The sequence below is a fragment of the Wukongibacter baidiensis genome, assembly GCF_050888315.1.
In the GTDB taxonomy this organism is placed as follows: domain Bacteria; phylum Bacillota; class Clostridia; order Peptostreptococcales; family Caminicellaceae; genus Wukongibacter; species Wukongibacter baidiensis.
Genome location: NZ_CP138202.1, coordinates 1,903,154 through 1,960,824 on the forward strand (window position 1 = coordinate 1,903,154; position 57,671 = coordinate 1,960,824).

Here is a 57,671-nt window from a genome sequence, read left to right on the forward strand (position 1 = left end):
ACCCTTCTTATCTTTATAAAAATTGTCGAATATGTTTTTAATATTCTCCTCTTTAATATTAGATCCATCGTTATAAATCTCGATCCTCGCTCTGTTTTTCTCACTACTAACCTTAATGGAAATCTTACTCTCAGCATATCTTATTTGGTTGTCTAGTATATTTTCAAGGGCAACTCTTAGCTTTTCAGTATTTCCCTTTACATTAACTTCCTCTAGCTCAACCTCCCAATTAATATCTGTCTTTACCAGTCTAAATCGTTCATATAGTTCCTCAATGAGTAAGTCGACTTTGATTTCTTCATCTACTTTTTCACTTTTCATTATATAGTTCAAACTATTGAGGTATAAAAGCTGCTTTATCTTATGTTTCAAACGATTTGCTTCATACTTTATTGTCAGTGCAGTTTCTTCTAGACTCCCCATATATACTTCATCTACTATGGCCTGGGCGTAACTTTCAATCACCATTACAGGAGTCTTTAAATCGTGGGATATACTTTGTAAAAATAGCTTTTCTTCCTCATCAGCATTTTTCAAAGCTATCTGCATTCTATTCATAGCATCGGATAATCGTCCTATTTCATCTTCTCTACCTAGTTCCAATGGCTCTGCCCATTGTTTTTTTGCAATTCTTTCTGTATATAGCTCAAGTTTTTTAAGAGGTTTAGCTAGGTTATTTGCAATAATCTTCGATGCGACAAAAGCAACTGCTATAAATAATAGAACAATATGTAAATATTTATAAAAGTCACTATAAATTCTAGTAGTCTTCATATAGGATATAATATAATAGCTTTTTTGGTCATCTTCGAAGCTATTGACTAAAAAGAAAATACTTTGATCTTTATGGCTCTCAATAAATTTCCCCTCTCCTACTTCATCAGTATGAGCTGTCAGTAACTTAACTAATTCTCTATCTTCTGGTCTAGGTGTATGCGTCAGTTGTGGTTTCCTGTCATTAATCTTCCCTCGTAAAAAAACAATGGAACCATCATCTTTATCAATAAGAAAATGATCTATGAATTTAAACTCCTTAAATCTCTTAAGGTCAAAATCCAAAAAAGCAGAATCCTCTTTCAAATTTATATTTAGGACAATATTCTGGGCAATTTCTATATCCCTGAAAATCCTATTTTCTTCAGCATTCTTTACTATTAGGAAACTAAACAATGATATGACAGAAGCAATAACAAGTATCATTATTATGAAGGTAAGCCATATTTGCATAGTCAATGATTTAAATTTAAACCCCTTAAGAATCATTTAATCACCAACTTATATCCAAAGCCATATATCGTTTCAATATCTAGATTAACAAGTTTTTTACGTATTCTTCTAAGTGTATCATCCACTACTCTATCGGTTCCAAAGTAATCTTCTCCCCAAACCTTAAATAGGATTTGCTCTCTTGATATTGCCATATTCTTATTATCAACAAGATATTTTAGCATGTTCAATTCCTTAAGTGTTAATGAGATTTCATCATTCCCCCAAAAGATTAATCGCTGTCCTTCATCTAATATATATTCTCCAAAGTTAACCACATTGTTTAGTTGCTCTGATCTGTCTATATAAATCCTATCTATAAGTTTATTTGTTCGTATCACAAGTTCTCTAGGCAAAAAAGGCTTTGACAAATAATCATCGCTTCCCAGCTCAAGTCCTACAACCCTGTCTAGTTCTTCATTTCTAGCAGATATAAAGATAACTGGGGTATTTGGGTTAAATTCCTTAATTGTTTTAATTAGTTGATATCCATCTATATCTGGAAGCATTATATCTAATATCCAAAGATCTGGTAGATCCTTTATTCTTTCCATGGCTGAATTTCCATCTAAAAAGCTAGTCACATCATATCCTTCCATTTCAAGATACCTTTTAAGCACTAGATTTAAACTTTTTTCATCCTCAACAAGATAAATTCTCTTTGTCACTTACACCACTCCTAATCTGAAGGAATAAACACGAGGGCACTGATTTCATAAAACTAGAATGTAATATTATTATATCATCACATTCCATCCATAAGTTTCCTTACATTTAAATTCATATATTTTTATTATTATTATACTAAGTAATTATCATAGCATTGTAGAAAAATCATGTGAAAAGTATGTGATTAAGATAAATTGTTTTAAAATCTTGGATACAGATTCTCTCTATTCGTTTTTAACTTTTTTATTTCACACAATAATCCCACAAAACTATGATATTAGTCACAAAGTTCTTTGCTAGTATGTATATAAGGTCAAAAATATTATTTGTGAAAGGAGATTTTAATATGAAAAATAATAAAATGTTTAAAACTTTAATAGTAGGAACTTTAGCAATATCGTTAGTATTGCCATTTGGTGTAGGGGCTTTAGAAAACGATGCAAATTCTACTTCTATAAAAGATAGTCAATCAAAACCAGCTTATACAAAAGAGCGTAAAAAGGGTGGAGAAAAAGGTTTTAGACAAGATGACTCTAAGAGGCAAGTAGAATTTGAAAGTATACTTGAAGAATTAGTAAGTGATGGAACATTGACTAGTACACAGGTTGATAAAATAAAGGAAATGGCTGAAGAGAACAAAGGTAAAAGAGTAAATTTCTTTAGTGAGCTTATCGATCAAGGTACTTTAACTGAAGAAGAGGTAGATGCAATACAGGAAAAAGTCCATGAAAAAAAGGAAGCTGAAAAGCAAGAGAGAATGCAAGCAATGCTAGATGATCTTATTGAAAAGGGTACAATTACAGAGGATGATGCCAGTGAAATACTTGATTTCGTCAATGAAAAAACTGAAGAAAGAAAGGCTGAATTTGAGAAAATAAAGGATATGACTGAAGAAGAAAGAAAAGCCTATTTTGAAGAAAACAGACCAGAAAAAAGAAATTTAACTGAGAATTTAGTTGAAGAAGGAATAATCACTCAAGAACAAGCCGATGAAATTAAAGAACTATTTCCTAAACATAGAAAGCAATCTGGTGAAAAAAAAGGTTTTGATGGAGACCATGTTCAAAGACAGGAAAAGCTGGCAGAAGTACTAGAGAAAATAGTTGAAGATGGTACACTTTCACAGGATAAAGCTGATAAAATCCTTAGTTTCATAAATGCAAAAGAAGACGAAAGAAAGGCTGAGTTTGAAAAGACAAAAGATATGACTAGAGAAGAAAAAAAGGCATATTTTGAAGAAAATAGGCCGCAAAAAGGTAATTTATTAGATGAATTAGTTGAGGAAGAAATAATCACTCAAGATGAAGCTGATACACTATCAACTATTTTCCCACAACCTAAAGATAATAGAGGATTTAAAAAAAATAAATAAATAGAATCAACAATCTGACAGAGGCCTTAGCCCCTGTCAGGCTGATGAGAGACTCGAATTTCTTCATTTTTGTTGATGCTAAGAATGTTTACTAAATACTGAGTCTTCTTAGCATCCGTCTTCCTTGAACTTCGAGTTTGTCATCAGTCTTCCAGATTGTTGACTTTATCAACAATCTCTTAGGGGCCCCTGCCCCTACTTTTTTTATAACACATAATCAGTTACAAACATTATAAGTTTATCGATAACCTTATAATTTCCTAATATGGTATGAAAAAAGCTGAAGCATTTTCAGCTCCAGCTTAATATCTAATTACTTATCTATAAGAAATCTCTTCTGTATACCCAAATTGAACTGTATTGTCAGTTAACATAACCTTATCAAGTTCAACTCTTACTCCAACAAAATCACTTGGCTCACCTGGTAAATCCTTTAGGTAAGGGAATTTTTGAATTATAAGTCCAAATGCCTTTTGAACTTGCTCAGGTGTTTCACTTATGTAAGCCTTTCCACTAGCCTTTATGTATCTTAACTTACCCAATTCTTCCATGGAATCACAATCATGGTCTATTACTACAAATACATTGTTATTTGCTTTAATTTCCTTTACTTTATTAGTCATTTTGTGAGTTATGAAATATAAAACTGACTCATCTTCACCCATAGCATAGTCTACACCTCTAGCCTTAGGCATACCATTCTCATCTACAGTACTGATACTCATTAAATTGTGGCTCTTTACTACCTCTAAAACTTTTTCTTTTGATGTCATATTATTGTCCTCCTTTTTCATTTAGCAATATATTAAAAACAAAATAATTAAACTCTTTAATAGCTTTGTTAGTCTTTTCTAACTTAGTTTTCAATAAGACTCCCTCAAAGCATGAAACTAGAAATGATGCCATAGCTTTTTTATCTGTACTTTCATCAATGTTAGTATCATTTAACATTTCTAATATTTCTGATTCTAACATCGTTGTCCATTCAAGAAGCTTTATTCTAAAGCTATCATTTAAATCCGATAGCTCTAAAATTAGATTACCTATGGCACATCCTCTTTTATATTCCAAATCATAAAACTTATCAAAATAGAAGTTAAAAAAACCTTTTAAGCCATCACTATTTTTAGAAAATTGATTTAATACTTGCCTTGTCATATCAACATGGTAATCTATAACCCTTAGCGCTAGATCCTCTTTGTTTTTAAAGTAGTAATAGAAAGATCCTTTTGGTATCTGCGCTTCATCAAGTATCCTTTGCAGCCCTATATTGTTATAGCCATATTCATGTATTAAATTTGCAGCGATCTCTATGATTTTCTCCTTTTTATTCATTAAAGTTCACTTCCAGTATGATAAGCAATTTTATATTAGACCGGTCGTCTATAAAGATAATATCATCCCTATATGCTAAAGTCAAGATAAAATTTTAATACAGAAATAAAAAATGACAAGATAACTTTTGAAAAAGTCTTGTCATTTCTTAATTATTCTCTATAATATCAGATCTCTATTTAGTTTATTCTATATCGATTTGTCTATTAGATTTATTTAAAACTTCTATTCGATAATCTCCACCTAGATGTTGTTTAACAAGACTCCCCAGTTCCGCTAAAGCCTCTTTCAAATCATCCATCCTACTATCATCTATCAATTCAATACATAAAAAGGCATTTCTTGTATCCTCAGTCAATTTTGTTCGATCTGCCTCTCTCCAGTTCCAACAGCGACAAATAATACCTTCATCATCCTTATAAACGACTTCTCCCTCTCTAGGAGGCTTATTCTTCTCACTTCCCAATGGAAGAAATTCTTCTTCACCCACTGCCCTAGTTAAACAAATATTTCCCTCCATTTCATCTATGTCTTCTCCTCCACATGGAAGTCCATATTTAAGAGAAATATAATTATAGATATCGACCAATGGATTTATTGAGCCAATATGATTTCCTTTATGTACCCTCTTTAAAAGATTTTCTATGGAAGCCCTATTCCCCTTCTCAGCTCTAAACTTTTTGTAAGCTTCTCTCCAAAGCTTTACCACAGGTGTTTGATTAAATTCATCTCTATTAATTTTCTTTAATGCTAGTTCCTCACCCTTAAGCAGTAGCTCTTCATATAACTTGTCTGCTTTTTTCGTATTATCTATTCCTCTACACACTACTACACCAAGTTGTGCATTATCAAATAACTCTAAAAAATTATCCTCTACAATAAATTTCTTCACTAAAATTTCCTGCCTTTCTATAGAATTTTGCTACTTAATATCCTGTGTAATATTTCTTAGCCAACACTTCACAGTATAGTGACTTTATTATTGCTAATTATACTTAAGAAAATTTCTACTGTCTCCAACCAAAGGTCCTTAATCTTACCCAACCAAGAATAGAGTAAACAATAATTGATTTTCTATCTAACGCGGGTTTAAACATTCTTTTATTTTCATCCAATGTTTCAGCTTCTCCTCAAGGGGGATTGTCCATGCTGGACTCGATGAAGGAAGTTTAAATAGTAATTTACCTTCCAAGAGAGCCCTATCAACCTTTCTCATAAAAAGACTTTCCGATTTTGTACCATTAAAGAATATGAATTTTATATTTGGATACCTTTTAAACAATGTCTCAAAATCATTTATTTCAGGATTTTTTATACTGGAATCTAGACTGCCCTCTCTATAGCAACCTTTTATAACATCCCAAAGTGCAATATGGTTCTTTAATAAAAAAGTAACTCTATCATTATAATCTTTATCAATTTTCTTATCTAACATTGCATATATAATCTTCCAAAACTGGTTTCTTGTATTACCATAATACTGTGTTTTTTCTAATGACTTTATACTTGGAATCGAGCCAAGTATTAAAACCTTTGAATTTTTATCTATTACAGGCTTAAAAGAATTAATATTCATTCTAACTTCCTTTCTTCATCGTTATTCCATTTGCTTAATAGTCTTTAGAACAGCGAATTCATGTAGTGAATTTGTACATATTATACCATATTCTCAATAAGATGCTTTACACCCTTTAGCAAATGTAAATAAGACTTCAGTCCCAATTCAAGCAAATATTGTTGAAATTTGGGAAATTTTGTTGATATTCATTTAACAAGATAGTACAATTATATTAGACTGAATTTAGGAGGGTGCATTTATGTTTAAGAAGAAAGATCACTTTAAATCATACTTAGAGGTCCTACCACATCTTAAAGATTTAACTCAAGAAGACATAATGGTCTCTGTAGCTAACAAATCAAAATTTATTGCTTACTATCCAGGGGACAAAATGAAGGTGGATCTAGTTCCTGGTACGCCTATACCTACGGACGACCCTCTACGGAAAACGATTTCTAACAACGAGATAATAAGTACCGTAGTACCAAAGGAAGTATATGGTTTGCCTTTTAAGGCAGTTACATATCCTATTAGGAATGGTAAAGGTGAATGTATCGGAGCCATAGGATTCGCTAAATCTCTAGAAAAAGAATATTTGATTAGCGATTCACTAAATAATCTTATTGAAAAAATTACTCAATCTAATAGCAGCATGCAGGATACATCCGAAAGGATTGTAGATATATCGCAAAAAACACTAGATATTTCATCTGCAACAGAAGAAGTTTTTGCAGGTATTCAAGAGGTTTCCAGCAGTTCAGAAGTAGTTGATGAAATAAGTAAAAAAGCTAAATCGCTAAGCAGCAACGTAAGAGAAGATGCAATAAAGGGTAAAGAATCTATTGAAAATGTAGTTGAAGTAGTTAACACTATTTCAAAGTCATCAAAGGAAGTAGTTGATCAGATAAATCAGTTGAATGATTCAATCCATAGAATCGAAAATATGGTTCATTTAATAAATCAGCTATCAGAGCAAACAAATCTCTTGGCCTTAAATGCTTCTATAGAAGCAGCAAGAGCAGGCGAACACGGTAGAGGTTTTGCAGTAGTTGCAAATGAGGTAGGCAGTTTAGCTGAGCAATCAAAATCTGCTACAGTAGAAATAGCTAATACAGTAAAATCAATCCAAGATGAAATTAGTCGGGTTGTTCAAGCAGTTGATCAATCAGATATTAATATATCAAACAGCGTTAAAGTCGCTGAAGAAGCCAATGAGAATATATCCTCAGTTCTTAGTCACATTACTCAAGTTGATTCTATAATTAGTGATGTGTCACAAAAATCTAAACAGCAATCACAGATATCCGTAGAAATATCTTCTGCCATTGAAAGCTTGGCAAATTCTGCAGAAGATACCGCTAGTAACACTCAGTCTATAAGCATGACTGTTAATGAGCAAATGAATTCACTTAAAGATTTTGAGTTGGAAATAAAAGATGCTGTTCAAAAAATAACTAGTGTATAATATTAATAAAGAAGCCTATCAGATTGTTGACAATTTGATAGGCTTTTAATAAACTCAAAGTACGAGGTGCGCTGAAATCAAATATGAGAAATCTTTCTACGAAAGAAGGGATCTATAGTGAATATCAAAATGTTAGATTTGGAAAGAGGCTTTTATCTACATTCTAATACACTAGATAAAAGGGAAATACTAAAAATGTTTTCTTTAGCAAAAACTACTCAACTCCCAATTATTCAAGACAATTTGCTATTAGGATTAGTAGATTTGGTTTTGCTCATAGAATCTAATGCTAATAATCTAACTATAGACAACTGTACTGTAAAAGATCTTTTCTCACTAAATTTGAATGATGATTTACTAAAAATTGATTTACCACAGCAAGAAATTATACCTGTTATAAGCAAAGAAAATGTATATTTAGGATACATTCCTAGAAAAGATTTAGACAGAAAAATCCAAATGGCAAAATTGAAAAAAGATATTGAAAATTGCTATTCCAATAAAATACATTACTATAGAGATATTAAAGAAGAATTTGATGCAATATTTGAGTCGTCGTATGACGGTATTCATATAACCGACGGTGACGGTGTAACTCTACGATTCAATAAGGCTTGTGAAACAATCGATGGTATTAAAAAAGAAAAGATTATCGGTAAGAACATGAATCAGTTAGTTGCTGAAGGAATATATTCTAAGTCTGTAGCATTAGAGGTATTAGAAAAGAGAAGACCCATAACTATATTGCAAAAAGTAAACGGGAAAGAGATAATGGCTACAGGAACACCTATCCTTAAGGATGGTAAAATATTTAGGATAGTTATTAACTCAAGGGATATCACGATATTTAATAATCTAAAAAAAGAACTCGATGCAGCAAAAAAAATACAGGAACAGTTTCAAACTGAACTTGAACTATTACGATCAAAACAAATGAAAATCGACAATCTGGTTGTAAAAAGCCCAGCGATGAAGAAAATCCTTTCCCTGGCCTTACATATTGCTAAGTTTGATTCTACAGTTTTAATACAAGGAGAATCAGGGGTCGGAAAAGGAGTTGTTAGCAAGTTAGTCCATGTAAACAGTCATAGGAGTAATAAACCCTTTATCAAAATTGACTGTTCCTCAATACCAGAAAATCTTCTAGAGTCAGAACTTTTTGGATATGTGAGAGGTGCTTTTACAGGTGCTGATAAGGATGGAAAAATCGGGCTTATTGAATTAGCTAATGAAGGAACCCTCTTTTTAGATGAAATAGGTGAACTACCTTTAAATTTACAGGTTAAACTTTTAAGAGTTCTACAAGATAAAGAGTTCTATAGGGTTGGCGGTAAAAAACCTATGCCAATAGATGTTAGGATAATTGCTGCAACAAATAAAATTCTTGAAAATATGGTTGAACATAAGAAATTTAGAAAAGATTTATATTATCGTCTTAATGTTCTCCCCATCAATATTCCTCCTCTCAGAGAAAGAAAAGAAGATATTCGGCCTCTAATTATTCATAAGTTAGAAAGCTTTAATAAAAAATATTTTCTTGAAAAATCTATAAATCCTGAGGTTTTGAAATACTTGCTAGACTACAATTGGCCAGGGAATGTACGTGAGTTAGAAAATATTGTTGAAAGAATTATTATAACCTCTAAAGAAGAAATCATTGGTTTGGAAGACTTACCATTTGAAGTTATCAATTATAATACGACTATCCGTTCTAATAATATGATTGAAAATATCAATTCATATAAAAATACAATGGATAATTTTGAAAGAGAATTATTATTGAATGTAAAGAGTCGGTGTAAAAGTACGATAGAAATGTCTGATATTCTAAAATTAGACCCAAGCACCATAAGAAGAAAATTCTATAAGCATAAGATAAAAATAGATTACTAACTAGAAATAAAAGGGAGTGCAATATTACACTTAGATGTAATATTGCACTCCCTTTTCAATTCTTCTAATTACAAGTGTTATATCTAACCATTGGAATCCACAGTGCAATTTTGCACTCCAATTGTCAACTCCCTTATTTACAAGTTGAGTTAAATTTCCCTATATTTCAACCCTTTTCATCTAGTTTCTCAATAATAATTTCATTGGCATGGCATTTGCGTTAATGAATTAACGTACTACTAATTATTCAGTTGCTCTTATAATAAGGAGGTTTTAAAATGGAAAGAAACAAGACTCATCAACCTGCTAGTGCTTTAAACTCACCAAGATTTTGCAACACCGGAACATTTATGCGATTGCCTAAACTTGAAACACTAGAGGGGTTAGATTTTGCTGTTGTGGGTGTTCCCTTTGATACTGCTAGTTCCTTTAGAACAGGTTCAAGGTTTGGTCCAAGTGCCATCAGAAATATCTCAGCCCTTATTAAACCAAATAATGTATATCTTCAAGTAAATGTTTTAGAGAATTTAACAGGGGCTGACTATGGTGATATTGGAATAGTTCCAGGTTATATTGAGCCAACCTTTGAAAACATTGAAGCCGAATTATCACAAATAATAGATGCTGATATAGTTCCAATTATTTTAGGCGGGGATCATTCAATCTCTCTTGCCCATTTAAGGGCTCTTGCTAAAAAGCACGGCCCAGTTGCTTTAGTTCATTTTGACTCACATGCCGATATAAATGATGAAGTATTTGGACAAAAATATAATCATGGGACTCCATTCCGCCGTGCCCACGAAGAAGGCCTTATCGATCCAGCCCATACAATACAAGTAGGAATGCGAGGATCTCTATATGATCCCGATGAGCATAGAATTGCAGAGGAAGAATTAGGATTCAGACTTGTCCCAGCTCACAAGGTTAGAGAAATGGGTTTTGATGCACTAATAAAGGAAATAAAGGATAGAGTGGGCGATAAAAAAGTATTTTTCACATTCGATATCGATTTTGTTGACCCTGCCTATGCACCAGGTACTGGTACTCCTGAAGTAGGAGGCTTTACCTCCCTAGAAACATTAACAATAATACGTGCTCTTAAGGATCTGAACTTTGTTGGATGCGATATCGTAGAAGTTGCTCCACATTATGACCCAACTGAAATGACTGCTTTCATGGCTGCAAACGTAGGTTTTGAATTTATTTCAATGCTTGCATTAAAGAAAAAACTAGGTGCACTATAATAAGAAATGATATTTTCATTTGCAATTGTCTTAACTATATAAGCAACTTGAAAAAATAAATAACTTTAAATTATTGTTTGGATTCTTTATAGAATCGTTAAAATAACAGGCTGTGATAAAAACTCAAAATCAGGTACACTGAAGTTAAGCTTTTATCATCAGCCTGAACTATAAATTGCAAAACAAATAAAGATCGGGGGAGTTAATTTTGGTAGATAATACAATGAACTTTGAGAACAACAACACTGACCCTAATGATCCTAATAACCTTGACTCAATAATTTTGGATAAAAAAAGTTATACAACGGGCTTATTAAAATCAATATTTTTTACGACTATTGCTATTATAGTGTTCTTTATTCCATTTAATATAGGTGGAAAATCAGACGTTCTATTTGGTTTTATTTACAATTACTTTATAAATCTTTTCGGCAATCTCGGCCTCTGGATCATAACCGGCCTCATTATAGTCAATGCCTTTGCCAGCTTCTATGGAAAATTTGCTGCAAAAGAAGGCTCTTGGTTTGGTGAATATTATGGACATGACTCAGTTTTTCATCCTTTTTTCTATCTTTTAGGTGCAATATATACGGTTATATATACATTACATGTTAGTTTTGAACAATTTGTTGGTCCCGAATGGATTGTTGGTGGAGGAACAGGTGGAACTGTGATACCTTTTATTGTTGTTGCTGTTGCATGGATTATCCCTGTCGGTGCTTTCTTCATGCCATTTCTATTAAGTTATGGCGGAATCGATTTTATTGGAGCTATACTTGAACCTTTTATGAGACCTGTATTCAGGGTCCCTGGTAAAAGTGCAATAGATGCCATCGCCTCCTTTGTAAGCTCTTCATCAATGGCAGTTATAATTACAAGTAAACTTTATAAAACAAATACCTATACAAAACGAGAAGCAGCCGTAATTGCTACATGCTTTAGTGCTGTAAGTGTTGGATTTGCTGTTCTTGTAATAAAAACAGCAGGCTTAAGTGAGCATTTTATAAAGGTTTATTTTTCATCCTTTATAATTGCCTTTATAATTACTTTTTTCATGGTTAGAATTCCCCCATTGTCTAAAAAGCCTAATGTTTATTTTAATGGAAGAATTCAAAGTGAAGAAGAGCGAGTTAATGAAGCTAAGTTTGAGCTTGGTATTTTTAAGAGGGGCGTTGATAGAGCAGCAAAAAGAGCATATACAGCAGACAGTATTTTTAAAGAAATTAGATCTAGCTTGATCGACGGCTATACAGTAATTCCTAAGGTATTAGCCCTATTATCAGCAGTAGGTATAACGGGCCTAATCATTGCTGAATATACTCCTTTTTTCGAATGGGTTGGTATGTTATTCGTTCCTTTGTTAAAATTGTTAGCTATTCCTAATGCAGTTGAAATTGCTCCTTCTGTGCCAGTTGGAATTGCTGAGATGTTCCTACCAGTTTTATTAATAGCAGAAAAAGTAGATGTATTAGACATTGGTGCTAGATATTTCGTTACTGCTCTATCCATGGTTCAAATTATTTTCTTCTCTGAAACTATTGTTGTTATGATAGCCACAAGGCTACCAGTTAAATTGTGGGAATTGGTTGTTTGTTTCACTCAAAGAACGCTTATAGCAATTCCTATTATTGCATTAGCTATGCATATATTATTTTAATACATCCAATATAAAAGAATTCAAATGGATGTTTTAGAATGACGAATTTCAAAACTTTGAACTTCATTCATTCCGAAACACTCCGGGACTGTACTCATAAGACTCTTTTATGATACAGTCCTTTGTTTTGTTTAAGTATAAAGATCATTTTTTTTGACAATACTTAATGCATAGCTGTTCATTTACTCCTCATTTTACCTAGATAATATTTATAACCATTTTGTTTGGAGGAGTGGTCTAATGGATCTTAAAATAAGTATTGACATTGCTATCAATGGGGTTAGTATACAAACAATATCAGCCATTGTTACCATTGTATATAGCATATGGACCATTCACTCAAGACAAAATCATTTGAAATACCAAGGATAAATTTCTTAAAAACTAAAGATAAATTATTCTAAAGTCAGATGATAAATTTTATCGGTTCAATGAGCGTAGGTGAACAGCTTTTATTAATTTGTATCTATATCTATAGTTTTGTTGTATATTTTTTCATAGGTCATCCTTTTGATATCAAATTGTAACTTCTCTCCATTTCCCGGGAAACGTAAAGTTCTAGTGTGAAGAATAGTACCATCCTCCCTCTTAATATAATCATCTGCTATTGTTCTATCCAATTCCACAGATTCTCCATCTATTATTAAGTATACTCTTGTAAGGACAGTATTCTTTTGGGTACAAATAGTAATATAAGTGTCTCCTTTAGATTCATACATATCCTTAATTTCTATATTTTGACCTAAAATATCCACCGACTGACTTATAGAGCCTTTATTTAATTCAATCTTTTTCTCGACATCATGATCTGCGGAAAAACTAATAACCTTTATCTGGAGCTTTTCTAGATCAACTGGCAATGCATCATAGCTAAACTCAAAAGTTATTCCATTTAAATCTGTACTCATGCTACTACCTTGACTCTGTACTTTTTCTCCATTAGCAATTAAATCTACTTCTAAATGGTCTGGTCTAAACCTTTCTCCTGTTAAATGGTCCTTTACAAGTTCTACTATATCCTGTATATCTCCTTTTACAATGGTACTGGTTGGTGATGCTAAGATAGATTTAAAACGAATTTTTGTCTCATCAACCTTTATACTTTTGTTTATAGCTTTTTTCAAAGTATGGCCCATGGCCTTATTTCTATCTAACATAAAGCTTACTTCGCCTTCTTCTCTCACATTATCTTCAGTCCAATTAAAACTTAAGCTTAACTTCTTTTCAAAAAAACGTGGCTTTTCAAACTCCGACATATACTTAAGTTCTGTCTTTTCATCGTTCATTTCACCAATGCTGCTTCTATGAAAATATTCTCCAAACCTTCCTTTAATAACCATTGGGAAAAGATCTACCGTATTAACCTTTTTCCTAGGGTCCTTTATAGTATAAAAGGTTATAAGTTTATTATCGTCAAGCATAATTCCGTCTAAGGTTATTGTCACACCATTTTCAAAGGTATAACTTTTCCCAATAAGCTGACCTTTTCCAGATTCGTTCAGCCTATTTAACGTTCCATTCATGACGCCTTCATATCCTATGAGCCTCTTGGTATAGAAAGCTAATGTATCAAAGTTATAGCTAACTAACAAAAGAAAAACAACAGCTACAGCAGCCTTTGCCTTCCAATTATATTTTATTGTCCTTCTATGATTTTTGTTTTTCAAAGCATCCTTTAGTCTCTTTTCCATTTCATCTGGTACTTCCATTTGTTCAATTTCCAGTTTCTTCTCATTAAGAATTTTTTCAACTTCTTTCATAGCCTTCACCTCCTAAGCTCTCCTTCAACCGTCTAATCCCTATGGAGATACGGGACTTTACAGTTCCTATAGGTATATTTAGTAAATCGCTTATGGATTTATAGTCCAAATCTAGAAAGTACCTAAGCTTCAAGACCTCTTGATGTTTTCTATTCAACTTAGCCATATGTCTTTCTAAGATTAACTGTTCATCTTTTTGTTCAAATCCACCTTCCGAAGCCTCTTCCCTAACAGACTCTAAACTAAAAAAACTTTTTCGTTTTGCTAGGAGTTTCTTACAACGATTTACCAAAATGGTTTTGCTCCAGCTATAGAAGGCTTCCTCCTTTTTTAACCGATGTATACTCTCATATAAGATCACTATCATATCCTCCAAGGCATCCAAAGCATCTTCTTTATTCCTCATATATGTATAGGCTAATTTATAATAATCTTGCTTCTCAGCCATAATTAACTGCACCAATGCATCTTTATTCCCTTGCTTTGCATCCTTAATAAGCTTGTCGATATCCATGTTTGCACCTCGCTTCCATATATAAGAGTATTTATGTGCTGAAAAAGTTCATTTAAATTCTATAAAATGTACGAAAATTTATCAATAGTTGCAAATCTTACTCAGTTTATTAACTGTAGATGTGTGACTGAAAAACTCCATAAACGAAAATAACCTCTGAGGTTTCCTTTTTGCGATTTTTATGAATCTGTTTTTACCTTTAATCTTCAAATTAAAAACAGGTTCATAGCATGAGCTAAAAGGATTCTCAGAGGTTACTTGAGTTAGCTTAACTTATCATTCACACATCTATTCTAGCAGAACTACTCCTTTTTATATTTATTACTATTTTTATGACTTTTTCTTCTGAATCCATCCCGGAATGAGTGATAATATTACGAAGAAAACTGCACCAATACCTAGATATATCAGCGTCTTCCCTATTCCCGCTCCATTTACTATTGCACCACTAGTAAAGGTAAAAGCAATCGTTCCAGGAAGCATGCATATCCATGAAACTAATACATATGTTCCGAAGTTAATTTTAGTAAGTCCATAGGCAAAGTTTTGCAGATTGAAGGGAAATATAGGTACTAATCTAGTTATCATTAGCATTCTCCACCCTTGCTTCTCCACGCCTTCATCTATCTTCTTAAACTGTTCGTTTCCTTCTACCCAGCCTTCAACCATACCTCTTGCAGCGTATCTGGCAACTAAAAATGCTACAGATGCTCCTATTGTTGAACCAATCGAAGCCCATACCGTTCCCATTATAGGCCCAAAGGCAAACCCTGCCAATAGAGCTATAGGTATGCCTGGTAAAAAGAATAAACAAGCTGCTATATATAACAATATATATATGACTGGCCCAAATATGCCAAACCCAGCTATCCAACTTTTAAGATTTTGGATGTTTTCTATACTTATATAGTTAAAAGCACCTAAAACCTTTAATAATATTACTGCGGCAACTAACAATATGGCTATTATAATTATCTTAGTAAAACCTCTTTTCTTATCACCTTCTGCCATAAAAATACCTCCAATTGTATTCTATAGATGTGTGACAAAGAAGTCTTACATACTGTTGTCCCTTGAGTAAGTTTAGCTTCAACCGCACACATCTAAATAGGTTTTAAACTTTCATCTCCCTTTAGGCTAAGAATAGTCTTAGTTAATAACTCTATCTCATTTTCAATATCGATTAAGTTTGCAACTTCTGAAGGTGAATGCATATACCTGAGTGGTAAAGAGACTAAAGCCACAGGAACACCCTTTCCACTAAACCTAATTTTATCGGCATCGGTTCCTGTTAATCTAGGTGTCAATTCATATTGAATAGGTATATTATTTCCCTCAGCTGCATTTTCTAATAATTGATTTATTTTCTTGTTTATTGGTGACCCCTTTGATAGGATAGGTCCCTTACCTAGTTCAACACTTCCATGCTTTTTCTTGTCTATATCAGGATAGTCTGTTGCAAATGAAACATCGCAAGCTATAGCCATATCGGGCTCTATATTACTTCCTGCAAAATATGCTCCACCCATGTTTGTTTCCTCATTTACAGTGCTTACTGCATAAACTGCTACGTTTGTATCCTGCTCAGCAACCTTTCTTAAGACCTCTGCAACGATAAATGCACCGGTTCTATTATCAAGGCCTCTCCCAACAATAGTGTCATTAAGCATATATTCATAATCTGCGCTATAAGTAACATAATCACCTATGCAAACATATTCTTCTATTTCCTCTTTGCTCTTTGCACCACAATCTACATATATATTCTCAATCTTAATCTCATCCTTAGCTCCACCTTGGTGTTCTGCCCTTACTCCTATTACGCCGTTTAACTCGCCTTTTTTACCCATAACCTTTACCCTCATACCTAACGCAAGCTTGGGATTAATTCCCCCTGCCTGTGTAAGATATAGATACCCATTCTCATCAATATAATTCACCATGAATGAAATTTCATCGCAATGACCTGCCAGCATAACCTTAAAGGGTTTATCAGTGTTAACAGATGCTATCACATTGCCAACCATATCAGTTTCAACCTTATCTGCAAAGGGATTTACGTATTCCATCCATTTCTTCTGTATTTCTACTTCATCTCCCGATGGGGAAAATGTTGATAAAAGTTCTTCTAAAAATTGCTTCGACTGTTCTCTCATTATTTTACCTCCATTATGTATGATTATATAGTTTTATAATAACATAAATTATACAAAAACGGGGCTGTCCCATAAAGCAATCTTATGAGTACAGCCCTGGGGTGTTTCAGAATGACGAATTTCTGCGTTATTCTGAGATATCCCTGTTTATCATTTGTGCGTCTACCTGCGTCGGATATATTTCTCTTATAAGCTCTGGGTAAACTGTTATTTCATCGCCTATGTTTAAGTCAGAATGATTGAAGTTTAGAACTGTTCTTCCTAAAACATATACTTCGTACTTCAAACCGTCTTTATCTTCTGTATCTAATACCATTTCTCCAGTCTTTTCTACTCTTCTTATCTCTTTAACAATTAAGTTTAGCTTCGAAGCTTCATTATAAAAATCAATTAGAATATTTCCTTCTGTTCTTTCCAGATATTCAACAGTTATTTCAGTACCTTTTTCTAAAAAGATCTCTCCATAGGATTCAAAATCTAAGTCCCCATCCTTTGTTGTAATAGTAAGTTTATTTTCACTAACATTCTTAATTTCACCTGAAACTTTTTCTATTAGCTCACCCATATTTGTATGTCTTACACTAAAATCCTCTATTTTAAATTTCTCTAGTTCAAATTCGTTATCCTTTATTTTTATAACACCAACAGTTTCTCCTAAGTAAAAGTTCTTTGTTTTTTCTGGAGCTACTTTAAAAATTTCAACTATATCTCCCGTTATTACATGAACACCCTCTGTTGTAAACTCCATGATTTCTCCAACTGTTTCATACTTATCAGTGACTTGAACTTTCTTATCTTCATCAACTGGGTTAGTATTTTGGTCACTTTCTACAGCACTGCTACATCCTGCTAGAATCATCCCTAATACTAAAACCATAACTATAAATTTATTTTTTTTCATTTTTATCGCCTCCTACCTTCTTAGACGATAAGTTGTAGGTTTTGTTCCAACTTTTTTTAATCTTTTATATCTTATTAAAATATTTTTTGCTAATCTTTACATTATATAAGCAACTAAAAGCTTAATAGTATTTATTAACCCCTTCATATGAGTACGTTCCATAGAATGTGATGCATGTACTCCTGGTCCGATTAGACCTCCAGTAATATTATTCCCCCCACTAAGTGCAGCCGACACATCTGATCCGTAGCGTGGATATATATCTACGGCATAGTCTATATCATTTTTCTTGGCTAGTTCAACCAGTTTTGAAACGATACCATAGTCATATGGACCTGATGAATCCTTTGCACAGATTGATACCTGAGTCTCCTTACAGTTTAGATCATCACCCATAGCCCCCATATCTATTGCTATTAATTCATCAATATCATCGGGAATAAATGATGCCCCATGACCTACCTCTTCATAGGTCGAAATAAATATCTTGATATTATTCTTAGGAATCAGTTTATTTGATTTTAGTAGTTCCATCAGACCAAAGAGTATAGCTACTCCTGCCTTATCATCTAAATGTCTAGATTTTATAAATCCATTTTCCATTATTGTTGCTCTTGAATCAAAGGATATAAAGTCTCCTGTATCAATCCCTAAAGCCTCCACATCTTCCTTAGATTCTACCAGTTCATCAATACGAATTTCCATGTTTTCTTCTTCACGCTTTTGATCCTTAGCATCTGAGTAAACATGTACAGAAGGTTTAGTAGTAAGAACCGTACCATCATATACCTTTCCGCTTCTTGTATGTATTTTACAGTACTCCCCTTCTACTGTAGACATCATATATCCACCTATAGAAGTATATCTGATGGTTCCAGAACTTTTTATAGAACGAACCATAGCACCTAGCGTATCTACATGGGCTGAAAGCCCTATAGTATAATCTGGGTTTTCTCCTGGTATTGTTATAATGCCGCATCCTTTCTTAATTTTTTCAAATCCGTATCCTAAATCCTTAACTTTCTTTTCAACTTTATCCATTATCTTATGACAATATCCGCTAGGACTTGGCGTGTTAAGAAGCATTTTTAAAATATCCTGTAAATAGGTCTTGTTAGTATTAAATTCCATAAGAACCTCCTCTAAGACTTGTTATTTTTCCAAATCATATCAAATGTTACTCTTCCCTATTATATCAATAAATAATAGGCTTGTTTATAAGTAAACTTGGATTTTTCGTAATTATTACTTCCAAAATCTTTACTTTTTATACTATAGGATTTATGTGTATCTAATAAAAATAAGTATAAGATTAACCCTTGTTAAATATAATTTTCTTTTAATACTTCAATTTTTTCCTTAATACTATCTATAAGATGTTGTGGAGCAATAATCTGTACGGACTCAGGATTTCGCAAAGCCAGTTCTATATAATCACCAAAATACGTAGTTTTAACAGATATCTGCATGATTGGTCCATCCTTATCAATTTCAGCAAACTTAAGATATTTGTCATACTTTAGTCTCTCATATAATGGCTTATCAATCTTCATAACTACGCTCTCACTTTCTTCACTTTTTGCATCCAGTGCGTAGGCTGCTATTTCAGTATAATCATTCTTAATTAATTTTCTATCTAGAGTAAAGGTTTCATCGATAAGCTCTATACCTTTTATTCTATCAAGTCGAAATGTCCTCATGGCCTTTCTCATACGACAATATCCCTTTAGATACCATGCCCCTTGTATAAATAATAGAACATGGGGTTCAACAATTCTTGTAGTAACCTCGAGGGCAGCCGGTGTAAAATATGAAATCCTAATACATCGGTTAAGCCTAAAGCTAGCTCTAAGTACATCAAACCATTTATCAGAATCGATTATTGGAGCAATATTCATTATATCAAAATGGATTCGCCCCTGTATATTTAATGCCTCTTGTTTTAGCGAAGATGCCATTATGTTTTCTATTTTAAGGGAAGCCGATTGAATATATTTTGAAAATCCAGGCATATTGAGTTGATTAACTAATTTATGAGTCAGCATTAACGAAAGGATTTCTTCTTCAGTAAAACTAACACTTGGAAGCCAGTAATCATCAAGAAGCTCGTATCCCCCATCCTTGCCATAATGGGCTACAATTGGTACTTGCATTTGACTGAGGGCATCAATATCTCTATATATTGTTCGGATATTTACCTCAAGTTTTTCGGATAACTCTTTTGCAGTTAAACGTTCATGCTTTGATAGTGCCATAATAATAGCATTAAGCCTTTCTGTTTTTTTCATATACTTCACCCCTGAACTAATACTTAACGCAGATTATTCATAGATAATTAAATACTCTGTTTCACCCTCTTCAGTTTCCCATGAATAATCTGGGCTTAATAAAAAAATCCATTATCCCATTATATTATACTACTATAAATCTCGCATCACATCGCTATTTTTTTATTCATTGAGCTCCAATAATCTTGTTAATCTTTTATTTAGTCTCATACTTTCAATCATTAGCAATATATTTTATATAAGAAGAGTTTGTCTCTAATAGTCCAAGCTAATATCTATTAAGGAGGTAATTCTATGATTTTTGGTATGCCCGCAAGCGATTTTTGGACATTTGCTATATGGCCTATTTTGTGGACTGTATTATCAATCTATCTCTATTTCAGAATGGCCATAGCCGATGCAAGGGAAGAAAAGATGGAGGTGGATAATTAATGGCCGTTGAAAAAATTGTTTTTTTCATTTACCTGTTAGGACTTATTGGCGTAGGTCTCTATTTTCAAAAAGGTACACAAAGCTCTGAGGATTATTTATTAGGAGGCAGAAGCTTGGGACCTGCTGTAACTGCACTAACCATGCAATCTACTTCAATGAGTGGTTATATGTTTATGGGAGGACCAGCCTATGCATATCAAGTAGGATGGTTTAGTTTGTTCTATGCCGTTGGAGATGCTGGCGGTAGTATTTTTAATATTGCGGTTCTTGGGAAGAGGATGAGACGCCTTTCAGAGATTTTAGGCTGTTTATCTCCGATTGAATATCTAGAAAAGAGATACGAATCCTCTGTCGTTAGAATTGTCGCTTCATTTATTTCTTTAGTATTTCTATCGGGATACGTTATAGCTCAGTTTATTGCCGCAGGTAAAGCAATGTCATCATTGCTGGGAATATCCTTCCCTGTAGCCCTCATAGGCGGTGTAGCAGTTATTCTATTCTATACGGTTTCTGGAGGATATCTTGCTGTATGTTGGACTGACTTTATCCAGGGGATTATAATGGTTCTAGCCATGATAGGTATTCTTTTCCTAGGACTAAGACACATTGGTGGACTCACTGGATTAAACACTTCCCTCGCTCAGATTGATCCAACCTATCTTAGTAAATGGGGTAAAGGACTTCAATATCAAGGCCAATATGGAGTAGTTATTGGAGCTATACTAATATATTTAGTTGGTTATATGGGTCTACCCCATGTTGTTGTAAGACATATGTCTATGAAAAGTACAAAAACTGCTAAAACTGCACTACTTTATGCAACTTTCTGGAATCAATTCTTTATATTCTCACCATATATCCTAGGTTTAATTGGAATCATCTTACTACCAAATCTTGCAGATCCAGAAATGGTTGTACCAGAGCTAGCCTTTTCATTATTCCCAGGTGTAATAGCAGCAATAGTGCTTTCTGCTGTAATGGCAGCTATCATGAGCACCGCTGATTCACAGTTGATGCAGACAGGTACCATCTTGTCACGTGATATCTACCAGCGTTTTATTAATCCCGATGCCAATGATAAAGAACTTCTTATAGCTTCAAGGGTAATGGTATTTGCAACTGGAATTGTAGGTGTTGCCATTGCACTGATCCAACCACCTGCCGTATTTGGCTTAGTTGTATTTGCTTTTGGAGTTCTCGGCTGCTCATTTACAGTTCCTTATATTGCGGCTGTATATTCTAAAAATGCAAATAGCGTTGGTTGTTTGGCTGCAATGATTGGTGGCGGCGGAACAAACTTTATCTGGACAGTATTAAAGCTTGAATCCGCTACAGCCATACATCCATTCTTTGCAGGTCTAATTGCCTCTATATCATGTATGCTTATTTTCAATAGGTTTGGTAAAAAGCCTTCAAAAGAAATTATCGATGCAATCGACAAGGCGAGTGGTAAGTCTATAATGAATGTGCCTAAGGGCATAGAAATGAATACATCTAAAATGCTTGCACCAGAGGCAAAAGCAGTTTCTGCCTTTATGGCTAACAGAAATCCCTTAGCAACTAAAGGCTAAAATTAATCTAGAAAATAATGAACAGGAGACTAAATTCTATGGAAATAAATTCTTTGAAGAGTGAAATATCTTCTGATACTGCCTTAAAGATTCTTAAGAAAAAGGAACCATCGTTAAAAATTCGATCCTTGGAGCTCATTTACTATCCCTATTTTAGAGTCATAGCTTCTGTAAAGACTAAATTGTTAGCTAAAAAAGTAGATGGAAGTATTTCATGTATAGTTGATTTAGTTAATGGTACCGAAGCACTTACTGGGGATATAAACAAAAAGATACAAATAAGCGTCGATAGAAATAATGTACTACAAATATCTATTGATATGGATGATGCAAGAAAAAAAGCACTTAGCTTTATCCGACATGCGGTATTGCAAAAAATGAAGGTCCTTAAGGTACCTAAAATAACCCTAGAAAGTGAAGATTTCTTATACAAACCCTATTGGATCATACATTGTATAGGTAAGCAAAAGAATGACTTTTACTTGTTAATGGATAGTATTAACGGTTCATTCCACTTGCTCCAACCATAAAAAAAGGCAGTCCATAAAGTATTTTCTTATTAATAACTTTGTGTGCTGCCTTTCGCAGGTATCCTTTGAAGTATTATGAACTACTTCTATAATATGTCAAAAAAATTGATATTTTATGAGTTATCTACTATAATTTACACATAAACTCATATTTTGATAGGGATAAATGCGAGGAGGATTTCATGGTAGCCATTAGAAGAAAGTCTTCATTAATAATAATTATTACTGTCTGTCTTTTCCTTTTATTAAGCAGTGGTGGTCTTTATACCATATACTTAACAAATATTATTGAACCTGATGCAAAAGCTATTAATAAATTAGGAATAATAAGAGGATCCGTCCAACGTCTTGTAAAGCTAGAATTACATAATGAACAAGATTCTGAGCTTCTATATAGTATTGATACTTTAATAGATGAGTTTAAAACAAAAAAAATAGATATCTATGATAGTGATAATAAAGTAGAAGACTCCTTAGAAGATTTAGAACAAGCATGGATACATCTAAAACAATTGATATATATTTATAGGGTAAATCCCACTGAGTATAATGAAAAAGTGCTTATAGAGAAGAGTGAAGAAATATGGGACAAGTCTAACCACACAGTATTTATATCCCAAATATTGTCGGAAAGAAAAATTAATAATTATAAAAAGAGCTTCATACTATTTTTCTTAAACCTGATTTTAGTGGTCATCATCATCATTTTAATCAAAAAATATGTTAAGGATACATTAGAATCTTTAGTAAACTACGATGGACTGACAAAGAGCTTTAATAGAAATTATTTTAATGAATTTTTAAAGTCACAGATAAAAATATCAGAAAGATATAATAAGGACTTATCCTTACTGATACTCGATATAGACTATTTTAAAAAAGTAAATGACGAGCATGGTCATTATACTGGAGACAATGTATTAAAGGAATTATCAAATATTGTTCATGAAAACATAAGGCAAAGTGATGTATTTGCAAGGATTGGAGGAGAAGAATTTGCGCTCATTCTTCCTGAAACCAGCGTTGAAAATGCAATGATTCTTTCTGAAAAATTGAGAAGCATGATTGAAAGACATAACTTTAATGGAGTAGGTCAAATCACCATAAGTGTTGGTATCTCTGAGTTTTCTATGGGTGACAATCCTGATACTATATATAAAAAAGCTGATATAGCTTTGTATAAGGCTAAAAACAATGGAAGAAATCGATGCGAAATCGAAGTAGAAAACTTAGGTATGGGTTAAGAATAATATAATTTAAATTTCTTAACAAAAAGAATACGGGGCTGTCTCATAAAGGAATCTTATGAGTACAGCCCTGGAGTGTTTCAGAATGAATGAAGTTCAAGGTTTTTAAATTTCAGCGGTTTGGCTAGTACTAATGTACGTGCCAAGTCGATGAAATTTAAAATAACGCGGAAATTCATCATTCTGAGACACTCCCATCTTCTTTTTTATTCTATTATTTAATTTCTATTCTATTTCTCCCATTTCTTTTAGCCTGATCAAGCAGTTTATCAGCCTTTCGTATAAGTTCCTCACTGGTTTCGTCTGTTAGTGTTACAACTCCACCACTTATGGTAACTGCTACTTCTCCATTGATACAGGTATAATTCATTATGTTTTTCCTTATTCGTTCTGCCACATGCTGAGCATCATTAAGTTCTGTATCATCTAGCAATACTAAGAACTCTTCCCCTCCATACCGTCCAATCATATCCTGCTCTCTAAGCAATTCTTTAAGTATCAACGCTATTCTAGCTAAAATTTTATCACCAATACTATGTCCATACTTATCGTTGATGTCTTTAAAAGAATCTAAATCAAATTTAATAATTGATAAGCTTTTAGAATGATTTAGTGATTCATCTACCATCTTGGCCAAACTCTCAACTATATATTTATGATTGTATACTCCCGTCAGTCCATCCTTTTTAGCCATTACTTCCAGCAATTTATTATTACTATTTAACTCTTCTAGTAATTTTTCTTTTTGCTCTTGGATTTTCTGTCTTTTTTCTATCTCAGATTTTAATTGTTCACTTTTCACAAGAATCTCTCTTTTTTGCTTTTCGATTTTCTTCTCAAGACCCTGATTCATTTCCTTAATTTCTCTATACATTGAAGCATTTTCTATAGATGTTGCAGCTTGTGAAGATAATGTTTGAAGCACTTCTATTCTTTCAGAAGTAAAAACTCCAGAGATTAAATTATTCTCAAGGTATAAAACTCCCACTAGTTTACCTTTATGCATAATTGGAATACATAAAATTGATTTTGGTCTAACATTTCTAATATAAGGATCCTTTACAAAGTTCGTATCCTTTTCAGCATTATCTAAAATCACATTCTTTCTAGTTCTGCTAACATAATTTATTATTGACATTGGGATATCCTTCTGGTTTTCAAATGAAATCGGAAAGTGTATATTCACAATATTGTCTTTTATCATACCCTCAGATTTTACGATAAGTTCACCTTCCTTTTCCATAAAGAACAAACCTCTTTGTGCCCCAGAATTCTCTATTCCAATTTTCATGAGGCTTTCTAAAATATTTTCTAAAACTAACTCTTTAGAAATTGTATATGAAGCCTTCATTATAGAACTTAGATCTAATAATTTAGGATTACTACTAGTAGAATTTGTTGTCAATACCATTGAAGCTTTATCTGTAATTTCTTCTTTTCCACTAATAGATATTCTAGAGACAAGATTTGAATATCTATTGCTTAAATCCCTTACTTTTATATCCGCTCCCCAGTCCTCATATGCTTCCTTTGCTTTTTCAATATATACCTTTGCAATACAGTCAGATTCCTTACTAAAATAGAACTTAGCTGCTAGTTCACTTCCAATTGCAACATTTTGTATATATTCATTTTCATAGGCAACTTTAATCCCCTGGTTATAAAGCATTACTGCTCGTTGCTCTTTATCTTCTATACGAGCTATCTCTGCTTCAACAATCAAATATTTATGAAGGAAGTTCTCAGGACAATTCTTAGCCCACTTTTTCATTTTCTTTTGATTTCTTTTTAAAATACTTAAATACTTCACTTTCTCAGCACTTGTCAACGACTTATACAGAGCCGCTAGCGTTAAAGAGTAATAGAAGTAATAATCTGTAGAATATAATAAACCTATGGCTCCAACTATATAGTTTTGGCATTTCTCTACCGCCTCTAAGGCTTCACTGTAATTTCCTTGTAAATAAGCACACTGTAAGTCAGTAACATAATATAATGCCTTTACGGCATCTATATTGCACCCTACAATTTTTTCCTCAAATTTGCCTTCATCAAAATTATCATTATTAAAATTAAATGTACCTGTGCCCTTTAGCCCTGAAACAGCCCTTTGAATAGTAATAAAAATATATTTAATATATTCATATTTAATTTGTCTCATAAAACCGAAATACTTTTCTATCTCTTTATCTATATCATTTAGTTTGTCACCCTTTGAATACATGGTAACAATTACACTGGCTGCACAATATGCTGAAAAAACTAGATCACCTGTTTCTAATCCATCTGAGTAACCTTTTTCAAGGTATAAAATATTCTCCCTTGCATGGACTCTCCAATGATTGATAAACCAACCAAAATTGTAGTTACATTTAGCCTTTACTTCCATGTTATTAATCTTTTCATTAAGATCCAGGCTTAGTTTTCCAAATTTATATCCATCCTTATAGTTTCCAAAGACGGAACCAATAATTAATCCATATACTCCATATCCAAAAATCGAAGCATAGGAATTCCCATATTTCAAAGACAATTTCACAATTTTTAATACTACTAATACAAACAGTTTTTGATCTATTATATAAGCTACAGGAGTTAGAGCCATCAATATATCCATAATTGCAATTTTGTAGGGATCCCTCATAGAAGGTAAAAGTAATAGATCCTCAATCTTACCTGTCCCAGAACGGGCTTTAACTTTTACAAGTTCTAAAGCAACTTGAAGTTTACTTGGCTTTAGGGGTATCTTCATTCCCAATATCTTCAAGGCATAAAGTCCTATATCAACAGCTTCTTCGACCTTATCTTGATTACTATATAATATAATTTTTATTTTATAAACCTTAGCCTTTTCTAAATCTGATCTTACATTATCTAATATCATCTTAAAGAAGTCTTCTGCTTCGTCGTATTTAATATTTAGATATTCACACTCCGCTCTATTAATATATAGATCATATGTTAATTTATACTGGTCTTGCCAGCTATTCTCTGATAACAACTCCATACCTACTGTAAAATATCTGAGAGCATAATCATAAGAAGCTGAAGCTTTGGCCTTTTTCCCAGCAATTAAATTTAGTCTTGCTAATTCAATTTTTCTACTTTCATCTGTTATAAGTTCTCTTCCTCTATTAAGATGTTTAACAATATCAAATAACTTCTCATCAATTTGATTCTTTCCAGCATTCTTTAGTAAAATCATTCCTATACTATAGTTAATCACCTTTTTTAATTGTTCCGACATCATTGTATATATTGCTAGTTGAATATGATCATGTGAAAACTTCAGAGTAATTGCAGTTTCATCATTTGCTATGTATCCTTGTTGTGAATTTTTATAATTAGCTATATATGTATAGAAGTTGCTTCTAGCTTCAATTAAACCTTCCTCGACTGCAGATAATAAATCCAAACTAGTTTTAATTTGAGATTTTCCATATGCCTTCGACAATAATTTTATATCAAATTCATTTCCTAAACATGCACATATTTTCAAGATTTTTTGAGTAATCTGCGGTAACTCTTCAATCTTCTCTATCAATAAGTCAACGACATTATTCGTTATATTTAGGCTTCTAATTCTATCAATATCCCATTTCCAACAGATATTGTTAAAATCAAATTCTATCAATTTTTTTTCATGTAGTAGCCTTAGAAATTGGTTCACGAAAAAAGGGTTTCCATAGGTTTTGCTAAATATTACCTTCGCTAAGCTATTTGCCCTTTTCTCTTCACAATGAAAGGTATCTAAAATCAACATAGTTATATGATCTGTACTAAGGGTTGATAGTAAAAGATCACTACCATCTATTTCTTTCTTTTTAATCATTTCAAATAATGATAGTAAAGGTTGTTCTTTCTTTACTTCGTTATTTCTATATGTACAAACCATAAATAAATATTTTATATTTTCATCCTTCATAATAGATGTAATTAAATCAATAGTAGCAGAATCAGCCCACTGCAAATCATCAAGTAAAATGACTAAGGGGCTGCTTTCCTTAGCGAAAACTTTAATAAAGTTTTTAAATAGAAAATTAAATCTTTGTTTTGTTTCTTCAGCAGATAATTCCTGAATCAACTGTTGCTTTCCTATGATCAACTCTATTTCAGGGATTATATCGATTATAATTTGTCCATTATCGCCAAATGCATTTATGAACCGTTCTCTCCAAATCTCAACTCGCTCCTCACTTTCCGTTAAAACATGGGAGATTAATTGCCTAAATGCTTGCACAAAGGGAAAATAGGGAATATTGCGATTTAATTGGTCAAATTTCCCCGATACAAAGTATCCATCTCTATTGCTAATATGGTTTTGTACTTCATTAATTAATGATGTTTTTCCTACACCTGAAGGGCCTGAAACAAACAGGATTTTCTTCTTCCCACAGGCAACTTCTTCAAACCTATCGATTAGTCTTTTAATCTCATCATCTCGATTATATAATTTCTTTGAAATCTGAAACCTATCTAATATATCCATTTTACCTATAGCGAAATATTCTATTCTTCCCTTTTGTTCCAATTGACTAATACATTTAATTAGATCTGCTTTTATACCATAAGCACTTTGATATCTTTCTTCAGGGGTTTTAGATAATAGTTTGAGAACAATGTCCGAAACCACCTTCGGTATCTCCTTGTTTATCTCATCAGGAGCCATTGGCATTTTTGCAATATGGTTATGTATCATTTCCATAGGATCATCGGTAACAAATGGAAGCCTTCCCGTCAGCATCTCATATAAAGTTACCCCTAAGGAATAATAGTCCACACGATAATCTACACCACGATTCAGTCTTCCAGTCTGCTCTGGGGCTGTATATGCTAAGGTTCCCTCTAAGATGTCTGTTTCAATATTTCTATCATTTTCAAAGGAAGCCCAATTAGATATGCTAAAGTCAATAATTTTTACCTGACCAGTCTTTTTATCAATAATTATATTACTAGGTTTTATATCCTTATGAATAACACCTGACTTATGAATATCTCCAAGTATAGCTGAGAGCTGCAAAGCTATCTTTAAAAATACATTTAGCTGAACTTGGTTAGAATCCAAAAATTCCTTAAGAGATTCACCTGTAAAGCCCTCTAAAACCAAAATAAATCCTTCCGCATGTTTTACCAGATCATATGCCTTTAGTACGCCCTTAACCTCTAGTTTTTTCAAAATCCTATATTCGTTCTCTAATCTTAGATTCCCCTCCGTAATGGAATAGTCATCTTTGAAGGTCTTGAGAATTACAGGTGTGTTATCCTTCTCAATATATCCTTTATAAATTATTGTCTTTCCACTTGTATATAATTTTTGTGTTATTTTGTAGCCAGGTATGCTGTTCATATTGTAAACTTCCTTTCTTGCCTAACTATTGTAGATGAGTGACTGAAAACCTTCCTAAGCGAAAGTAGACACTGAGGTTTCCTTCATATACAATGTAGCTAAACCTCCACACATCAATACACTCCTATCTGAACTCAGTTTAAGAAATCTCATCTATTACTTCATCATAATAATCGTATCCGCTTTCATCTTCACTATGATGATGAAATATTTTCTCAAATATTAAATCCTCAAATAAATATTTAGCTTCCCTAATTACCGTTAAATAATCTTCCTTTGGAATAATTTTGATCAATTCCCCTAACTTAAAATGTTGCAAAAATGATTTCAATAATTCTTCGATTTCTTCATGGGTTACCCTTAGTGTAAATACTTTTTCACAAATCAGTGGATCAATCATATTGAAGAAGTTAATAAACTTGTCTAAATCCTCGGCTGAACCGTTAGATAGAAAATGAGTAATTAATTTATCAAAAAGAATTTGATGCTTTTGATGAACGTTTAATTTAACAATATCATTCAGACTATTTTCATCAAGTCTATCTTCCTTAATCAGCTTTATGATATTATCAGCATAATCCTTATAATTAGTTAGAATAAATGCTAATCCCCATCCACATGGAGTCGTCCAACATCCTGCATCTCCTATAAAGTCAACATTATCTTTAGCCCTTCTTTCCGGTAATCCCCCCGAAGGATAGTATCCAAATCTTGGCTCTATAATCTCTACACCATGGAAGGCCTTTGTTGTTTCTTCTTCCCTAAGCATATGCATAAAAACTTCCTTAGCAAGGTCCATTGGCATTTTTTCTTTATTGAGATACAGCATAAAGAATAAATACGTTTCTTCATCTAAAACCATATACTCAAAAACTGGTCTTCCTTCCCTTAAAGAAGCATTCTTATCTATGTTAGTATCTTCAAAGGTTTGCCATAACATATAATCTCCGATTTTAATATTGTCAGGTCTTTCTTTATATTTAGCAGTACAACCATATATTGTCCACCAGTAATAATCCTGTTCCATCTCATAATTTTTTAGTACGACGGAATTGTGACCAGAAGCATCAATTAGTAATTTAGCTTTAAAGTCTCCCTCCGAAGTGGATACAGTAACTATTCCATTTTCCACTGAGTGATTTTGATAAAAACAGTTATTTATGATTTCTGAATTATTGTTTCTAATAACATCTACCCAATACGGAAGAAGCTCTTTCTCTTTAATAAAAGGATACCTCTCAAATTGTTTAACATCCCAGCTTAAATTTGCCCCAGAAAACGTACTTGCTAAATATCTCGTAACTCCACCATAAGTATACTTTATTATATCTTCGTTCTTATTAGCTACATCTAGCGGAACAAACCAACTTCTATCGGTTTCTCCAGCAGTCTCCTTTTCCACAACTAAAACCTTAAGTTCCTTAGAAAGCTCAGAACCTACACTAAGTCCGGCAGGCCCTCCCCCTACTATAATAACATCATATAAGTTGTTTTTCTGCATTCCCATGTCCTCCTATTCTCAATTAGCTTCCCCTACCCATAGATTTCTTTCTATTTACCCGCTTCTATCACATACCTATACACATTTCGACACACTCATCCAAATCCCTCCATGTTTGATAAAAAATAGAGATCATTTTATATAGAAATTTTGACGCAATTTTCCTTTAAAATTCTAATCAATTAATATATAATATATTTTGTATGTCAACATTTCATATAATCAAATTTTATCCCTTGACGAATCTTAAAAGCACTACTAAGACTATTATTAAATGTCTTTTAGTTCTTTAGAATGAATTTTAAATCTTTTGTATTTTAAACTAAAATGACTATACAAAATCATTTTAGTTCTAGTGAGTTTTTCTAATAATATATGAGTTTATAAATACTTTCAGGACAAGAACATTGAGAAAGGAGCAAAAAATGAGTATATTGACAGTAAAGAATTTGAGTCATGGATTTGGTGATCGTGCAATTTTTAATAATGTCTCCTTTAGGCTTTTGAAAGGAGAGCATATTGGTCTTATTGGAGCTAATGGAGAAGGTAAATCTACTTTTATGAATATTATAACCCGTAAATTAGAGCCCGATGAAGGTACAATCGAGTGGTCTAAGAATGTAAGAATTGGTTATCTCGACCAACACACTGCTCTAGAAAAGGGTATGACAATTCGAGACGTCCTCAAAACGGCCTTTAAGTATCTCTTTGATCTTGAGGAGGAAATGAATGACCTATGTAATAAAATGGCTGATGCTACACCTGAAGAGCTAGAGAAAATGCTGGAAGATATGGGTACTATTCAAGATGTTTTGACTAATAATGACTTTTATATAATCGACTCCAAGGTTGATGAAATAAGCCGTGGTTTAGGACTTAAGGATATTGGCCTTGACAAAGATGTCCATGATCTTAGTGGTGGTCAAAGAACTAAACTCCTACTTGGAAAACTATTGCTTGAAAAACCAGATATTCTTCTTTTAGATGAGCCTACAAACTATCTTGATGAACAGCACATAGAGTGGTTAAAACGCTATCTTCAAGAGTATGAAAATGCCTTCATACTAATTTCCCATGACATACCGTTTCTTAATAGTGTTATAAATCTTATATACCACATGGAAAGTCAAGAGCTTAACCGATATGTAGGTGATTACGACAATTTCATGCGTATATATGAAGCAAAGAAACAGCAGGTTGAAGCTGCCTACAAAAGACAACAACAGGAAATTGCTTCTCTGGAAGACTTTGTTGCAAGAAATAAGGCAAGGGTTTCAACAAGAAATATGGCAATGTCTAGACAAAAAAAACTTGACAAAATGGAACGTATAGAACTTAAAAGAGAAAAGCCAAAACCTGAGTTTAACTTTAAAAAAGCCAGAACCTCAGGAAAGCTGATTTTCGAGACAAATGATCTAGTAATAGGTTATAACGAACCTCTTTCTAAGCCTTTAAACCTGCGCATGGAACGTGGCCAGAAAATTGCCCTTATAGGAGCAAATGGGCTTGGAAAAACTACCTTGCTTAGAAGTATTCTTGGTGAAATCAATCCAATTTCAGGGAGTGTTCAGCTTGGTGATTATTTACACATGGGGTACTTTGAACAGGAGATAAAAGAAGCTAACTACAATACCTGTATCGAAGAATTGTGGCAAGAGTTCCCTTCATACAGTCAATATGAAATTCGAGCAGCCCTTGCAAAATGCGGTCTAACCACAAAGCATATTGAAAGCAAGGTTCTCGTACTAAGTGGCGGGGAACAGGCAAAGGTACGCCTATGTAAACTAATCAATAACGAAACTAATATACTTGTTTTAGATGAGCCAACAAATCATCTAGACGTTGATGCTAAAGAAGAGCTTAAGCGTGCTCTAAAAGAGTATAGTGGCAGTATTCTATTAATATGCCACGAACCTGAATTCTATAGAGATGTCGTAACAGATATCTGGAACTGTGAAACTTGGACAACTAAAATTGTATAATATGTGCTTAAGGGGTCTGTCTCATAATGTGTGAGGTGGGCTCTTTTATCTTTTCTCTAGTAAGAAGTAGTTAGTCTATATATTATACATCAATACTTATCAACTCTATTAATACTTTTTCTTTAAATTTCAATTATTTTATTGCTTTTCTCTATGATTTGCTTATTAAAAAATTTCTGATTTTTTGATATAATTTCTCATAGCAAAAAATTCCAATATTTATAAATTGAAGATTTTAAATACATAGCTATTTGCAATATAGAAAATCTACTATATTTTTTTATATCCTAATTAGAAATTAAATTTCTATAACATCAAATAATTTGTAATCTCTTTATTAACGGGGAGTTGATTGTATGAAAAAGCATGTAAAACTACACAAAGTACTAATTTCTATTTTTATATTTCTTTTACTACTATCTTTCTCCTACGCTGAGGAGGAAAGTAGAGTTCTATTTATCAGCTCATACAACCCCAGCTTTCCTACTTTCTTCAAGCAGATTGAAGGTATAAAATCAGTTCTTGATGAAGATAAATATGTTCTAGATATTGAATTTATGGATAGTAAACGATTTTTTACCGATGAAAACCTTAATAATTTCTATAAATTATTGGAATATAAGCTTAGTAATCAAGAAAAGTATGATGCTGTTATCGTATCCGATGATAATGCCTATAATTTCATTTTAAAATATCAAAACCAGATGTTTAATAAAACTCCTATAGTATTTCTTGGTGTTAATGACATTGATAAAGCTCTTGAGGCTAATAATAATCCCTATATCACCGGTGTAGTTGAAAGAATCTCTCTGAAAGAAACCATTGAAGCTGCTTTATCTATGAACAAAAATTCAGAGAAAGTTATTTCTTTAATTGATTCTACTGTAACAGGACAAAATGATTTTAAAAAATTCAATACAGTTTCTAAAGAATTTGATAATATAGTTTTCGAAACTATTTCTCTAGCCCAGTATGATACTAAGGGATTTATCCAAGAGCTTAAAAATATTGAGAAAGATGACACAGTTCTATTATTATCGGCTTATAAGGACAAAACCGGTAAGGTATTATCCTTTGAAGAAGGACTAAGTTTAGTACTAGAACATACTAAAGCTCCAATATATCATCTCTGGCCCCATGGTATTGGTAAAGGCTTGATCGGTGGAAAAACAATATGCCATAGGGAACAAGGAAGGGTTGCAGCTACCCTTGTTAAGGATATCCTAAATGGAACTGCTGTCGAAAGTATCCCTGTCATATTAGAAAGTCCAAATAAATTTATTTTTGATAATAATGTCTTACTTAAGTACAATCTGAATAATCTACCTAAAGACAGTATCCTGATAAACAAAGAGATTAATTTTTTTGAAAAATATAAATCTATTGTTCTAACTGTATGTGGAGTTTTCATTGTCATGCTATTCTTGATAATACGTTTGATTATAAACATTGAAAAAAGAAAGAAAATGGAAATGAAGTTAGTCAATAGAAATGATGAATTAACCGCCCTTTACGAGGAACTCTATGCATCTGAAGAAGAGCTTAAGAGTCAATATTTTAAACTTGATGAAAATCGTAAGGAAATTCTAAGGAGTAAAGAAAGGTATCAGTTAGTCTTTGAAGCTAGTAATGAAAACCTCTGGGAATATAATTTTGCTTCAAATAGTTTTTACTGTTCTCCAGGATTAATGGAGCTATTAGGTGACTCATTTGATTATTGTAATCCTACAATCGACCTATTCTTAAACCTCATACATAAAGATGATTATTTTAAGTTTAAAACTGTCTTCAAAAATCTAGTCAGTGGAAAAATCGATAGAGTTAGTCACGAATATAGATTTCTTGATCAGTATGGTAATTATAGATGGTTATATATTAAAGGTAAATCTCTAAATGATGATGCCGGAAATCCTAAGTTTATTGCAGGCTCGTGCTCTGATGTAAATGAAAAAAAGACTCATGAACAGCGAATAAGAAAACTTGCTTACTATGATCCACTAACAAACTTACCTAATCGAGTTTTATTAAATAAAGTTTTAGAAAAGGAAATTGACAAGAATGATTTCACTTCTGTAAAAGGAGCAATTTTCTTTATTGATGTTGATAATTTCAAAGTTATAAACGATACCTTGGGTCATGTTTTAGGAGATAAAATCTTAGTGGAAATAAGCAATAGATTTAAAGATATAGCGGAAAAAAATAATTTCGTAGCAAGGTTAGGTGGAGATGAGTTTGTCCTGCTCTTAAAGGATATATATTCTATAAACGAAATAAGCCATATTGCAAATAAAATTATAAGTATTTTTGAGAGTTCTTTTCTTATCGAAGAAAAGGAATTCTATTTGACGGTTAGTATAGGTATAACAATTTATCCCCAGGATGGACATAGTGTAACTGAACTTTTAAAAAATGCTGACACGGCTATGTATAAAGCAAAATCCTTAGGAAAAAATCAATATGTCTATTTTGCAAAAGAGATGAATGAAAAGATCTTTAGAAAAATGCATCTACAAAACAGATTGAGGAATGCTATAGAATGCAATGAACTCACATTATACTACCAGCCTAAGGTTAATCTAAAAAGTAATGAGATCATTGGTCACGAAGCTCTTATACGCTGGATTAATCCTGAACATGGATTTATTCCACCCAATGAATTTATTAGTATTGCTGAAGAAAGTGGGTTGATTTTTAAACTCGATACATGGGTTTTTGAACAAGCCTGTGAATTTAGTAAGAGAATTAATAAAAAATCAGATAGAATTATCAATGTATCTGTAAATGTATCACCTGTAGAATTGATGAATGCTAACTATATATCCAATATCGGAAAAATACTTAAGAAAACAGAGGTTGATCCTAAACTAATTGGGATTGAGATTACGGAAACTGCACTAATGCAGTCATTTGAATCCAATAAGCGAATCTTAAATGAGTTGAAAAATCTTGGTATACAGATATCTTTAGATGACTTTGGTACTGGTTACTCATCTCTAAACTATTTAAGAAAACTTCCAATTGATGTGTTAAAAATTGACAAATCCTTTGTTGATGATATGGAAAGTGATGAGGATGCTAGAACTATTATACAATCCATAATTGATATCGCCCACAATCTTGATCTTCAAGTTATAGCAGAGGGAGTAGAAACAGTAGAACAGAAAAATGCATTAGCTGAATATAAATGTGACCAAATACAGGGTTTTTTAATTAGCAGGCCATTACCTGAAGAGGAACTATCCAAAATCACCTCAAAAAAATAAATATTTCTGTAATTCAGATAGGATCTAAGGACAAAAGGACGACTTAGATCCTATTTAAGTTTTCTCCTGTGTTTATCTTATAAATTCTGCTTTATAAAAATTAAATATTCTTAAATATGCTTTCATTTACTCTTTTCCTATATTCGTCTAGATTTTTTATATCTTTTTCTTTTTTTTATTTTAGCAACGGAGGTTACAAGGATTATTCCCACCGATATGGCTCCACTGGTGAACACCGCCTCGGTTCCTAACTTTGCTGCCTCATAGAAATCCTGATTTATAAGGTTAACCATCGAAAGATATATTGTATATCCTGGAACCAAAGGAACAATTCCTGGGATTACAAAGGTTGTAACAGGTTTTTTATCTACTCTAGCAAATATTTCGCCTAGAATTCCAACAATAGTTGAAGCTACAAAAATTGAAAAAGCTGAAGATAAAGTTATTCCCTTGATATACATATATATTGTCCACCCAACTCCGCCTGTCACCCCTGCATAAAAAATAGATTTCTTAGGAACGTTGAATAGAACCGAAAAGCCCACGGTAGATATTACGGCAAAAACAAAATGCTTAAAATATATCACTAGAGCACACCTCCAAACAAATGCATCCACAGCTTAAGAACAGTACCCACTCCAACAGCAATGGATACAGCTATTAATATTGCTTCAGCAACTCTAGTTGCACCTGCTATTAAGTCCCCAGATATGAAATCCCTAAGACCATTAGTTAATGCAACCCCTGGAACAAGTGGCATAATAGATCCTACTATTATCATGTCAATACTATTGCCCCATCCAATGCTTTTTGAAATTAGCGCAAAAAAAGCTATTAAGGCTCCACTAGTGGCGTTTGCAAGAAATCCAGTGCTGCCAAATTTCTCAATTTCCCAATTCACAATTATTGCAATCATAGAAATAAAAAAAGCCAATATGAAGTCAGTAAGCCCTGCTCCAAACAAAAGGGCAAAGAAGGCTGAAGCAATACCAGTAAAGATGACTCTTGCAAAGTTCTTATACTTCCCTTCATTGTCTATTCTTTTTAGCTCTAATAAAGCCTCCTTTGGAGTCATATCTACTTTAACAAATTCTCTAGCAAAATTATTCACTTTGGAAATTTTGCTGAGATCTATGGTTCTAGCCTTTATTCGTTTTATAAAGCTTATTCCATCAAGCCTGTCGTCAGATACAAAGATACCCGTTGGAGTTACAAATGAATTTACATGTTTTAGTTCTTTAGATTTGCATATTATATTTATGGTGTCTTCAGTTCTATAGGTTTCTGCACCATTTTTAAGCATAATTTCCCCTGCATAAAGAGCAATTCTTAAAATTGCTTTCTTCTCATTTTCTGTCATTTATGCAACCCCACTTTATAACGAAATATGTATATTGATTATAACATTTAAGCAAAAACTAATAAAGGGGCTGACTCATAAAGGTTTCTCATGAGTTCAGCCCCTGGGTGTTTCAGAATGAGTGAAGCAGAAATTCACCATTATGACCCAGTTCAATTAAAGTCTATTACGCATCCACAGATTTTTTCTCTTTACCGGAAAGTACCCTGTATGCCTGCTGTATTAATATTAAAGCAAGAATAAATAATGCTATTGCAAATCCAACTAGGATTAGGTTTCCAGATGCAATATTCGTCTTTATTAAAAGTACCAGTGCTGTTAATGTAACTGCAAACATGAATACCATTGGATAAACAAACATTTTATTGTTTTTACCACTATTTGCAAGCCATGCCGCTAGTGCTAGCAACGCCAATGCTGCTAATAGCTGGTTTGCTGATCCGAATAAAGGCCAAACCTTTTTCCACCCAGCAACTGCAAGCATACCACCTAAAACAACAGTTATTGCTGTAGAAATATATCTGTTTGTTGCCAGAACACTTTGAACTTCCTTTGTTTCGTCTTCAAAGAATTCTTGGAAAATAAATCTTGCTAGTCTAGTTGCTGTATCAAGACTTGTAAGGGCAAAGGCCGATATAGCCAATGCGACAAATGGCTTTCCAACTGACATCGGGATTCCAATTGCAGTCATAAATGTTCCAACACCATCAGAAAATACGTTAACTGGTCCACCGGCTGCTAGTAATTCCTTAAGCTTATCTCCACCTACATAGGCTGCTGTAATTAGAGCTATAACAGCTAGAACACACTCTATAAGCATTCCACCATAACCGATTACCTTAGCGTCGTTCTCATTTGTAATCTGCTTAGAAGAAGTACCTGAACCAACCAAGGAGTGAAATCCTGATATAGCTCCACATGCTACCATGACGAATAACATTGGGAACATATAGGTTCCTCCTACATTAAATCCACCAAAAGCCTTTAATTGTAATGCTGGTCTATACATTAATAAGCCTATAACGGCTCCACCTATCATTGCATACAACAAGAATGAGTTTAGATAATCTCTAGGCTGTAACAGTATCCAAACTGGAGTAACCGAAGCTATAAAGATATATCCTAGAATGAGCACTATCCATGTAGTTTTTGAAAGAACTAAAGGTGCATTCATTCCAATCCATATACATGCAAATAATAGAACAACACCAATAATACTTCCTATTGTAAGAGAAACTCCTCTTCTGTAAACTGCAAAACCAAAAACTACTGCAAGTATTATAAAAAGTATAGATGCAGTTGCTGCCTGTGGAACACTTACAAAGGTGTTGGCAACTACGTTGACAAATGCAGCTACAACTAGTAATAGGGTTAGCCATGCAAATATTGCAAATAATCTCTTACCTGTCTTACCGATGTTCGCCTCTATTATCTGGCCAACGGATTTCCCATCATGTCTTATGGATGCAAATAGTGATCCAAAGTCTTGAACACCTCCGAAGAAAATACCTCCAAAGATAATCCAAAGCATTACTGGAATCCATCCAAATATTGCTGCTACTATTGGTCCAACTATAGGACCTGCTCCTGCTATAGAAGCAAAGTGATGGCCTAAAAGAACCGGTGCACTTGCAGGAACATAATCAACACCATCGCTCATAGTGTGGGCTGGAGTTTTTCTCTTAGGATCAACTCCCCATTGCTTACATAGCCATGAACCATAGGTTACATAAGCAATTGAAAATACAACAATTGCAATTGCTACTAAAAATAATGAGTTCATAAAAATACCTCCTTTAGAGTTTATATAATACATCTGAAGCTGTAAATTTTATATTACAATTTCAGAATTGTATTCAAAGTATTACTAAGGAAGATAAAACTGCACTGCCTTTTTTGCTTTTTTACTTGGTATCGCTTCGCCTTTGCTTAAATCTATTAATATAAGTCTGACTTCACACCATCCTTTTAGGCCAAAGAAAAAGCTTTTTTGATAATGAAATTTCTTAATTCCCTTAATGATGTCAGTTTTAACAGTTTTGTCCACTGCTATAACACCTGTAATTGTGCTAGACATATGGTCATGATGTGGATTCACAAAATCATTAATACTACACTTTAGAATATTGATAAGCTCTTCTAACTGAGATTCATCTAAGCTCTTAAAATGCTTCAAAAAACAGTACTCGTCATTTTCGAAGGCATATATTGTCAGCTTTTTACTTGCTATATATCTCTCATTTCTTATATTCGAGATAGCAAAAAGCTCAAACGTTTCCTTATTGTATATATAATTTTCTTCTATATCAAAATATCTAGTAAGTCTTTCTTTAATTTTTTCCTTATAAGTATCAAAGCACATATTATCACCATCATTCTCAACATATTAATAACCTCAATATACAAAATTTTCACACAAAATACATCTGTTGTTTCTCGAAATACAATTTTCTATACACAAAATGCGTATTTTCATACATAAAATGCATTTTTTTACCAATAAATTTATAAAAAAGAGGGTGTCTCAGAATAACTAATTTCTGAAACACCCGTGCTTTAACTTATAGAAATTTTCTACCAGACATCACATATTTTTAATCTCAGCCCTATTACTTTTTACAGTTGTCACAATATATGTTTATTGCATCTCTGACAAACGCTGCTAAACCAGGTCTATATTTTTCGTAAAATGCCGTGAAGCGTTCATCACTAACATATAAATCACCAAGGCCCCTAAATACTTCTAGGGTGCAGTCGTAAAAATATTTTGTGATGAATTGTCTGAATTCTCCTATCAACTGCTGAACATCTTGATTTTCAGGAGCAACATCCATTAATTCTGCAAGTTTTCTATATATTTCATCACTTGTCGATTGGATCTGTTCCCAATCCTTTTCTCTATAACTTGAAGTTTTTCTTTCACACTCCTCGGCAACCTTTTCGCCGTACTTTTCTCTTACTTCCTTAGCATATTTTTTCTTATGCTTCTCTATATCTGACATATCAAAGGCTTTAAACATATCTTTCTTATTCATTTCAATTCCCCTTTCAATTGACTCTATACTTTTTTCTACCATATCAATTATTTTTTCAAGTCTTACCTTCTTCTTCATTAAAAACGCCCTATGTGATTTTAATGTCTGATTCCTATCAAAGTTAGGACTATCTAAAATTTGCTTTATTTCTTTAAGATTAAAGTCAAGCTCCTTAAAGAAAAGGATTTGCTGTAATCTTTCAAGGCTACTGTCTGAATAAAGTCTATAACCTGATGACGTCACAGAGGTCGGTTTAAGAAGTCCTATTTGATCATAATGATGGAGGGTTCTCACACTTATCCCTACCATGTCCGCTACTTCCTTTACTTTCAAATTCATATTATCACCTCCTGATTACATGATAATCTATAACGTAACGTTAGAGTCAATAGAAATCTAAATATTTTTTCTTGATAATTTATAGTATATGGTTTTGATTATTTATTAATTAGATGATGTTGAAAATCAAAAAACAAAAATACCACAATTCGCAAGCCATGTGCGAATTGTGGTATTTCTACTTTTTCTCTATTCAGCAAATTCTAATGCAATTTCCATCATCTTAGTAAATGAGTTCTGTCTTTCCTCTGGAGTCGTTTCTTCACGAGTTAGTATATGATCGCTTACGGTCAAGATGCATAGAGCATTCACTCCAGCCCTAGCAGCATTCATATATAATGCTGCTGCCTCCATTTCTACACCTAAAACACCCATATTCATCCACTTCTTTATTGCCTCAGAATCATCATTATAGAATATATCGCTTGATAAAATGTTTCCTACATTTACATCAATATTCTTCTCATCGGCAATTTTCTTAGCTTTTTCCAGAAGCTTCCATGAGGCTATTGGAGCATATGTACCAGGTAAATTGTATTGACTTGCATAGTTTGAATTTGTACATGCTCCCATTGCAAAGATAATGTCATATAATTTTAAATCTTCCTGCATCGCTCCACAAGAACCTATACGAATTAAATTTTTCACTCCAAAAACATTTATCAATTCCCAAGAGTATATAGCCATACTCGGCATTCCCATTCCTGTTCCCATTACTGAGATTTCTCTTCCTTTGTACTTACCTGTATAACCAAACATGTTCCTAACTGCATTAAATTGCACTACGTCTTCTAAATAGTTATCAGCTATATACTTTGCACGTAGGGGATCTCCTGGTAATAGAATAGTTTCAGCAATTTTTATGTTTTCAGATTTTATGTGTGGAGTAAATTTTGCCATCCTATATTCTCCTCTCTTCTCTTGTTATTAAATTATTTTAATATAATACAGCACTTCTAGTTTAGTATATTGAAGTCTATCCTTCAAGGATATATTTGTTATTTTCTTTAATTATTATTATTTTCTAATGTTACCTTGTTGTATTCCTATTATTTGACTGATGTTTATAACAAATTTATTCTTTAGCAAATTTAAGTTTTGACCTACTCAGCTTAAAAAGTACAATCATATTTATAAACATAAAAAGAGGTATGAGTAGTAGTATATTTCTTATGCTGTAATTAACAGATATATAAGCCCCTAGCATCGGAGAAACCATCCAGCCTAAGCTTCCAACCAAACCCTGAAAACCAAAAAGTTCTCCCCTTCTTTCAGAAGGAGTATTTTCAGCGGTCGTAGAGGTAATAATCGGCTCAATTCCCCCAAGAAAGAAAAACATCATCCCATATAGAGGAATAAATATGTATAATGAATTTGCTACCTTTAAAGTTAAAGATATACAGAAACTTATTAAAATCAAAGTAGTAGCTAATTTGACCTTATTTACTCTATCTCCTAGGCGGCTTATGGTGAGTCCCGCCAACGCCGTTGCAAGACCTGCTGTACCACTAATAACTCCAGTTAGCTTAGCAGCTCCTTCTGTACCCTCTAGAGTAGATTGGACAAAAAGCGGTATATATGGCGAAAACACCGACCTAGTAACGCGATGTAAAAATAGAACCAGTAGCAAGGATAGAATTAAAGGTGTAAAAAGTTTGAATTCCTTATTGCAGTCTACCGATTCCTCTTGCTGTTTTCCTATACCTATAATGGATTTATCCTCAACAAGCATAAACAAAACAAGAAAGAATCCAATAAGCATAAGTCCTGAACCTGCAAAGAAGCTAAATCGATAACCAAAATACTCTGCACATATTCCTCCAATAAATGGACCAATTGAATATCCTATGAAGGTAGAAGATGAGATAAGACCCAGGGCATAAGATAATCTGTCCTTAGGAGTATTTGCTGCTACAAAGGTCGTTGCGGCAGTTCTAGTTCCCGTAAACAACCCCTGACATGCTCTTAAAATTACGAGTTGCCAAACATTCCTTACAAGTCCCATTCCTCCAATGACTAACACAGCAGCCAGCATTGCTCTAAGTATCATAAGCTTTCTACCCCATTTATCGGCTAACCTTCCCCATATAGGAGCCATAATAGCCATAGTGACAGCCGGCGCTGTACTCAGTATTCCTGTAAAAAGCTTAATCTGATTAGGATCAGTTACTCCCATTTCTTGGATGTAAAATGGAATAAAGGGTAAGCCTAAACCAAAACTCATAAGTGAAATAATTTGCGTAACCCAGAGTGTATAAAGATTTACCTTCCATCGCTCCATAAAATCATACCCTTTTCATTTTTTTCTTTCCCTAGATAATAATAACACATCTGAAAAAGAAAAAAAGCCTAATTATAGATAAGCAACGTTGAAATTTATTTAACTTTAAAATCATTATCAAAATATAAGATAAAATTTAAAACTAGTATCTCTTTAAATTTTAACTTTAGAAGATACTAGTTTTTTAGGAAAATAAATAATATACTTTATTTAAGTTTTAGCTTAGCCAGCGCATCGGCAAGGGCTGTGTTGAATGGTCCATCATCCTCTTTTTTCTGATTTTTAAGGTATTTTGCAACATCCTTCTTTGAACCCTTATCCTTGTCCTTAGCTCTTCTTTGCTTGAATGCAGAAAGCTTTTCCCTATAACCACAGCTACATACAAATAACTGGCCTTCCCCTTGTCCATGCATCTCCATTTTCTTATGGCAGTTTGGACATCTTGCATTTGTCTTTTTACTTATCCCCTTTTTATAGCCACATTCCCTATCTTGACAAACTAAAAGCTTACCCTTTTTACCCTTTACCTCTAATAAATATTTCCCACAGTCAGGACATTTACTTCTCGTAAGATTGTCGTGTTTGAAGGTTTCCGTACTATTTTTTATATCATCCACAATAACTCTTGTATATTTCTTCATCTCACTTACAAAGGTGTTTTTATTTAATTTCCCCTTAGCAATGGCTTCTAGCTTTTGCTCCCATTTCGCTGTTAGGGCTGGAGATTTTAGATCCTCAGGAGCTAGTTTAAGAAGCTGCTTTCCCTTTGAGGTAATAAATATATCCTTTCCCCTCTTTTCAATCAAATAACTATTAAATAGCTTTTCAATAATATCTGCCCTTGTAGCTACAGTTCCTATTCCTCCTGTTTCACCAATTGTCTTTATCAAATCCTTCTTTTCACCGGCCATGTATTTTGCTGGGTTTTCCATGGCAGAAAGCAAGCTTCCTTCATTAAACGGTGATGGAGGTTTTGTATCGCCCTTAGTTCCTGAAATTGTAGTGGTTTTTAAGATATCTCCTTTGTTTACATCGGGTAGTATCTGTTGTGAAATTCCATCCTTTGAATCCTCATCGTCAAAATCGTTTTTATATACTTCCTTCCAACCTTGACTTATGACCCTTTTACCCTTTGCTATAAATGTTTCTACTCCTATTTTAGCCTTTAGGGTTATTTGCTCATACTCAAAGGAAGGATATAACACAGCAAGAAATCTTTTAACAACTAAATCATATATTCTTCTTTCCTTATCGCTCATTGCTCCTAGAAAAACTGTCTCCTCAGTAGGTATAATTGCATGATGATCCGAAACCTTGCTATTATCCACAAAGCTTTTATTTGCCTTTATAGGTCTCTTTAAGGCTTTGAAAGCTATGCTAGAATAGGGACCAACTCCGCATGCCTTAATTCTATCCTTTAATGTTTCCACTATATCACTTGAAATATATCTTGAATCGGTTCTTGGATAGGTTAATACCTTATGACTTTCATAGAGTCTCTGCATAATTGAAAGTGTTTCCTTAGCAGAGTAGCCAAATATTTTATTAGCATCTCTTTGAAGCTCTGTCAAATCATATAGCCTAGGAGAAAACTTCTTTTTATGTGCCTTACTAATCTCACAGATCTCAGCATTCTTATTTTGAATCGACTTTAATATCGCATCATTTTTATCCTTATTAAAGGTTCTAACATCATTGGTTTTACTATCCTGCCAAGTCAACTTCAAGTTTTTTGCTATGGCTGTAATACCATAGAAGGTCTTAGGTTTAAAGTTTCTTATCTCTTCTTCTCTTCTTGCTATCATAGCAAGGGTTGGAGTTTGAACCCTTCCGCAGGATAGCTGAGCATTATATTTACACGTTAATGCGCGGGTAGCATTTATTCCAACAATCCAGTCAACCTCTGCCCTTGTAACAGCAGCTGCATATAGATTCTCATAGTCTTTGCCACTCTTTAGGTTGCTAAATCCTGCCTTAATAGCCTTGTCAGTAACCGATGAGATCCAAAGACGTTTAATAGGCTTTTTTACACGCACCTTCTCTATTATCCACCTTGCTACAAGCTCGCCTTCTCTTCCTGCATCGGTTGCAATAACAATCTCATCGACGTCTTTTCTAAGCATCTGGGTTTTCACCGCATTAAATTGCTTACCACTTTTCCTTATAACAACCAGTTTTAAATGGGATGGCAGCATTGGTAAATCTTCTATTTTCCATGATGAATAACTCTTACTATAGACCTCTGGATCAGCTAGTGTAACCAAATGCCCAAGGGCCCAAGTAACAATGTATTTACTTCCCTCTATATATCCATTTCCTTTTTTATTACAATTTAAAACCCTAGCTAATTCCCTTCCTACTGAAGGCTTTTCAGCTAATACTAATATCTTGCCCATGATAACATTCCTTTCAATATGCTTCTTGTAATTTCTTTGATTCTTCATATGCATCCTGTAGTATAAAATCAACTACGCTATCATTTTGATTCTCTCCAATTATCTCGGTAGCACGGCCTTTAAGCTCCTTTTTTGCATTTTCTACTGCTATGGCCCTGTCAGCTCCCTCAAACATTTGTATGTCGTTTATATTATCACCAAATACAACGGTTTCACAGTTCTCTAAGTTTTCAAGCTCTACGAGGGTTTTTATAGCCTGTCTTTTTGTTGCCCTCTTGTCAAGGATAGTGAGCCAGTACCATCCTGGAGAGTATTGATTATCCATCACATGTACTTCTAATACCCCTGAATAACTTTCCTTCAAATAACTTGTTAGCTCAGTTAAGTTCTCTTTTTTATCCATTACGATAAATGATATGATTTTCTCTTTAAGAGTTTCTTCTATATTACTTAGTTGCTTTACTCTCTTATCCTTTGCCTTTTTTCTATCTTCTAAATACCACTTCATACCATAAGTATTGGCTTTTTCATAATATAAATTGTTTTTGCTTCCATCGTAGCATGATATAAATGGATTGCAATTATGTTTTCGTATCACCTCTAAGACCTCTGATGATATCCCACAAGGTATGTCATTTATAACAATATGTTTTCCTGTTTTATAATCAGTGATATAGGCTCCATTCCCTCCTATTATAGGCATCTTTAGGGGTAAATCCTGTAGTATTTCCTTTATAGAATATATGTTTCTTGCACTGGCTACAGTAAATTTTATATCGTCATTTATTAGTCTAGTCAAAGTCTCTCTAGAATATGGAGAAAGTGTTGCATCATTTCTAAGGAGAGTTCCATCTAAATCACTTATATATATCCTATTCATCAAAGCCTCCAAAGTAATTATTTGACCCATATCATAAATTTATTCTGAATTCTTATATTTTTGACTTCACTATAAACGATCTGGGTTTTATTATAGTCTTAATTATACCATTATGTTATAATATGGTGTATTTTTATTTATCTCTTGATTAAAATAATAGAACTTTGAATTTGTCTTGATGTTTAATTAAACCATTTTACTTAGAAAGGCTTGATAACATGACAGCTGTAATAAGTCATTTCCAATACATATATTTTGTTTTCTACTTTACTATTGCTATTTTTTCTGGTTTCACAATTCCCTACTTAAACAACCTAGATTTTAGTAATACTAAAGTCGGCTTTATGATGTCTCTATTGTATCTTTTCGGCGTCATAGGTCAATCATTAACGGGTTATATATGTGATTTAAAGGGGACAATAAAGAAGATATTTTTCCTATGGATGGTTTTCTTAGCGACATCGATCTTTATATTTTTTAAATTAAACAGTCAAACTCAATTAATTATTTTTCTCTGTATAATAGGTTTTTTTCAGTCATCGGTATTTGCTCTATTGGATAGCTGGGTAATGGAGAGCCATGAGATTGTGAAAAACACCTTTGGTCCCATCCGCGCATTTGGCTCCATCGGTTGGGGTATATCTACTGTAATAGTTGGAAAAATGATTGATAAACTTGGATGGGGAATAATAGGTAAGCTGTATGTCATCTTTACCTTCATACTTCTATTAATTAGTTATAGAGCTAAGGATGCAAAGCATGATACCCATGACATGGATACAGATCCTATTACATTTAATAGTCTTAAAGCTCTACAAAAAAACAAGAAATATATATTTCTTCTTGTCATATTCTTCTTATTATATTTTTCGTTCCATGCAATTGGAATGTTCTCAGTTATATTGATCGATGACTTTGGTGGAACCAAAACACATATTGGCTTGTTTTGGTTATTAACTGCCCTTAGCGAGGTTCCTATACTGCTAAATGCTAAGAAGCTGATGAATAAGCTAAAACCTTCTTTCTTACTAATTATTTCATCCTTCTTTTTCTTTTTAAGAACTTTGCTAACGGCCTTTGCAAACAGTGTAATTTCAATAATCCTATTATCAACGCTACAGATGCTATCCTTTAGTATTCTGTTGTTTATATCTAAGTACCTGATAGATGACGTAAGTCCGAATCATTTAAAAACATCTTCTCAAACTATTGCTACAGCACTTTCAGCTGGGCTTAGTGGAATCATATCCCTTAACTTATCAGGATATCTTGCTGATAAAATCGGAATACAAAATATGCTATTTTTCGTATCGTGCCTATGTATAATAGGGTTTGTTTTAAGCATCAAATATTATAAAGAAGATATTTTAAATTAACTGAGGAAATTGCATAAATTCTGTCAAGTTAGAATTATGCAATTTCCTCAATCCAGATTAATGTTCTTTTTTCATCCGATATATTTCTTTAAACAATACTCTCATACCGATTCTGATTTTCTCTTGGGACAACTTAGATATACATATTCTTAAGCTGTTTTCATTTGGAATATTTCCAATAAAGAATCGCTTTGCAGGTGAAACATAAATATTTTTATCTTTAAGTCTTCTAGCCAAGGTATTTGCATTAACTCTCCTATCTAACTTTATCCAAACAAAGAATCCTGTTTTAGGAATAAAAAGTTCTGTTCCTTCAGTGTCTAAATCCTTTAAACATTCCCTTAGATAATCCATCTTCGCCCTATATTTTTGCTGAACTTTCTTAATATGATTATTGTACATTCCGCTATTAATAAAAATCTCTAAGCCCCCTTGGGCCAACACCGATGTATTTAAATCATAATGTCTCTTATGTCTTAAAAATTCGCTTTTCAGCTTTTCATGTAATACTACTGCACCTATCCTTATGCCAGGCATAAATGCCTTAGAGAAGCTCTTTACATAAACGACCCTTTCCCATACATCATAATAAAACATAGGCAATGACTTTTTATTTATATCAATATCACCTAGATAATCATCTTCAATGATATAAACGTCATGTTTCTCTGCCAACTCTATTATTTTTTTCTTTTCATTTTCTAAGTAACTAGCCCCTAGTGGATTATGGAATCTAGGAATGATATAAAAAAGCTTTATATCCTCATTTATAAAAAATCTCTCAAGCTGTTCAAAATCTAAGCCATTGTAATCCCGGTCTATTCCTATTAATTTATCTCCATTCAATTCTACTAATCCATGTATTAAGCTGTATGTAGGCTGCTCTACTAAAATGTTTCTTTTCCCATTTGGAAATGGCATTTTTAATAATATACTTAGGGCTTGTTGCGAACCAGAAGTAATAAAGATCTTCTCTTCCGTGGTAAATATTTGATGTTCACTAAAATGATCAACCAATACTTTCCGTAGTGACTCTAATCCCTGTGTATGGCTATATGAAAAAAGATTGTTCTTGTATAGTTCCACGGCCCTGTTTATACAATGATTGAACTCTTTGTATGGTAGTAATTTGGGTTCAGGCATTACCGATGAAAAGTCAATAGAGTCATATTCATCTTTATCTAAATTATTCTTTTCCACAAGATAGTATCCACTCTTAGGGATTGAATATATTTTATGGTTTATTTCAAGCTCCTTGTAGGCTCTTATCACCGTTGATTTATTGCAATTATACTTACTTGCTAATGATCTTATTGGAGGTAATCTATCCCCTTGTTTTAACTGGTTCTCTGAGACTAGTTTCTCAATATAATCAATTATTATCTCATATTTTCTCTTCATAATTCCACTCCCCTATTACCTCATTGAGTTTGACAGCCTTCATCATATATAGGACAGATATTTCTGTACCGGTACAAAAGTCCTTTTTTGATATTGTACCGTATATTTTTACTAGATATAATTTGATTATAATAGAAAACTGAAATCTAAGGAAGGGGTTTGTGACATGGGAAAAGTAAAATTAGAACATATATTAGACTGCTGTCCAATTGTTAAGACAGATATTGTAAGGGCTGAAAATACGCACTTATTCAGTAGTATGGGTGAAGAATTTATCGATTTTGAATCTGGGATATGGTGTACTGCCTTAGGCCATAGTCATCCAAGAATTAATAGGGTTATGATAGAACAGATGAAAAAGGTCGTCCATGTACATTATAAACTAACCTGTGATACAGCAGAGGTTTTAGCTGTAAAATTACTTAATCTCCTTGGATTTCAAGATGGCAAAGCTGTATTTTTAAGCTCTGGTAGTGAAGCAGTTGAACTAGCCATAAGGCTTTCAAAATTAATTTCCACCAAAAGTAAACTACTAACATTCTCTAATTCATATTTATCTGCATATTCAAATACTAGCTTCCCTAGGGATAAAAATTTGTGGACACAGATAGATTTTCTAAAGTGTAGTAATTGCGTGAAGAAGGATTGTACGAAGGAATGCCATGTACTAAAAAACATTGAGTTCGATGATATTGCCACCTTCATCCTTGAGTCTGGAAATTCAGGTGGAAGAGTTCTTTTACCACCATATAAACTTGTAAAGTTCTTAGCCTTAGAAGTAAAAAAGTACGGAGGTACAATTGTTGCTAACGAGGTTACCACTGGTTTTGGAAGAACAGGAAAATGGTTTGGTTTTAATCATTATGATATACAGCCAGATATTATTGCTCTTGGCAAGGCCCTTGGCAATGGATATCCAATTAGTGCGGTAGTAATGGGAAAAGATATATCTGATAGGGTAGAAGAAAAAAACTTTGCCTATGCTCAATCACACCAAAATGATCCCCTTGGATGTGTCATTGCTAATGAAGTTATAAATATCTTTGAAGAGGATAATATGATTGATCGTTCAAGGGAAATCGGAGAGTTCTTTTTTCATCAATTAAAGAAAGTACAGAGCTCAATTTCAATTGTCTCAGAAGTTAGAGGAAGAGGTCCTATGCTAGCTATGGACCTAAGTATTAGTAATGTAACAGAGATCATCTTAGAAAAAATGCTGAAAAAGGGCTTTTTTATCGGAACAACTCCAGTCTCTAATTCTCTAAGATTCTATCCAGCACTTACTATCTCTAAGAGTGATATTCTAGGCATGTGTACAACCCTTATTGAGGTACTAAAAGAGATAGAAGATCAGAATATATAATTATATATAGAATAGCGAGGTAAGAAATTATGAATAATGATAGAAAAAAAGCAATAATCTACCTTATAATTACAGCAGTCTTATGGAGTATCGGTGGCCTATTTATCAAACTAGTAGATTGGAATCCAATGGCAATTGCCGGTGCCCGAAGTGGTATTGCAGCAGCTGTTATGCTGATTTATTTGAAAGAGCCAGTAATTAGACCTTTAAGTACATTAAAGAAATTGGGTGCATTTGCCTATGCATCACTTTTAATACTATTCGTTACAGCTAATAAACTCACAACTTCTGCCAATGCTATATTATTACAATTTACTGCTCCAATATGGGTAGCATTATTTTCACGTTGGTTTTTAAAGGAGAAAATACGAAAGTCCGATTGGGCTGCAATTATCGCCGTTATGTTGGGAATGCTCTTGTTCTTCGTTGGAGATTTACAGAGTGGAAATCTTATTGGGAACTTTGTAGGTGTTTTGAGTGGTATCGCGATGGCAGCCTTCATCATTCTTTTAAAGCTTCAAGCTGATGACTCCCCTATGGATATTACTTTGGTGGGCAATATTATTACATTTGTTATTTGCTTTCCCTTCTTTTTTCTATCTGTTCCAAGTATCAATAGTATTTCAGGCTTACTGATATTAGGTGTGTTTCAGCTAGGAATCCCTTACATTTTATACACATCATCTATTAAGCACGTATCAACCGTTGAGGCTGTTTTAATCCCATTTATAGAACCTCTGCTCAACCCAGTTTGGGTATTCTTAGTTACTTCAGAAGCTCCTAATGGTTATGGGTTTTTAGGCGGAACAATCGTTGTTATTTCTTTAATTAGCAGAGGCTTATATCAGCAAAGAAAAAAAATAATTCTTTAATATGATGCTTTTTCTGAAGAATAAAGGTGCAATTAGACTAGCGTTAATCTAATTGCACCTCGCATTTAATCTTTTATTTCTTTTTCATATGGCGAAAACCCATCTTCAAAAGGAAACCATTAAACCATGTAAATTTAAACGAGTTTTTCTTTAAATCCTTTCCACATCCATTACATTTATTAGAATACCATGAAAAGGTAGTTTGGCACTCTGGGCATTGCCATCTTTTTTCTTGTTTTTCAAGCCACTCATTAACGCCAACTCTTTTGATTGTTTCTAGATTGCCTTCTTTTTCCCTTAAGTGTGGCAATATCCTTTCACCTTTTTTATGCTCGATCAGTATTTCACACGGGTATTCAGTACAATCTGAGCAGTGTTCAATGGCTTTATCTATTGCACAGGTTTTTATTTTACATGATCTACAGTTGATAAATACGGTATCCGATTTACATCCATGACATTTTAACTGTAGATCATGTTCTTCATAGGGTAACCCCTGTGCCTCTTGAAATTCTTTCACTGTAGAATTACTCCAGAATGAAGCAAACTTGCTCTTATCCCCTGTCTTGTGAGCTGTTAGAACATCACATGCACCACAATAAAGCCCACAATATGAATCATGATTATACTCACCCATAATAGTCTCTCCCCCTTGATTTTACTATTCAATATCATATTCAAATAATTACTTCTTACTTATATAGTTCTATAGATTCTTTATTTAACCTTTCTAGCCATATCATCTTCATTATCTCTAATTCTTCGCTATAATCTGTTTTTTCTCCCTTTTCATCGTATTCCAGGTATTGAAGCACTTCAAAGGAAAAGGCCTCCTCACCATATTGTTTCCAATCTCTTTGCATTTCCTTTACCATGTGGCTTCCCATCTTAAGCTGAAATTCATGACTATTGAAGGTGCTCTTTATATCTTTGCTTACATTCATAAGAGCTCTTCCATTCATATTATTTTTTATTATATATGCTCCCATTGGAGGTTTCATTTCTAGATATTTTTGTTTCAATTCCTTCTGTCTTTGCTTTTTTTGCTTCCTTGCTTCCATTATTATCTCTCCTCTAGTTGACCAGCTTTCTTACTTCTACTTTTTTTAACATTTGCACGATTTCTACATGCTGGATTGCAGTATTTCTCCCTATCACTTTTTGCAATAAAAACACTCCCACAATGACTACATCGGTTTAGCAAGATTTTTTCATCGGTAACTGCAAAGGCGTATATTGTTTCTATTGTAGTTTTAAGTGAATCAAACTGCCATGCTATAGTAGTCTTGTCTAATTGATTAATAGTAAATCCTATTTTCTCAGCATGAAACTGTCCAGCCATAATGGTGACATTTTCTACTAAATAGGTAGATGAATTTCTATACATCAATAGTTGGTTAAAGTGTGACACTATCATCTTGGCAAAATCTATTATCCATTTAACTTGTTCAGCATAAAACCTAGAAAATATAAGGTCCATAACGACAGGACGTTTGCCATAAAACTTCGGAGAGTCTTCGCTCTTTCCTAAATACACGCTGTTCTTATACTCTCCGACTACAACCTCTCCCTCCTCAGCAAAAGGTATGAACAAGTTCATATACTTAGTTCCATCCATGATTTTTTCTTTTGTTACATGATTGTTTTCAATAGACATTACAGTGTCATCGCCAACAATATTTCGATTGTATACACTTGCGCTGATTAATCCTAACAAACCATATTTCTTGGCAAATATCAAAATAGTTTTTTTTAATTCATCATTATACTTCTCATCTGCATCCCCATCTGCCTTTAAAGCCCATTCTCCTATTCTCATTAGGTCTATAAGTAAATCCTCTGCCACATCAAAGGGATTGTACATGCTAAAGTTTGCTTTAACAGTCGGAGCTATATAAAGCTCCCCTGACTCGCTTTCTTTATATTCATAATCACTATATCTAATCCAATCCGTAGCAAAGCTTCCTATCAAAGCTATCTTTCTACTCATTAGAATGTCCTCCTAATATATTAATAATTTTTAACATGTAATAGTTTTAATATCATTAACTATTACACATATTATATACCTATATATCCTTTCTGTCAATTATCTTCATACAATAGAATACCCGTAGGACATTAAATTTTATGCCTACGGGTATTTATCTTAGTTACTTTTTCAATTATTTGTTCTTCTTATTTATTATTCACACAGACTTAGGAAAGCCTCTGATACCATTTCATACTCTTCATCGGTCTCGATCTGAGATAGCACTGGTCCTTCTTCTGTTTCTTCAAAACCGTATAAGAATACATCCTCACCATCTTTTGGAAGCAAAGCTATATACTCTTTATCTTTAATTTCAAAAATGCCTAATACCTGACACTCCAACTCTTTTCCATCATTTAAAGATAGATAAAGCACTTCTGCACCTTCATGAGAATGGCATCCACATCCGCATTCATGTCCATCATCATGGTGATGGTGTTCATGGTCATGTCCACATTGACAGCTATGGTTATTTTCTTTACTCATTGTATTCCTCCCAATTTTTTATGTATTTGTTACTATTTAGTATCTCACATTACTTTATTATTATCAATACTCAACACTTATTATATTAAACACAGGTTAGTATCAAAAAACTAAAAACCTGAAGATTAATCTTCAGGTTTAAATAGTCTAATTAAATTTTAATTAAATAATGTTGATGTTTTCAGCTTGAGGACCTTTAGCTCCTTCAACTACGTCGAAAGATACTTTTTGTCCTTCATCTAAAGTTTTGAATCCTTCTTTGTTGATTTGTGAGAAATGAGCGAATACGTCATTTCCTTCGTCTGTAGTGATGAATCCAAATCCTTTTTCTGCGTTAAACCATTTTACTGTACCAGTAGTCATGTTCTCTTACCTCCGAAATTTTTATTACCTTAATTCTTTGTAATAATAAATTACCCATAAAAGCTAAAAGATATTCAATCTTTTTGCTTTTGGTCAGACCTCACTTCGTGAAATGACCTACAATAAAAATTTCGAAATCTATGTTTTAAGTCAGCCTTAAGCTTAGATAATTCGAAAAATATTCTATGTAATAAATCATTTACTTCTGAATAAAGGTTCTCTATAATCATATACTATTTATGAAATATGTCAAGTCCCTTTTTGTTACTTTTTTTCAAAGCTATAGATTATTTATCAATACAATAATGTAAATGCATGTAAACAAGCTTATTTAGCTCAATTTGCTACCTATCTCTTTTTATTGTATTAAATTTCTGATATACTAAATTGATTATATAAATTTCATATATATACTCAATCTATATTTTATTCTCTATACAGCACAATCAAAAATATGTTTAGCCTAGATTGTCCATAGAAAGTTTGAAAATGTACTTCTCTGGATAATCTGGAGTTAACTTCGAAAGGTAAATTATTATGATAAAATTTAAAGATTTAAAACTTAGCGATAATATAATAGAATCCTTACAATCACAAGGTATAAATGAGCCTACTCCAATACAAGAGCAAAGCATTATGCTCATAAAAAATGGTGATGATGTCATTGCAGAGGCCCAAACTGGGACAGGTAAAACCCTAGCCTTCCTGCTTCCAATGTTTGAAAATATGTCTCCTGATGTTGAAACAATTCAAGGTTTGATCCTAACTCCTACCAGAGAACTTGCTATACAAATAACCCAGGAGGCTAAAAAATTAACAGAAGCCAAGGATTTAAAGATTCTAGCTGCTTATGGCGGTCAAGATATAACAGCACAATTAAAAAAACTAAAGAGGAATATTCATCTAGTAATCGCAACTCCAGGTAGACTATTAGACCACCTTCGTAGGGAAACTATCAATCTTGATGGATTGCGTACATTTGTTTTAGACGAAGCCGATCAAATGCTTCATATGGGTTTTAAAAACGAAGTTGAAGCTATTATAAAGCAAACGCCAAAAGAAAGACAAACTCTTTGCTTTTCGGCAACAATGAACTCCCAGGTAAAAAAGCTTGCTTACAAGTATATGAATGATCCTAAAATAGTAGTGGTAGAAAAGGAAGAAATAACTCTTAAGAATATCAAGCAGACTGTAATAGAAACAACCGATAGAAGAAAGCAAACTGATCTTTGCAGAGTTTTGGATGAAGACAATCCCTTTATGGCTATTATCTTTTGTAGGACCAAGCGAAGGGTTGATAAACTTGAAGAGGATCTTTATCAGAAGGGCTACAATTGTCAAAAACTGCATGGTGACTTAACTCAATCAAAACGTGAAAAGGTCATGAAAGCCTTTAAAAAAACTGATATTCAATATTTGATAGCTACCGATGTAGCAGCTAGAGGGTTAGATATAAGTGGTGTTACCCATGTATATAACTATGATATTCCTGAAAATGCCGAAAGCTACATACACCGTATGGGCCGAACTGGAAGAGCTGGAGAAGAAGGACATGCATACATTTTTGTTGCTCCAAAGGATAAAACCGCCCTTGAGACAATTGAAAGGGAAATTCAATTAAGAATTCCTAGACGAGTTCTATCACCTTCAAAGGAAAGTGGCAAAGAAACCGAAGAAAAATCTCAATCTCCTAAACGAAAATATTCAAAGAGAGTAAACACTAATCCTAAGAAGTTTTATAAGTCCAATAAACGTCAAGGTAAAAAGCGTAGGTAAATATTTAGAGAAAATATAGAACATCGATATGTAATTGATATCTAAAGCTTCTATATTTTCTCTTTTCTAATTTTTCTTTTATGTCCCCATATCATAATTTTGTTTACCCATCGCTCATATGGCTACCTTTAGAATTAGTAATTTCACTATCAATCTCATCATTAAAATCTTCAAACATTTCTTCAATTTCAGATAGTGTTATCATTAACTCTATCATAGTTTCCATAGCTCCCTTCATTCAATTAACATCCTCCAAAATATACGTAATTTCTATTTTTATATTTGTATATCATCCATGACCTCTCCTTTTTTAAAGAACACTATTCTTTTTGAAAATCTAGCTATGTCGTAGTTGTTAACAGCAATCACAACTGTCATTCCTTCATTATTCAATCTTTGAAATATATCAATTATCCCCTTTCCTTTTTTTATATCTAGTTGGTCTGTTACTTCGTTGGCAAGTATGATTTTGGGATTGTTTGCTAGTGCCCTTGCTATTGCAAACCTTTGCCTTTCTTCTAAAGATAGTTGGTTTGGTTTGTAATTTGATTTATTCTCTATTCTTACTTTTTTTAGTAAAGTCGTTGCTCTCTGTCTTCTTTCTTTCTCAGAAATTCCTGCATACATCATAGGAAGTTCAACACTTTCTATTACGGATGTCCTTGATAACTGATTAAAAGTCTTAGATACAAACCCTATTTCCGTATTCTTTATCTTGAATAGTTCACTCTCCTTTAAATTTTCTACGATCATATTATATAGCCAATATTCTCCAGTAGTTGGTCGGTCTTGACATCCTATAATCTTAATTAAACTAGATTTACCGGAATTCCCATCACCCATAAAGGATACGAACTCACCTGATTGAATACGTATATTTACATTTTTCAAAACCTTAACTTCTCTATTTCCCTTTATAAGGATTTTCTCTACATTCCGAATATCTATCATGATGCCTCCAATAACTAATTATATATTGTTTATCTTATATACTATTTAGGGGGGGCGTCTCATAATGGCGAATTTCTGCGTTATTTGAAATATTCACCGACTTGGCACGTACGTCAGTACTAGCCAAACCGTTGAAATTTCAAAACCTTGAACTTCACTCATTCTGAAACACCCCGGGCTGTACTCATAAGAAACCTTTATGAGACAGCCCCTTTAGTTCAGCCCTCAGGATGCTTCATATTGTGAGACACCACATTTTTATTCAGTTTCTTTAATTTGCCTTCTCCTCTTCATACTAAAATCATCAAATATTGTATATAGCACTGGAATAAAGACTAATATTAAGGCCGTAGCCAATGTCAATCCACCAATTACTACTATCGCCATAGGCGCTAAAGTCTTTGCTCCCTTTGCTACAACCATTGGTAGTAATCCTAAAATAGTCGTTAGTGTCGTCATAAGAATTGGTTTTAATCTAATCGGCCCCGCATTTAAAATGGCTTCTGTTCTTTCTTCTCCAAGCTCTCTTCTAGTTCCGATATAGTCAATTAAGATGATAGCACCATTTACAACAACTCCGGATAGTACAACAGCTCCAATAATTGCTGGAATACTTAGGGGAGTTCTACGTATTACTAGTCCTAAGGCTCCTCCTCCAAATGCTAGTGGTACAGAAAGCATTATAATAAAAGGATTTAATAGAGATTCAAATTGAGAAGCAAGAATCATATAGATCAAAAGGACTGCCATACCTAATGCTACACCCAAATTGCTGAATTCCTTTGTCAACTCCTCGATTTCTCCGCTTA

Annotated in this window: 48 protein-coding genes and 1 pseudogene (2 of these 49 running past the window's edge); 16 read left to right on the top strand and 33 right to left on the bottom strand. The window is 33.2% G+C overall.

Features of this window, described 5'->3' with window-relative positions:
- Both R9X47_RS08640 and R9X47_RS08645 read right to left on the bottom strand, forming a co-directional pair.
- A protein-coding gene (locus R9X47_RS08640) for a sensor histidine kinase (RefSeq protein WP_432667608.1) crosses the window boundary here: on the bottom strand, positions 1 to 1,227 show its 5' portion. Its footprint begins 123 nt before the window's first position; the window shows 1,227 of its 1,350 coding nt (coding positions 1-1,227); its start codon is at positions 1,225 to 1,227; the stop codon falls past the left edge of the window.
- A 32-nt stretch (positions 1,228 to 1,259) separates the two neighbouring features.
- Complete coding sequence (locus tag R9X47_RS08645; protein WP_432666400.1) at positions 1,260 to 1,934, bottom strand: response regulator transcription factor; 675 nt, start codon at positions 1,932 to 1,934, stop codon at positions 1,260 to 1,262.
- A gap of 347 nt (positions 1,935 to 2,281) precedes the next feature.
- On the opposite strand from R9X47_RS08645, the gene R9X47_RS08650 reads away from it, so the two are divergent.
- Complete coding sequence (locus tag R9X47_RS08650) at positions 2,282 to 3,307, top strand: hypothetical protein (protein WP_432666401.1); 1,026 nt, start codon at positions 2,282 to 2,284, stop codon at positions 3,305 to 3,307.
- A 317-nt stretch (positions 3,308 to 3,624) separates the two neighbouring features.
- Here R9X47_RS08650 and R9X47_RS08655 read toward each other — a convergent pair whose 3' ends face one another.
- The 4 genes from R9X47_RS08655 to R9X47_RS08670 form a co-directional block, all read right to left on the bottom strand.
- Positions 3,625 to 4,080, bottom strand: a complete 456-nt coding sequence (locus R9X47_RS08655; protein WP_432666402.1) for a pyridoxamine 5'-phosphate oxidase family protein — start codon at positions 4,078 to 4,080, stop codon at positions 3,625 to 3,627.
- 1 nt (position 4,081) lies between these two features.
- Entirely contained in the window at positions 4,082 to 4,642 is a 561-nt protein-coding gene (locus R9X47_RS08660) for a TetR/AcrR family transcriptional regulator (protein ID WP_432666403.1), read from the bottom strand.
- Positions 4,643 to 4,826: 184 nt separating this feature from the next.
- The gene (locus R9X47_RS08665; RefSeq protein ID WP_432666404.1) at positions 4,827 to 5,534 is read right to left on the bottom strand and encodes a B3/B4 domain-containing protein; all 708 of its coding nucleotides are present in this window, start codon (positions 5,532 to 5,534) and stop codon (positions 4,827 to 4,829) included.
- A gap of 186 nt (positions 5,535 to 5,720) precedes the next feature.
- The gene (locus tag R9X47_RS08670) at positions 5,721 to 6,218 is read right to left on the bottom strand and encodes a DNA-deoxyinosine glycosylase (protein ID WP_432666405.1); all 498 of its coding nucleotides are present in this window, start codon (positions 6,216 to 6,218) and stop codon (positions 5,721 to 5,723) included.
- Positions 6,219 to 6,459: 241 nt separating this feature from the next.
- Between R9X47_RS08670 and R9X47_RS08675 the strand changes: the two genes are divergently transcribed.
- The 5 genes from R9X47_RS08675 (at position 6,460) to R9X47_RS08695 (ending at position 12,831) form a co-directional block, all read left to right on the top strand.
- Positions 6,460 to 7,665, top strand: coding sequence for a methyl-accepting chemotaxis protein (locus R9X47_RS08675; protein WP_432666406.1), 1,206 nt, complete (start codon positions 6,460 to 6,462; stop codon positions 7,663 to 7,665).
- A gap of 117 nt (positions 7,666 to 7,782) precedes the next feature.
- Positions 7,783 to 9,558: a sigma-54 interaction domain-containing protein gene (locus R9X47_RS08680; RefSeq protein ID WP_432666407.1), complete on the top strand. Its 1,776-nt coding sequence runs from the start codon at positions 7,783 to 7,785 to the stop codon at positions 9,556 to 9,558.
- A 278-nt stretch (positions 9,559 to 9,836) separates the two neighbouring features.
- On the top strand, positions 9,837 to 10,802 hold the full coding sequence (gene speB, locus R9X47_RS08685) for an agmatinase (protein WP_432666408.1): 966 nt from the start codon (positions 9,837 to 9,839) through the stop codon (positions 10,800 to 10,802).
- Between the two features lie 208 nt (positions 10,803 to 11,010).
- Complete coding sequence (locus tag R9X47_RS08690; protein WP_432666409.1) at positions 11,011 to 12,459, top strand: YjiH family protein; 1,449 nt, start codon at positions 11,011 to 11,013, stop codon at positions 12,457 to 12,459.
- A gap of 240 nt (positions 12,460 to 12,699) precedes the next feature.
- Complete coding sequence (locus tag R9X47_RS08695) at positions 12,700 to 12,831, top strand: hypothetical protein (protein WP_432666410.1); 132 nt, start codon at positions 12,700 to 12,702, stop codon at positions 12,829 to 12,831.
- Positions 12,832 to 12,914: 83 nt separating this feature from the next.
- Here the strand turns inward: R9X47_RS08695 and R9X47_RS08700 are convergent, their stop codons facing one another.
- The 7 genes from R9X47_RS08700 to R9X47_RS08730 all read right to left on the bottom strand — a co-directional run bounded on the left by R9X47_RS08700 (position 12,915) and on the right by R9X47_RS08730 (position 20,078).
- Positions 12,915 to 14,219: a DUF4179 domain-containing protein gene (locus R9X47_RS08700; protein WP_432666411.1), complete on the bottom strand. Its 1,305-nt coding sequence runs from the start codon at positions 14,217 to 14,219 to the stop codon at positions 12,915 to 12,917.
- On the bottom strand, positions 14,206 to 14,733 hold the full coding sequence (locus R9X47_RS08705) for a sigma-70 family RNA polymerase sigma factor (RefSeq protein WP_432666412.1): 528 nt from the start codon (positions 14,731 to 14,733) through the stop codon (positions 14,206 to 14,208). The genes R9X47_RS08700 and R9X47_RS08705 overlap by 14 nt, the downstream gene beginning before the upstream one ends.
- 330 nt (positions 14,734 to 15,063) lie before the next feature.
- Positions 15,064 to 15,744 (bottom strand): TVP38/TMEM64 family protein, encoded by a 681-nt coding sequence (locus R9X47_RS08710; RefSeq protein WP_432666413.1) that lies wholly within the window; start codon positions 15,742 to 15,744, stop codon positions 15,064 to 15,066.
- 92 nt (positions 15,745 to 15,836) lie between these two features.
- Positions 15,837 to 16,889 (bottom strand): M20/M25/M40 family metallo-hydrolase, encoded by a 1,053-nt coding sequence (locus tag R9X47_RS08715; protein WP_432666414.1) that lies wholly within the window; start codon positions 16,887 to 16,889, stop codon positions 15,837 to 15,839.
- Positions 16,890 to 17,016: 127 nt separating this feature from the next.
- Entirely contained in the window at positions 17,017 to 17,790 is a 774-nt protein-coding gene (locus R9X47_RS08720) for a hypothetical protein (protein ID WP_432666415.1), read from the bottom strand.
- A 96-nt stretch (positions 17,791 to 17,886) separates the two neighbouring features.
- Positions 17,887 to 18,921 carry a M42 family metallopeptidase gene (locus R9X47_RS08725; RefSeq protein ID WP_432666416.1) on the bottom strand — a complete coding sequence of 345 codons (1,035 nt, stop codon included), beginning with the start codon at positions 18,919 to 18,921 and terminating at the stop codon, positions 17,887 to 17,889.
- A 191-nt stretch (positions 18,922 to 19,112) separates the two neighbouring features.
- The gene (locus tag R9X47_RS08730; RefSeq protein WP_432666417.1) at positions 19,113 to 20,078 is read right to left on the bottom strand and encodes a helix-turn-helix transcriptional regulator; all 966 of its coding nucleotides are present in this window, start codon (positions 20,076 to 20,078) and stop codon (positions 19,113 to 19,115) included.
- A gap of 294 nt (positions 20,079 to 20,372) precedes the next feature.
- On the opposite strand from R9X47_RS08730, the gene R9X47_RS08735 reads away from it, so the two are divergent.
- The 4 genes from R9X47_RS08735 to R9X47_RS08750 all read left to right on the top strand — a co-directional run bounded on the left by R9X47_RS08735 (position 20,373) and on the right by R9X47_RS08750 (position 23,855).
- Positions 20,373 to 20,510, top strand: coding sequence for a hypothetical protein (locus R9X47_RS08735; protein WP_432666418.1), 138 nt, complete (start codon positions 20,373 to 20,375; stop codon positions 20,508 to 20,510).
- On the top strand, positions 20,510 to 22,081 hold the full coding sequence (locus tag R9X47_RS08740) for a sodium/proline symporter (protein WP_432666419.1): 1,572 nt from the start codon (positions 20,510 to 20,512) through the stop codon (positions 22,079 to 22,081). Before R9X47_RS08735 ends, R9X47_RS08740 begins: the two co-directional genes overlap by 1 nt.
- Positions 22,082 to 22,119: 38 nt before the next feature.
- Positions 22,120 to 22,611, top strand: coding sequence for a hypothetical protein (locus R9X47_RS08745; RefSeq protein WP_432666420.1), 492 nt, complete (start codon positions 22,120 to 22,122; stop codon positions 22,609 to 22,611).
- Between the two features lie 182 nt (positions 22,612 to 22,793).
- Positions 22,794 to 23,855 carry a GGDEF domain-containing protein gene (locus tag R9X47_RS08750; protein WP_432666421.1) on the top strand — a complete coding sequence of 354 codons (1,062 nt, stop codon included), beginning with the start codon at positions 22,794 to 22,796 and terminating at the stop codon, positions 23,853 to 23,855.
- 217 nt (positions 23,856 to 24,072) lie between these two features.
- On the opposite strand, the gene R9X47_RS08755 is transcribed toward R9X47_RS08750, so the two are convergent.
- Positions 24,073 to 29,205: a diguanylate cyclase gene (locus tag R9X47_RS08755; RefSeq protein ID WP_432666422.1), complete on the bottom strand. Its 5,133-nt coding sequence runs from the start codon at positions 29,203 to 29,205 to the stop codon at positions 24,073 to 24,075.
- A gap of 139 nt (positions 29,206 to 29,344) precedes the next feature.
- Positions 29,345 to 30,706 carry a lycopene cyclase family protein gene (locus tag R9X47_RS08760; RefSeq protein ID WP_432666423.1) on the bottom strand — a complete coding sequence of 454 codons (1,362 nt, stop codon included), beginning with the start codon at positions 30,704 to 30,706 and terminating at the stop codon, positions 29,345 to 29,347.
- A 425-nt stretch (positions 30,707 to 31,131) separates the two neighbouring features.
- Between R9X47_RS08760 and R9X47_RS08765 the strand changes: the two genes are divergently transcribed.
- Both R9X47_RS08765 and R9X47_RS08770 read left to right on the top strand, forming a co-directional pair.
- Complete coding sequence (locus tag R9X47_RS08765) at positions 31,132 to 32,688, top strand: ABC-F family ATP-binding cassette domain-containing protein (protein WP_432666424.1); 1,557 nt, start codon at positions 31,132 to 31,134, stop codon at positions 32,686 to 32,688.
- Between the two features lie 356 nt (positions 32,689 to 33,044).
- Positions 33,045 to 35,951, top strand: a complete 2,907-nt coding sequence (locus tag R9X47_RS08770; protein WP_432666425.1) for an ABC transporter substrate binding protein — start codon at positions 33,045 to 33,047, stop codon at positions 35,949 to 35,951.
- 137 nt (positions 35,952 to 36,088) lie between these two features.
- Here R9X47_RS08770 and R9X47_RS08775 read toward each other — a convergent pair whose 3' ends face one another.
- The 9 genes from R9X47_RS08775 to R9X47_RS08815 form a co-directional block, all read right to left on the bottom strand.
- Complete coding sequence (locus R9X47_RS08775; protein ID WP_432666426.1) at positions 36,089 to 36,538, bottom strand: threonine/serine exporter family protein; 450 nt, start codon at positions 36,536 to 36,538, stop codon at positions 36,089 to 36,091.
- Positions 36,538 to 37,311, bottom strand: coding sequence for a threonine/serine exporter family protein (locus R9X47_RS08780; RefSeq protein ID WP_432666427.1), 774 nt, complete (start codon positions 37,309 to 37,311; stop codon positions 36,538 to 36,540). Before R9X47_RS08780 ends, R9X47_RS08775 begins: the two co-directional genes overlap by 1 nt.
- Positions 37,312 to 37,477: 166 nt before the next feature.
- Complete coding sequence (locus tag R9X47_RS08785; protein ID WP_432666428.1) at positions 37,478 to 39,094, bottom strand: carbon starvation CstA family protein; 1,617 nt, start codon at positions 39,092 to 39,094, stop codon at positions 37,478 to 37,480.
- Positions 39,095 to 39,178: 84 nt separating this feature from the next.
- Complete coding sequence (locus tag R9X47_RS08790; RefSeq protein WP_432666429.1) at positions 39,179 to 39,673, bottom strand: hypothetical protein; 495 nt, start codon at positions 39,671 to 39,673, stop codon at positions 39,179 to 39,181.
- A gap of 247 nt (positions 39,674 to 39,920) precedes the next feature.
- A complete protein-coding gene (locus R9X47_RS08795; protein WP_432666430.1) occupies positions 39,921 to 40,685 on the bottom strand; it encodes a MerR family transcriptional regulator in 765 nt (254 codons plus the stop codon).
- A gap of 189 nt (positions 40,686 to 40,874) precedes the next feature.
- Positions 40,875 to 41,585 (bottom strand): purine-nucleoside phosphorylase, encoded by a 711-nt coding sequence (gene deoD / locus R9X47_RS08800; protein WP_432666431.1) that lies wholly within the window; start codon positions 41,583 to 41,585, stop codon positions 40,875 to 40,877.
- A gap of 175 nt (positions 41,586 to 41,760) precedes the next feature.
- A complete protein-coding gene (locus tag R9X47_RS08805; RefSeq protein ID WP_432666432.1) occupies positions 41,761 to 42,966 on the bottom strand; it encodes an MFS transporter in 1,206 nt (401 codons plus the stop codon).
- A 206-nt stretch (positions 42,967 to 43,172) separates the two neighbouring features.
- Positions 43,173 to 45,362, bottom strand: a complete 2,190-nt coding sequence (locus tag R9X47_RS08810; RefSeq protein WP_432667609.1) for a DNA topoisomerase III — start codon at positions 45,360 to 45,362, stop codon at positions 43,173 to 43,175.
- Positions 45,363 to 45,375: 13 nt separating this feature from the next.
- Positions 45,376 to 46,242, bottom strand: coding sequence for an HAD family hydrolase (locus R9X47_RS08815; RefSeq protein WP_432666433.1), 867 nt, complete (start codon positions 46,240 to 46,242; stop codon positions 45,376 to 45,378).
- Between the two features lie 218 nt (positions 46,243 to 46,460).
- Here R9X47_RS08815 and R9X47_RS08820 point away from each other — a divergent pair, with 218 nt between their 5' ends.
- Positions 46,461 to 47,618 (top strand): MFS transporter, encoded by a 1,158-nt coding sequence (locus R9X47_RS08820; RefSeq protein ID WP_432666434.1) that lies wholly within the window; start codon positions 46,461 to 46,463, stop codon positions 47,616 to 47,618.
- A gap of 57 nt (positions 47,619 to 47,675) precedes the next feature.
- Here R9X47_RS08820 and R9X47_RS08825 read toward each other — a convergent pair whose 3' ends face one another.
- A complete protein-coding gene (locus tag R9X47_RS08825) occupies positions 47,676 to 49,019 on the bottom strand; it encodes a PLP-dependent aminotransferase family protein (protein WP_432666435.1) in 1,344 nt (447 codons plus the stop codon).
- A 166-nt stretch (positions 49,020 to 49,185) separates the two neighbouring features.
- Between R9X47_RS08825 and R9X47_RS08830 the strand changes: the two genes are divergently transcribed.
- The gene (locus tag R9X47_RS08830) at positions 49,186 to 50,382 is read left to right on the top strand and encodes an aspartate aminotransferase family protein (protein ID WP_432666436.1); all 1,197 of its coding nucleotides are present in this window, start codon (positions 49,186 to 49,188) and stop codon (positions 50,380 to 50,382) included.
- Between the two features lie 29 nt (positions 50,383 to 50,411).
- Positions 50,412 to 51,254: a DMT family transporter gene (locus R9X47_RS08835; protein WP_432666437.1), complete on the top strand. Its 843-nt coding sequence runs from the start codon at positions 50,412 to 50,414 to the stop codon at positions 51,252 to 51,254.
- 73 nt (positions 51,255 to 51,327) lie between these two features.
- Here the strand turns inward: R9X47_RS08835 and R9X47_RS08840 are convergent, their stop codons facing one another.
- The 5 genes from R9X47_RS08840 to R9X47_RS08860 form a co-directional block, all read right to left on the bottom strand.
- Positions 51,328 to 51,891: a DUF3795 domain-containing protein gene (locus R9X47_RS08840; protein ID WP_432666438.1), complete on the bottom strand. Its 564-nt coding sequence runs from the start codon at positions 51,889 to 51,891 to the stop codon at positions 51,328 to 51,330.
- 55 nt (positions 51,892 to 51,946) lie between these two features.
- Positions 51,947 to 52,315 (bottom strand): GIY-YIG nuclease family protein, encoded by a 369-nt coding sequence (locus tag R9X47_RS08845; RefSeq protein ID WP_432666439.1) that lies wholly within the window; start codon positions 52,313 to 52,315, stop codon positions 51,947 to 51,949.
- Between the two features lie 2 nt (positions 52,316 to 52,317).
- Positions 52,318 to 53,244 carry a CGNR zinc finger domain-containing protein gene (locus R9X47_RS08850; RefSeq protein WP_432666440.1) on the bottom strand — a complete coding sequence of 309 codons (927 nt, stop codon included), beginning with the start codon at positions 53,242 to 53,244 and terminating at the stop codon, positions 52,318 to 52,320.
- 195 nt (positions 53,245 to 53,439) lie between these two features.
- Positions 53,440 to 53,772 carry a DUF1292 domain-containing protein gene (locus R9X47_RS08855; RefSeq protein ID WP_432666441.1) on the bottom strand — a complete coding sequence of 111 codons (333 nt, stop codon included), beginning with the start codon at positions 53,770 to 53,772 and terminating at the stop codon, positions 53,440 to 53,442.
- A gap of 162 nt (positions 53,773 to 53,934) precedes the next feature.
- Positions 53,935 to 54,135: a cold-shock protein gene (locus R9X47_RS08860; protein ID WP_432666442.1), complete on the bottom strand. Its 201-nt coding sequence runs from the start codon at positions 54,133 to 54,135 to the stop codon at positions 53,935 to 53,937.
- A gap of 537 nt (positions 54,136 to 54,672) precedes the next feature.
- Between R9X47_RS08860 and R9X47_RS08865 the strand changes: the two are divergent.
- Positions 54,673 to 55,800: pseudogene (locus R9X47_RS08865) on the top strand (DEAD/DEAH box helicase); the annotation flags it as partial.
- Positions 55,801 to 56,014: 214 nt separating this feature from the next.
- Here R9X47_RS08865 and R9X47_RS08870 read toward each other — a convergent pair.
- The 3 genes from R9X47_RS08870 to R9X47_RS08880 form a co-directional block, all read right to left on the bottom strand.
- Positions 56,015 to 56,149, bottom strand: coding sequence for a hypothetical protein (locus R9X47_RS08870; RefSeq protein ID WP_432666443.1), 135 nt, complete (start codon positions 56,147 to 56,149; stop codon positions 56,015 to 56,017).
- Positions 56,150 to 56,187: 38 nt separating this feature from the next.
- A complete protein-coding gene (locus tag R9X47_RS08875) occupies positions 56,188 to 56,862 on the bottom strand; it encodes an ABC transporter ATP-binding protein (RefSeq protein ID WP_432666444.1) in 675 nt (224 codons plus the stop codon).
- Positions 56,863 to 57,120: 258 nt separating this feature from the next.
- Positions 57,121 to 57,671 carry the end of an efflux RND transporter permease subunit gene (locus R9X47_RS08880; RefSeq protein ID WP_432666445.1) on the bottom strand. It continues 2,542 nt past the right edge of the window, so 551 of the gene's 3,093 nt are visible here — the last part of the coding sequence; its start codon lies off the right edge, out of view — the gene reads right to left on this strand; it ends in the stop codon at positions 57,121 to 57,123.

Excerpts from the sequence above, each read along its gene's own strand:
- R9X47_RS08650 (WP_432666401.1), top strand. The coding sequence starts at position 2,282 with ATGAAAAATAATAAAATGTTTAAAACTTTAATAGTAGGAACTTTAGCA.
- R9X47_RS08655 (WP_432666402.1), bottom strand. The coding sequence starts at position 4,080 with ATGACATCAAAAGAAAAAGTTTTAGAGGTAGTAAAGAGCCACAATTTA.
- R9X47_RS08660 (WP_432666403.1), bottom strand. The coding sequence starts at position 4,642 with ATGAATAAAAAGGAGAAAATCATAGAGATCGCTGCAAATTTAATACAT.
- R9X47_RS08670 (WP_432666405.1), bottom strand. The coding sequence starts at position 6,218 with ATGAATATTAATTCTTTTAAGCCTGTAATAGATAAAAATTCAAAGGTT.
- R9X47_RS08675 (WP_432666406.1), top strand. The coding sequence starts at position 6,460 with ATGTTTAAGAAGAAAGATCACTTTAAATCATACTTAGAGGTCCTACCA.
- speB (WP_432666408.1), top strand. The coding sequence starts at position 9,837 with ATGGAAAGAAACAAGACTCATCAACCTGCTAGTGCTTTAAACTCACCA.
- R9X47_RS08695 (WP_432666410.1), top strand. The coding sequence starts at position 12,700 with ATGGATCTTAAAATAAGTATTGACATTGCTATCAATGGGGTTAGTATA.
- R9X47_RS08700 (WP_432666411.1), bottom strand. The coding sequence starts at position 14,219 with ATGAAAGAAGTTGAAAAAATTCTTAATGAGAAGAAACTGGAAATTGAA.
- R9X47_RS08705 (WP_432666412.1), bottom strand. The coding sequence starts at position 14,733 with ATGGATATCGACAAGCTTATTAAGGATGCAAAGCAAGGGAATAAAGAT.
- R9X47_RS08710 (WP_432666413.1), bottom strand. The coding sequence starts at position 15,744 with ATGGCAGAAGGTGATAAGAAAAGAGGTTTTACTAAGATAATTATAATA.
- R9X47_RS08715 (WP_432666414.1), bottom strand. The coding sequence starts at position 16,889 with ATGAGAGAACAGTCGAAGCAATTTTTAGAAGAACTTTTATCAACATTT.
- R9X47_RS08720 (WP_432666415.1), bottom strand. The coding sequence starts at position 17,790 with ATGAAAAAAAATAAATTTATAGTTATGGTTTTAGTATTAGGGATGATT.
- R9X47_RS08725 (WP_432666416.1), bottom strand. The coding sequence starts at position 18,921 with ATGGAATTTAATACTAACAAGACCTATTTACAGGATATTTTAAAAATG.
- R9X47_RS08730 (WP_432666417.1), bottom strand. The coding sequence starts at position 20,078 with ATGAAAAAAACAGAAAGGCTTAATGCTATTATTATGGCACTATCAAAG.
- R9X47_RS08735 (WP_432666418.1), top strand. The coding sequence starts at position 20,373 with ATGATTTTTGGTATGCCCGCAAGCGATTTTTGGACATTTGCTATATGG.
- R9X47_RS08740 (WP_432666419.1), top strand. The coding sequence starts at position 20,510 with ATGGCCGTTGAAAAAATTGTTTTTTTCATTTACCTGTTAGGACTTATT.
- R9X47_RS08745 (WP_432666420.1), top strand. The coding sequence starts at position 22,120 with ATGGAAATAAATTCTTTGAAGAGTGAAATATCTTCTGATACTGCCTTA.
- R9X47_RS08750 (WP_432666421.1), top strand. The coding sequence starts at position 22,794 with ATGGTAGCCATTAGAAGAAAGTCTTCATTAATAATAATTATTACTGTC.
- R9X47_RS08755 (WP_432666422.1), bottom strand. The coding sequence starts at position 29,205 with ATGAACAGCATACCTGGCTACAAAATAACACAAAAATTATATACAAGT.
- R9X47_RS08760 (WP_432666423.1), bottom strand. The coding sequence starts at position 30,706 with ATGCAGAAAAACAACTTATATGATGTTATTATAGTAGGGGGAGGGCCT.
- R9X47_RS08765 (WP_432666424.1), top strand. The coding sequence starts at position 31,132 with ATGAGTATATTGACAGTAAAGAATTTGAGTCATGGATTTGGTGATCGT.
- R9X47_RS08770 (WP_432666425.1), top strand. The coding sequence starts at position 33,045 with ATGAAAAAGCATGTAAAACTACACAAAGTACTAATTTCTATTTTTATA.
- R9X47_RS08780 (WP_432666427.1), bottom strand. The coding sequence starts at position 37,311 with ATGACAGAAAATGAGAAGAAAGCAATTTTAAGAATTGCTCTTTATGCA.
- R9X47_RS08785 (WP_432666428.1), bottom strand. The coding sequence starts at position 39,094 with ATGAACTCATTATTTTTAGTAGCAATTGCAATTGTTGTATTTTCAATT.
- R9X47_RS08790 (WP_432666429.1), bottom strand. The coding sequence starts at position 39,673 with ATGTGCTTTGATACTTATAAGGAAAAAATTAAAGAAAGACTTACTAGA.
- R9X47_RS08795 (WP_432666430.1), bottom strand. The coding sequence starts at position 40,685 with ATGAATTTGAAAGTAAAGGAAGTAGCGGACATGGTAGGGATAAGTGTG.
- deoD (WP_432666431.1), bottom strand. The coding sequence starts at position 41,585 with ATGGCAAAATTTACTCCACACATAAAATCTGAAAACATAAAAATTGCT.
- R9X47_RS08805 (WP_432666432.1), bottom strand. The coding sequence starts at position 42,966 with ATGGAGCGATGGAAGGTAAATCTTTATACACTCTGGGTTACGCAAATT.
- R9X47_RS08810 (WP_432667609.1), bottom strand. The coding sequence starts at position 45,362 with ATGGGCAAGATATTAGTATTAGCTGAAAAGCCTTCAGTAGGAAGGGAA.
- R9X47_RS08815 (WP_432666433.1), bottom strand. The coding sequence starts at position 46,242 with ATGAATAGGATATATATAAGTGATTTAGATGGAACTCTCCTTAGAAAT.
- R9X47_RS08820 (WP_432666434.1), top strand. The coding sequence starts at position 46,461 with ATGACAGCTGTAATAAGTCATTTCCAATACATATATTTTGTTTTCTAC.
- R9X47_RS08825 (WP_432666435.1), bottom strand. The coding sequence starts at position 49,019 with ATGAAGAGAAAATATGAGATAATAATTGATTATATTGAGAAACTAGTC.
- R9X47_RS08830 (WP_432666436.1), top strand. The coding sequence starts at position 49,186 with ATGGGAAAAGTAAAATTAGAACATATATTAGACTGCTGTCCAATTGTT.
- R9X47_RS08835 (WP_432666437.1), top strand. The coding sequence starts at position 50,412 with ATGAATAATGATAGAAAAAAAGCAATAATCTACCTTATAATTACAGCA.
- R9X47_RS08840 (WP_432666438.1), bottom strand. The coding sequence starts at position 51,891 with ATGGGTGAGTATAATCATGATTCATATTGTGGGCTTTATTGTGGTGCA.
- R9X47_RS08845 (WP_432666439.1), bottom strand. The coding sequence starts at position 52,315 with ATGGAAGCAAGGAAGCAAAAAAAGCAAAGACAGAAGGAATTGAAACAA.
- R9X47_RS08850 (WP_432666440.1), bottom strand. The coding sequence starts at position 53,244 with ATGAGTAGAAAGATAGCTTTGATAGGAAGCTTTGCTACGGATTGGATT.
- R9X47_RS08855 (WP_432666441.1), bottom strand. The coding sequence starts at position 53,772 with ATGAGTAAAGAAAATAACCATAGCTGTCAATGTGGACATGACCATGAA.
- R9X47_RS08860 (WP_432666442.1), bottom strand. The coding sequence starts at position 54,135 with ATGACTACTGGTACAGTAAAATGGTTTAACGCAGAAAAAGGATTTGGA.
- R9X47_RS08870 (WP_432666443.1), bottom strand. The coding sequence starts at position 56,149 with ATGAAGGGAGCTATGGAAACTATGATAGAGTTAATGATAACACTATCT.
- R9X47_RS08875 (WP_432666444.1), bottom strand. The coding sequence starts at position 56,862 with ATGATAGATATTCGGAATGTAGAGAAAATCCTTATAAAGGGAAATAGA.